Genomic DNA, 57671 nt, shown 5'->3' with positions numbered 1-57671 from the left:
CTAACCTTTTATTTAAATAGTCACAAAGCTAGATCCTATGGAAATTCTGTTAGAAGCTTTGGTGTAAATCAATCAAATATTAATGGAACCAAGCTGAAAACTTATCCGATTCCACTTGCGCCCATTGATGAGCAGCTAGAAGTTGTCCAAGCCATCGAATCCCGACTCAGCGTCGCCGACAAACTCGAAGAAACCATCACCCAAAGCCTGCAACAAGCAGAAACACTGAAACAATCCATTCTCAAAAAAGCATTCGAAGGAAAATTAATCTAACGGAACCGTCATGGCAAAGAAATCAACAGAAAAAAATATATCAGCAGAGAACAAGTCTGTCAATACTTCCAGTATTGTCAGCAAAGTATGGGCGTTTTGTAATACGTTAAGAGATGACGGCGTAGGTTACGGAGACTACCTGGAACAGTTAACATACCTGTTATTCCTGAAAATGGCAGATGAATATACTCACCCGCCACACAACAGGAAAATGCCTATTCCTGCAGCCTATAACTGGCAGACATTAACTAATAAAACCGGCGATGAGCTGGAAGTGCATTACAATCATTTGTTGCGTGAACTGGCAAAAGAGAAAGGTATTCTTGGACAAATATTCACCAAAAGCCAGAATAAAATAACAGATCCTGCCAAGCTCTATAAGCTCATTGCATTGATAAACGCAGAGCAATGGGTGCTGATGGGAGTGAAAGACAAGGGAGATATTTATGAAGGTCTGTTGGAGAAAAACGCAGAAGATACCAAAAGCGGCGCCGGGCAGTATTTTACCCCGAGGCCACTGATTAAAGCGATGGTAGAATGTCTCCGTCCTGAGCCCCTGAAAACAATAGCGGATCCGGCGTGTGGAACAGGTGGTTTCTTTTTGGCCGCCTATGATTGGATGACAGATAACCTATCGTTGGACAAAGGCCAGAAGCAATTCCTGAAATACAACACTTTCTTCGGCAACGAAATTGTGGCCAGCACGAGACGATTGGCGCTAATGAATATGTTCCTTCATAATATAGGTGATATTGATAGCGAACAGGTCATGATATCTCCTAATGATTCATTGATCTCTGCACCAGAGACCCGCTATGATTATATTCTCGCCAATCCCCCTTTCGGAAAGAAAAGTAGCATGACTTTCACCAATGAAGAAGGAGAGCAGGAGAAGGAAGACCTTACTTATAACCGTCAGGACTTCTGGGTAACCACTAGTAACAAGCAATTGAACTTTGTGCAGCATATTAAATCCATGTTGAAAACAACAGGCCTCGCTGCGGTGGTTTTGCCAGATAATGTCTTGTTTGAAGGCGGAGCAGGAGAAACTATCAGAAAAAAATTATTAGAAACAACAGATCTACATACAATACTACGATTACCAACTGGTATCTTTTATGCCAATGGGGTAAAAGCAAACGTACTTTTCTTTGATGGCAAACCAGCAAGCAAAGATCCATGGACCAAAGAAGTGTGGGTGTATGATTATAGAACTAATGTGCATCATACCTTAAAAAAGAATCCGCTTAAACTGGAAGATCTTAGCGATTTTATCACCTGCTATAATCCGTTGAATCGCCATAAACGAAAAGAAACATTCAGCGAAACTAATCCGGAAGGCAGATGGCGGAAATTCTCTTATGATGAGGTGGTGGCAAGAGATAAAACAAATCTTGATATTACCTGGTTGAAAGATAAATCCCTGGCGGATTTAGATAACCTGCCAGATCCTGATGAATTGGCAGAGGACATTGTGGAAAATTTGGAGGCAGGGTTAGAAAGTTTTAGGGCTATTATTTCGAGTCTGGCAGCTAAAAAGGCATAGGCATTACTTAAGTGAGAAGGATAGGGCCTCTGATTTACAAGCACTATTCTTTTTGTTTTATAAAGAATCGTCGTTATATCATCTTAGAAAATATATAGGAATGACTTTAAATGATGCTATAATAACCTCTCTTGAGGAAATTAAGACTCCGGCTAACTACTTGGATGTTTATAAAAGAATCAAGGAAAAGAATTATTATGATTTTAAAGATGCAAAAACACCTGCATCTACTGTCTCCGCATTACTTGGCAATTTTATTCGCAACCGCGATTCCAGGGTAAAAAGAATACCGCAAAAAGGAGGCGACTACACTTATTTCCTGACGAAATTTGAGAGTGAAATCAGCATTGAGGCACTAGAATCCGTAAATAGTATAGAAAATGCTAGTGCATCTTCATTGCCTGTAACAGCCGGAAACCGAAGTTTCGACGAAAGAAGCCTGCATAAGTTGTTGAGTAGTTTTCTTAATTCAACAGGTGTTTATTCCAAGACTATTTTTCATGAGCAGTCCAATTCGAAGGATAGCCACCAAAAATGGATTCACCCGGACATGATTGGGATAAGATTCCTCAATTTACATACGCAAACGAGTTTAGCATTTCTGAAGGCAATTAACAGGCTTGGCACATTCGAGTTGACGGCTTATGAAATAAAAAAAGAAATTAAAACGGATTACGAACTGAAAAAGTGTTTTTTTCAGGCAGTCTCCAATTCTAGTTGGGCTAACTATGGTTACCTGGTGACTTTTGAACTCAGCGATGTATTGATGGACGAGGTGAAGCGCCTGAATCAGGCATTTGGAATTGGTATAATCCGCCTAAGCAGCAATCCATTTGAGAGTGAAATAGTTTTGCCCGCAAAATATAAGGATCTCGATTTTGTTACTATTGATAAGCTTTGTAAGATTAATCCTGAATTTGAACGTTTTGTAGAGCAGGTGGAAAAGTATATTACGGCGGATGCTAAATATATATCTGCATTGAATAAGGAACTGGCTAATTTTTGTGATCCTTTCTTTGTTTCCGAAACAGAATCCGAAGCCTATTGTAAGGAGAAGAATATTCCATTAGATAATCCTGTTGAAGAAAATCTTTTGGGCAATTTTGACGGCTCTAAATACCATTAATAAAGAGATGTCCTCGCTCTAAAGTTGACCTCTAAGTCTTTCTTGCAATATAGAGGGAAACATAAGTTTCAATCAGTATTCGCATAAAACAAAAAAGGCACCGCTCTCGCGATGCCTTTCAGCAATTTTCAGAACGCCAGTTCTGATGAAGTACCCCAGATGGGAGTTGAACCCACACTCGCATTGCTGCGAACTGGATTTTAAGTCCAGCGTGTCTACCAATTCCACCACCAGGGTATCAAATCCTAACAAGAGGATTCAGAGCGGAAGACCGGGCTCGAACCGGCCACCCCGACCTTGGCAAGGTCGTGCTCTACCAAATGAGCTACTTCCGCTTTTCTAAAAGAACTTTTTCCCTCCAATCCCCGCTCATGGCGTTTTTCGTTGGGATTGCAAAGATAGGAATCTTTTTGAATTTACAAATTTTTTTTCAGATGATTCAAAGATTTTTATGCATTACTGATTAAAAGTATAATTGTACTTTACCATCCCTAACAGCTCCTTCCCTTTGCCATAGCAGCTTTCACGGTCCGGTAACCCGCTCGCCTGGTAACTGTACTCCCAGATAGTATACTCAGAACTGGCCACATTTACCGACGTCATCTTCTTCAGCAACCCACCCTCATATTCAAACATATAGTCCGGCAACATACGCTTTCTCACTGCGTTGTAACTGTATATGTCGGTCAACTGACCATTTGCATCGTAATTATAATACGTACGCTTACCCATCGCCGGCTGCTCTTCTGTCACATGCCCCGCACTGTCAGTCTTAAACACCACCACCAGCGAATCATTGGTCGCACTCTTCCTGCGTATCATCCGCTGCAGTCTGCCCGCAGTATCATACGCATAACTGCGCGTTTCCTCGAACTTCAGCTTGCTCGCAGTCGCCTGTGAACTGCTGCTCACCAGCACCAGCTTACCCTGCTCATCATAACGGTACTGGGTAATCGTAATGCTCGCATCCGTACTGTCTACCGTTTTAGTCAGCAACCCTTTAGAGGAAAACGTACTCACCAGCACCTCATACCCCGTAGCGCTGCTGTTTGTCACAGATCGCAACTGATGTCCCGTAGGACTCACCAGCCGCACACACCTGAAATCCTTGTCCGGCTGCATCCCCGGATCAAAGGTCTGCACCATCTGCGCCGTCACCTTCTGCTGCTTCAACACCGCCATGTTAGCAACCGTGCGCTGTGTATTCACAATGTCCTGGAAATAATACTGACTGCTGGCTGTAGTGGCAATGCCCAAAAAGCCTATCAAAATTGCTATTGTTCTCTTCATGAATAGGTTACTACGCTTTTGCGTCTGCAAATTAAACGTAAAATTCAATTTAAAATTTTTCAGATGTTTGATTTTCCCGCCGACCTTAGCCATATGCCGATTAATTTTATATCTTTAGCCCGCCAATAATCTAAATCGCTTGTGAGAACTCAACCCTTACGTGAAGACAAACACTGTCTGAACTGCGGATACGAAGTGCCAGAAAGATACTGTACCCATTGTGGCCAGGAAAATACCGTACAACATGAAACATTCGGCCACCTGGTAAAACATTTTGTAGCGGATATCTTTCACTACGACAGCCAGTTCCTGATCACACTCAAATATCTCATGATCCGCCCCGGATTCCTTACCAGGGAATATATGGCCGGCAGAAGGGTACGCTACGTAAACCCAATTAAACTCTATGTGTTCGTCTCTTTCGTCTTCTTTCTGACAGCCTTCGGCGTCCTGTCTAAAAACTGGGACAGGGACATCGAAATTGAGGAGGATCCTGCACCTAAAAAGGAAAAACAGGAATTTACAACAAGAATTATAGCTGAAGGAGATACAGTGCACGGTTATCGCTATCATGCTGCACCTGTAAGTGATACCAGCCATAATAATTTAAAGAGAGATTCAATTCTTACCACAGAAAAAACAAAAGGCACGGAACAGCCGATCATGGCACACACACATGATTCAGCCTCCTCCGATTCGGCAACGGACCACCCGGCCATTGCAACGGGTCATGGTCACGAAAAGCCACTGTTTTCCCTCGCCGGTACTGAAACAAAAAGCTACGACGACGAGCAGGCAAAGCTCCCGCCCGCACAACGCGATAATAAATATTACGCCAACCTGAAGCGCAGGACTTTATTCGTCAGAGACTTCGTAAAAGGCCGAATCCCCAACCAGGAAGCCGTCCGGGAACTCATGTGGGAGTACTTCAAACATAATGCGCCCAAAGTCATGTTCCTGTTGTTACCTCTGGCAGCACTCCTGATGAAATGGATGTACCGGAAACAGAAAAAATGGGTATATGCAGATTTCGCCATCTTTGCGCTGCACTTCCATTCATTTATGTTCATCCTCTACCTGCTGGCAGTAATCATCATGTCCATATTCCCCGGTGCAAACGGTATTACCTGGGCCAACTGGCTGATATTCGGTTACCTGGTAGTAGCCCTGTACAACAACTACGGCCAGTCGTGGCGGCGCAGCATCTGGAAAGCCTCATTACTCTGGATATCATACGTGTTAATGGTATTAGGGGTAATGACGATAGTAATGGGTTTCCTTGTTGCATTAATTTTGTAAGTTTACAAATGCAACCTCAATTTATTATCATACACCAACAAGTGGTCCCACATGTGGCCCACATCCAGCTCAACAGACCCAAAGAGCTCAACGCCCTCAACCTCGAACTGATGGGCGAACTACGTGATGCACTCAAACAACTGGATGCGGATGACCAGGTACGCGCTATCGTGCTCTCCGGCAACGAAAAAGCCTTTGCCGCAGGCGCCGATATCAAACAAATGGCCGGCAAAACCGCCATCGATATGTATAATATCGACCAGTTCAGTACCTGGGATACCATCAAAAAAATAAAGAAACCCATTATCGCCGCCGTGAGCGGATTCGCCCTCGGCGGCGGCTGCGAACTTACCATGCTCTGTGATATGATCGTAGCCAGCGAAACCGCCCGGTTCGGACAGCCGGAAATTAAACTCGGCGTTATCCCGGGCGCCGGCGGTACACAGCGACTCACCCGCGCCGTTGGTAAAGCCCTCGCCATGGAAATGGTGCTCACCGGCAGGTTCATTACCGCACAGGAAGCCCACCAGGCCGGCCTCATCAACCGCATCGTGCCCACAGAACTATTCCTCAGCGAAGCCATTAAGCTCGCCGCTGAAGTAGCCGCCATGAGCCCCATCGCCATCAAAATGGCCAAAGAAGCCGTACTCAAAGCCTTCGACTCCACCCTGGAAGAAGGCCTCCACTTCGAACGAAAAAACTTCTACCTCCTCTTCGCATCCGATGACCAGAAAGAAGGTATGCAGGCCTTCATGGAAAAACGGACGCCGGATTTCAAAGGCCGCTAATTAATATTATTAAACTTTTTATTATTTGAGTTGTTAACCCACTAGACCTTGTCAAACCGGATGGTGGTACCTGTTTGGCACTGGAAACTATCAACTTATGCAAAACGAACATCCTTTACCCGCCCGGCTGCTGCTCCTAGCCATATGCCTCGGCGGTATCGTTACCCAAACAGCCTGCAACAGCCGAGTGCAACAGGTACGCGCCATCGTGCTGGCGGATGATCTCACCCCGCCGCAATTAGATACCATGAAAACGGTGGCCGATACCATCCACGCAGAAATTATCAGCTCCTGGACCTCCTTCGCCACCATGGAAGGCCAATACCCGGAAGATGCAGATATCCTCAACAAAGAACCACTCAAATCCCGAATGGCCAAACTGCTGGGACCCAAAAATCACCAGGAATTCCTCGAGCGATTTAAAGTCACCCCGCCACTTGAAATAGAAGATAACGTCCTCTTCGATGAAGGCTACGAGCCCGGTGAAAGAGAGTCTGACGCCGCCGCCATCGCCGTGGATATGGACGATGATATCATCTACGTTGGCCTGGCGGTCGAACATAAGCTCCGCATTTTCAGTGAAAAAGGAGATACGCACTACCCCAAACAGCTCCGCACCTGGATGAGCAAATTCAAACGGTCACGCCCATAAATTACTCCATAAAAAAAGCCCCCTTTTCCACAGAAATGCCGGAAAAGGGGGCTTTTTTTATTAAAAAACGTAATTAATTGAACTTGTTCTTCAACGCCGCCAGCTTAGCCTGGAAGTCGTTCAGCGGTGCCTCTTTCTGCGCAGGCTTCTCTCTTCTTTCCTTACGCTGACCACCAGCCTGGCCCTGGTTGCCACCGCCGCCTTTCTCATTGTCCTTCATGGACAAGGAAATACGCTTGCGCATTGCATCCACCTCCAGCACAGTTACCTGTACTTTCTGATTCAGTTTTACCGCCTCATTAGGGTTGCTGATGAATTTGTTGGAAAGGTGGGAAATATGTACCAGCCCGTCCTGCTTCACTCCAATGTCCACAAAGGCACCAAAGGCAGTAATATTGGTAACCACACCCGGTAATACCATTCCCGGCTTCACATCCTCAATCTTGTGAATACCTTCGGCATATTCAAAAATGCTGATCTCATCACGGGGATCGCGGCTGGGCTTAGCCAGCTCCTTCAGGATGTCTTCCAGCGTCACCATACCTACATCTTCCTTGATGAAGTCTTTTAGGTTGATCTGCTTACGCAGGTCTTCCTTACCCATCAGGTCCTGTACGCTCAGGTGCTGCTTGGATGCAATCTCTTCTACCAGCGGATAACGCTCAGGGTGCACCGCACTGTTGTCCAGCGGATTGTCCCCGTTTTCAATACGCAAAAAGCCCGCGCACTGCTCAAACGCCTTATCGCCCAAACGGTGCACTTTCTTCAGTTCCTTACGGTTTCTGAATGCGCCGTTTTCTTTTCTGTATTTTACAATGTTCTCCGCCAGGGAAGGACCCAGGCCGGAAATATAAGCCAGCAGGTGCTTGGAAGCCGTGTTCAGGTTCACACCCACGTTGTTTACGCAGCTTACCACCACGCGGTCCAGGCTCTGTTTCAGGTGCGACTGATTCACATCATGCTGGTACTGACCCACGCCGATGGATTTAGGATCGATCTTTACCAGCTCAGCCAGCGGATCTATCAGCCTGCGGCCAATAGAAACTGCACCACGCACGGTCACATCCTGATCCGGGAACTCTTCACGAGCCACCTCAGAAGCAGAATAAACAGATGCACCGCTTTCATTTACCATGAAAACGTTGATTTTCTGGCCAAAATCTATCTTTTTTACAAATTCTTCCGTCTCACGGCCTGCGGTACCATTACCCACCGCAATAGCAGCAGTGTCATACTTTTGCACCCATTTACGCAACAGGGCCTCTGCATCATCTCTCTTATAGTTCTTTTCCAGCGGGAAAATCACATCATGATCCAGCATGTTACCCTGGTTGTCCAGCGCTACCACCTTACAACCGGTTCTGTATCCCGGGTCAATGGCAATCACCGCTTTAGGCCCCAAAGGAGCCGCCAGCAACAGCTGACGCAGGTTCTCCGCAAATACCTCGATCGCCTCGGCGTCCGCTTTGTCTTTGGCGCCCGCACGGAACTCATTTTCCAGGGAAGGACGCAATAAACGCTTATAAGCATCTGCTGCAGCTTTCCCTACCTGCTCAGCAGCCGTACCTTTGCCAGTTACAAATTGCTTGTTCAGGATGTCCATAGCATCTTCCTCAACAGGAGCAATGGAACTGAATAATATACCTTCCGTTTCAGCACGCAGGATCGCCAGCACCCGATGGGATGGCATATCCTTCAAATCCTCTGAAAACTCAAAATAATCCTTGTATTTATTGCCCTCTTCCTCTTTGCCTTCCACCACTTTGGAGGTCAGCTTGCCGGTATGGGTAAACAGCTTACGCAGCTTGTCTCTGCACTCGGCATTTTCATTGATCCACTCAGCAATAATATCCCTTGCACCTTTCAGCGCCTCCTCTGATGAAGCTACCTGCTCATTCAGGTATTGCTCCGCGGCCGACACATCGCCATCCTGTTGATCAAAAAGTAACTTTGCCAGCGGCTCCAGCCCTTTCTCAATCGCCACAGTGGCACGGGTTTTACGTTTAGGCTTGTAAGGCAGGTAAATGTCCTCCAGCTCCGCTAACACCCAGGTAGATTCAATCTTTTCCAACAGCTCAGGCGTCATTTTCTCCTGATCTGTGATCGTCTTGATAATAAATTCACGACGCTCATCCACCTCTTTGTAGCGCTTCTGCAGGTCCTCTATCCGGCCAATCTGCACCTCATCCAGACTTCCGGTAACCTCTTTTCGGTAACGTGAAATGAATGGTACTGTTGATCCTTCAGATAACAGGTTCATGGTATTCTCCGCCTGTTTGGCCGAGATACCTAATTCGGATGAAATCAGTGCAATGTGTTTCGAATTCATGTTAATTCATTTTGGGATGTATTTCAATACTACAGGTACTTGTCGTACGACTATAGCAAAAAAACAATCGCTTAATTGTAGCTCGCAAATGTAATTAAAAAGGCCTTTTTCCCAAGAAAAAGAAATTAACAGTTTTTAGCATGGATATTGCTGTCTCAGCCCTCCCTGATGCACATTTTTAACTACTTTTACGGCATATGGAAAACAACGCTACTTTCGACAGACTGCTGAAGATCATGGACGACCTGCGGGAAAAATGCCCCTGGGATAAAAAACAAACCATTCAATCCCTCCGGCAACTGACCATAGAAGAAACCTATGAACTCGCAGATGCCATCACAGACGAAAACTGGCAGGCCATTAAGGAAGAACTGGGCGACCTGATGCTCCACATGGTTTTCTATGCTAAAATAGGTGCAGAACAACAACAATTCGATATCAACGATGTCATCAACGGCGTCTGCGAAAAACTCATCCACCGCCACCCACACATCTACGGCGATGTAAAAGTGGAGGATGAAGAAGAAGTAAAACAAAACTGGGAGAAACTAAAGCTTAAAGAGGGTAAAAAATCCGTCCTCGGTGGCGTGCCCAAAGCCTTGCCGGCATTGGTAAAAGCCATGCGTATTCAGGAAAAGGCCAAACAAACCGGCTTCGAATGGGAAAATAACGGACAGGTAATGGATAAAATAAAAGAAGAACTCGCTGAGCTGGAAGAAGCCATTGAAACCGGCAACCAGGATCATATTGAAGCAGAATTCGGTGATGTGATGTTCTCCCTGGTCAACTACTCCCGATTCCTGAATGTGGATGCTGAAAATGCCCTGGAACGTACCAACAAGAAGTTCCAGCGCCGCTTCCAGGAAATGGAAATCATGGCACTCCAACAGGGGAAACAACTCAATGATATGTCCCTGACGGAAATGGATGCACTCTGGAACGAAGTGAAAGCGCAAGAAAAAGCTTAAGCCCAAACTATACTCCCATTGATCGACGCTAAAGAAATACGTTTATTTTTCCTGCGACATGGCTACCTGCTGATCGTAGCGGCATGGCTGTTTACATTCGCATTCCTGTTCAGCAACTACTGGTCGTACTACTCCTCCCCGCAAGGCGTACAACACAGCCTGGAAAAAAGTATCCGCGAAAGGGAAAAAGATTTCAACGAATTCCTGCTGGATACCTCCGCTGTAAATGCCCTGTTCTCCAGGTCATACACGGAAAAATCAGTGGAAAAGCTTAGTAAACGCGATTTCTACGTATTTGCGTACGACTCCTCCGCCGCCGAGGGCTCCTGGCTTGCCTTCTGGAGTACCAACCTCGTACAGCTCGACGAACTGCCGGCTGACTGGCGGCACGGCGAATATTTCCTGAAACTCAAAAACGGCTACTATGATGTAGTGGTCAGAAGAGTCAGAGCACCGGAAGGACGTACGCGCAGAGTCGTTGGCCTCATTCCGGTACGCATGGAATACGCCCTGCAAAACCATTATCTCGTCAATCATTTTTTTGATAAACCCGCGCTGGGCGCAGAATATCAGATCCATATCTTCCCGCATAACTATATGTCCAACGAGCATATAGTACTGCCGGTAGTGAACAGTAGTAATAAAACGCTCTTTTATCTCGACTATAACAAATCCTTTCACAGCAGGCCTCCCAACCTGTTCAGCGTCATATTCCGGGTACTCGGCAGCATCTGTGTGCTCATATTCCTGAACCTGTTCGTTACCCAGCTGGCAAAAAATTCAAATCCGCTCTACGCCTTCCTGGTGCTGTTTGTAGTGGTGTTTGGCCTCCGGATACTCAGCTACGTATATGCGTTTCCGTTTAATATGCGGAGTCTCAATATCTTCGATCCCAGCATCTACGCCAAAGATGAAATTTTTCGCTCCCTGGGCGACCTCGCCATCAACGTCATCCTCGTTTTCTGGCTCATCGTATTCTTCCGGGAACACGTAAAAACCATCAACCCACCGGTGATTAAAAAGCGCTGGATGCAAAGCCTGGTCATCATTGTAGCCAGCCTGCTGCTTTATATCGTAGAGCAATTCCTGGCTGACCTGATCCAGAGCCTGGTAATTGATTCCCGCATCTCATTTGATGTTACCAACTTTTTCAGCCTGAATGAGTACAGCGTTATCGGCTTTGTGGTACTGGGCTTTATCTCATTCAGCTTCCTGTTCTTTTCGCAGATCATTAACTACCTGCTCAACGAGCTCACTAACTTCCGCTACCGTACCAAATACATCTGGCTGGCAGCGGTAGGTATACTCTGGATACTTTTCCGGCTGCATAATCCGGACGTGCCCTTCACCGTTACCATGGTGATCTGGCTGCTACTGTATATCGTGTTGCTGGATTTTATTGCGGACAGGTTTGAAAGCACCGTAGCAACCGTACCTTTCCTTTTCTGGTTGTTCCTGCTCACAGTTACCACGTCGGGCACCATCGTGTACTATAACAATCAGAAAGAAGTTTCCACCCGCCTCAATATTGCCAAAAACCTCTCCAAGCAAAAGGACCCCTACCTGGAAATCCTGCTCAACGATGTAGGCAAAAAAATGGAGCGCGACGAATACCTGCAAAGCTTCTTTGATCACCGGGAGTCGGTGCCGCATAAATCAGAACTGGAAAATGATTTACTGCAGAAATACTTCCAGGGCTACCTGAGCAGGTTCAATATCACCTTTTATCCTTATGACGAAAACGGGGATCCGATCTATGCGTCTGATACCATCTCCCTGATATCCTTTAACAGACGTATGTTGTACGACCCGGAAGCCGCACCGGTATTGCAGGGAGGCAACGATCTGTATTATTACGAGAAGAGTTTTAAACAATACAGTTATATCGGCAAGAAGGAATTCTATAGTCCGGTAGACCATGCAGGCGTTGGCTGGCTGCTCTATGTGATCACGCCTAAAGTATCTGCCACCGATAGAATTTATCCGGAGCTGCTGGTGGAAGGAGATGTGTCAGATGCCACCAGGGAAAATGCGTCCGCTTATTCTTACGCCATATACGATAAAGGCATCCTGGTAAGCAATTTTAACGATTTCCCATTCCCGATCCGGCTGTATGCCAGCGATTTGCCGGCCTCGGATGTATCCCTGCGATGGGAGAGAGGACATTCGGAACTGGTATACAAAGCCACTGCTGATAAAGTAGTGCTGGTGGTAAAAGAGAGCCGGTCGTTTGTAGAATTTATCGCCTTGTTTGCGTGTATGTTCTGCCTTTTCCTGCTGATTATCGTGATTTATAAGGTATTTGATTTGCTGATTAAAGCACGCATGCGCATCAGCAATCTGCGCACGCTGGTAAAAATCAGTATCCGCAGAAAAGTACACGGCACCATTATTTTCATCGTCGTGTTTTCCTTTGTAATACTGGGTTTAACAACCATCAAATTTTTCATTTACCGCTCAGAAGTCCAGAATAAGGAAAAGCTCAGCAAAGCCATGGGCGAAGTGGCCACTGATGTGGAAAAGGTATTTGATAACCAGGAAACGCATGACCAGGTGGGAGATATTTATGACTCGCATTTGCTGGTGCAGCTGAGTAACTCGCTGGCAAATATAGCGGACGATCGTGCGATGGACCTCAACGTATATGATCGGGACGGCAACCTGCAAATTACCACACAACCATTGATGGTGGAGAAGGGGTTAATATCCAAAAAAATGAATCCCCTGGGCTATTACCAGCTGTACAACCAGCAGTTAATTCAGTATATCCAGTACGAGCAGATTGGTACCATGGCGTTTCTCTCCGGTTATGTTCCTTTAAGAAATGATGTGGGAGAAGTATTTGCTTATCTGAACGTACCTTATTTTGCCACCCAAACGGAGCTGAAGCAACAAATCTCCAGCTTCCTGGTAGCGCTTATTACATTCAACGCATTCATCTTCCTGATCGCCGGTATCATCGCGTTGCTGATAACCAATTCCATCACCCGTTCTTTCTCCCTTGTTACGGAAAAGCTGCGTCACGTAAACCTGGGCCAGCGTAACGATGAAATTGACTGGGATAAGGATGATGAAATCGGGGCGCTGGTAAAAGAATATAACAAGATGGTAAGAAAGCTGGAGGTAAGTGCGGCGCGACTGGCGAAGAGCGAGCGTGAAGGTGCCTGGCGGGAGATGGCAAGGCAGGTGGCGCATGAAATCAAGAATCCGCTTACGCCGATGAAGCTGAGTATTCAATACCTGCAGCGCGCCATCGCTGAGGACCGGCCTAATGTGAAGGAGATGTCGAAGAGTGTGGCCAATACCCTCGTTGAACAGATTGAGCACCTGGCCAACATTGCGTCGGACTTCTCTGCGTTTGCCCGTATAGGTGAACCTTCTAACGAGGTGGTGCAGGTCAATGAAGTGATTCATTCCCTCACCGGTTTATACCAAAGCCATGATCATTGCACGGTGATCTACCAGGAGCCTTTGAAAGATTTTTATGTATACGCCGATAAAACCCAGATGAACCGCCTGTTCACCAACCTGCTGCAAAACGCCATACAGGCGATTCCTGAGGGCCGGGAGGGGCGGGTGCTTGTACGCTTCCAAACCACGGAGGACCGATATGTGATCGTCAGTGTGGCGGACAACGGGGATGGTATCAGTCCGGAAGTACAGTCGAAAATATTTGTGCCCAACTTTACCACCAAATCCTCCGGCACCGGTCTGGGACTGGCGATGTGTAAGAATATTGTGGAGCAGATGCGCGGAGAGATCTGGTTTGAAACCAAGCTGAATGAAGGCACTACGTTTTATGTAAAAATGCCATTGTACGAGGAGTAATTTAGGGAGATGTCAGCGCGGCACGGCTGTACTGTTCCTGCTGTGCTGCAAACCCGAATAACATCGGGGAAACCAGCATCAAATTCACCTGATAAAAACAGGGGATTGCAGGCGCACCCGCGCCGTTATCCCGGTTTGAACCAGTGCCGAAGGCACTGGTTCAAACCGGGATAAAAACAAAAAAGCCTCCGCAATTGCGAAGGCTTTTTCAAATAAGTTATAGCAGCATTACGCTTCTTTATTGCTAAAGCTGGCAGTAATCTTTTCCAACAGTTTAGATTGTAGCATTTGCTGAGCGAGCGAGATCATATTTTTGAAGGCGCCGCCTTTGGAAATACCGTGGCCGATTACAACGGGTTTTGACACGCCGAGAACGGGGGTACCACCATATGATTCGAAGTCAAATTTCTTAATGTATTCGTCGTTGATACCACGGCGATGGGTAATATCGTAGAACGACTCGGCCATTTTCAGGATGATATTTCCTGTGAAGCCTTCACAAACGATCACATCTGCTTTGTTGGTGAACACATCGCGTCCTTCCACGTTACCGATGAAGTTGATCTGTTTGTTCTCTTTAAGAAGCGGATAAGTAGCCTGGGCAAGCAAATTTCCTTTACCTTCTTCTTCTCCGATATTCAGAAGGCCAACCTTAGGGTTAGGTCTGTTCAGTATGTACTGGGAATAAAGGGAGCCAAGTTGGGCAAATTGTGCCAGGTTTTCAGGTTTACAGTCGGCGTTGATACCCACATCGAGCAGCAATCCGAAACTGCCGTCTTCGCGGGGAACAGGAGTTGATATCGTAGGACGTTGCACACCTTCAATACCCTTAATAGAGTAATAGGTACCCACCATCATAGCCCCGGTATTACCAGCGCTGATGAAAGCGTCTACCTTTTCGTTCTTTAAGAGATGGAAGCCAATAGAGATGGAGGATTGTGGCTTCTCTTTCAGTGCCTTGGTAGGGTGTTCATTCATCTCAATGATTTGAGATGAATGAACAACTGAATATTTTGATTGGTCCAACTGAGCATCGGCTAAGAGGGGAGCGAGTTGTTGTTCATCTCCAATCAGAACCAGATGCACATCAGATGCAACAGTGTCTAAATATAATTTTACTCCTTTTACTGCTTCTGCGGGGGCGAAGTCGCCACCCATCATATCAAGCCCGATTCTCATGTAACTCAAGTTTGTTCTTGTTTGCTCGGGTAAAATTAGTAAAAATTATTATTTAGCAGCGCTCTGTTTTTCCAACACTACTTTTCCTTTGTAGTACAGTTTGTTTTCTACCCAATGAGCACGGTGTCTCAGGTGCACTTCTCCGGTTGCGCTGTCTGTGCTTAATGTATCCGCTACCGCCTTATAATGCGTTCTTCTCTTTGCTGATCTTTGCTGAGAATGTCTGCGTTTAGGATTTGGCATTTTATTTAATTTTTAATTGTCCTTAAATTTATCCAACCCTTTCCAGATTGGGTTATCGTTTTCTTTTGCCTGCTGGTTCATACGTTCCAGCATTTCTATCACCTTTGGATTGCACCCGCTCTTGCCATCGGCAGTATCCGGGTGAATGTGCTGCATCGGAATGCTCAAATGTATAAACTCATAAATCAAATCAGAGACATTTAAATGTGACTCCGTCCTCGAAATATATGATACATCCGGATCTTCCTCCGACTCGTTCATCTCTTCAGGATTGTCCACCAGTTTTACCACATGGTTGAAATCATCCCAGAGCTGCAGCTCAAAAGGCTCTCCACATCTGTCACAATTAACAGTAGCAGTACCACCTATCTCAAACTTCAGCATGAAGAAATTACTCTTCTTGTCAAGACTCAAATTCACCGTCGCTTTGCAATTACTAAAGTCCCTCGGACCATCGTAGTTCTCAAAGAAACTTTCATCCACCTCGTACTGAAATGTGTGCACCCCTGGTTTTAATCCTACAAAGGCTATTTCAAATTCGCGGTGTGGTTTCATATCCATATCCTCACTTTTAGAGGGATGCAAAGGTAATTAAATATTTGCAATTGCAAAAATTTCCTAAATTTGTTCACTATTGATATTATATTTAATATATATTTATATAGTAATAAAATATCAACCATATTGCTGTCCCTGCGGACCAGCGCGAATTGCAAAGGTAATCTTTTATACCGTTATTCCAGCGCCATTTTCGCATTGTCAGTAAATATTGAAAACCCTTAGTCCCCCTATTCCATCAAACGATGAAGTCCATAGGAAAAGAAGCAAAGAAAAACACTGCTCCCGTAGCCGGTAACGCCAATAACGGTGCAGCCGACTTATTTTCCATGCCCATCACCGCCTGGCTACAGCATAATAACGCCGGAATACTGGTGACTAACGAACAGTACCGTTGCATCTGGATCAATGATATCCTCAGGCAACATACCGGCAACCTCATCCAGGTAGGGGACTCCTACGCCGGCATGATTACCGCCCTGACACCTATGCTCGCCAACCCGGCAGCTTTTAATAAACAGCTCCGGATTCTCCGGAAAGATAAAAAACCATGGTTCGGATGGGAACTCCCATTCCTGAACGGCCAGTTCAGAGAAGTAACCCACCTGCCCGTTTTCCAGGGAGAAAAATTCGTTGGCTGCATCTGGCAAATAGTAGACGTAACCCGGCGCAACAGCGTTCAGGAAGCCATCCGCCTTAACGAACAGAAGTTCCGCACCGTGCTCAATAACCTCAACGCAGCCATGTGCGAAACCGACCTCGAAGGTAATATCACCCGCGTTTATGAAAGCTTTTGCCGCCTCTCCGGCTACAGAGAAGATGAACTCCTCGGTAAAAACCTTACCGAAGTATTCGTGCCCGCCGAAAAGAAACTTTACGCCAAAGCCCTCCGCAAAAGAAGGCTCGATCATAACGTACCACTCCTCTACGACCTGGAAGTAGTCCTGAAAGACGGCTCCCGCAAATGGGTCGTTTGCAGCTCCACCAACGTATACGACCAATCCGGTCAGATCATTGGCGGCGCCGCCGTACATATGGATATCACCCGCCAGAAATTGCTCCAGCAGGACCTCGAAAACGCCCGCCGCTCCGCCGAAGAAGCCCGGCAGGCCCAAAAGGAATTCCTCGCCAGCATGAGCCACGAAATCCGTACACCTCTCAACGCCATCATCGGCATGGCACACCTCCTGGAAGAAACCAGCCTCGACGCCCAGCAAAAGGAATATATCAACCTCCTGAAACACTCCTCCGGCATACTGCTGGGTATTGTCAGTGATATTCTCGATATTTCCCGCATCGAAGCAGGGGAATTCCAGGTAAATCAACGGGAATTCAATCTGAGGGAACTGATACAATCCCTGCGACATACCTTTGAACTGAAACTCGGCCGCCGGCCGGTAAAAATTACCACCGAACTCGATCCTGCCATCAATACCTGGCTCATTGGAGATAATATGCTCCTGAACCAAATACTACTCAATTTGTTAGGTAATGCAGAGAAGTTCACAACGGAAGGAGAAATAGCCATCCGCATCCACCAGGACAGCTGGCTCAATCACAAATCATGGATCAGCTTTCGTGTATGCGATACCGGTATAGGCATCAAAAAAGATAAACTGGAACATATTTTCCTGAACTATAAACAGGCAGAAGGAGACATACGTGAACAATACGGAGGTACAGGACTGGGACTGGCCATCGCCAAACAACTGGTAGAACTGCAGGGAGGTACCATCGCAGTGGAAGAAATGACCGGATTTCAAACGGTATTCTGCTTCAAACTCCCCTTCATCGATACCGGTAAACCCCTGGCCGCCGGCAGTCGTAAACCCGGTAAAACACTCAAACAACGAACTTTTGAAAACGCCAGGATCCTGGTAGTGGAAGATAACCAGATGAACCTCCGCTACATCATGAGCCTGTTGCAGAAATACAAAATCAATTATAACGTTGCCACCAACGGACCCGATGCTTCCTATTTCCTGGAATCACGCCAGTACGACCTCATACTCATGGATATCAGAATACCCGGTATGAACGGCCTCGAACTGGCACAGAAAATAAGAGCAAACGAAGACCTCCCAAACGTAGCAACACCGGTGATCGCCACCACCGCCGTAGCCATGGAAAGCACCGCCAGCATGGCCAGGGCCGCCGGTATCACCGACATACTCATCAAACCTTATACACCCGACCAGTTATTACAGGTGTTCAACAAATATCTAAACGAAGACGAAACAGAATTAATAATGGAAGAAGTGCAGAATATAAGCGGCTATGATTTTAATCCCGACCTGAACGTACAGTTCCTCAACGGACTGTATGAAAATAATATATCCTATGCCGCCGACCTCTTCGAAATCTTTATCCGCATCATCCGCGATGAAATCGGTAAAATAGGCGACCTTCTCGCAAAGGACGACTGGACGACCATGAAATTCAATCTCCATAAACTCAAACCTAACTTCGCCATGGTAGGACTCACCTGGATCACGGAAAAAATCCAGGTGCTCGAAGGCCTGCTCCTGACCGATCAGGACCAGCGCAAAACAGAAATCACCAGATTGTACAACGAAATAGTAGCCGAAATGAATAAATTCTACCCGGTAGTAAATGCAGAATATGAGAAAATGCGGAAATTCATAGAAGCCAACGGACTCCGCTAAGCATCAGTAAGCAGCCAACACCTCCTTTACACTACCATAATAACTGCCACCAAACAAAATCGTATGCACCAGCAGTGGATAAAGCTGACATACGCCTATCCGCTGCTGCCAGCCCGGCGCTAACGGATAAATAGATTGATAGGCATAATAAAATCGGGTGTCGAAACCTCCAAATAACCGGGTCATCGCCAGGTCCACCTCCCTGTGCCCGTAATATACCGACGGATCATACACACAGGCCCGCCCATCCGGCCCGATCATGAAATTACCAGACCATAAATCCCCATGCAGTAATGCCGGCTTCTCCGCCGGAAAAATCTGCGGCAACTGCTTGCATAACCGCTCCATCTGCTTTACTGTAGCGGCTTCTATAATGCCCTTGTCGTAAGCCAGCTTCGTGAGCGGCATCAGCCGGTTAAAGGCATAAAACACCGGCCAGCTGCTATAAGGCGTATTGTATTGTTTTAAAGTACCAATGTAATTAGGGCTCACATAACCAAAGTGCGGTTTCGTACGCAGGTGCTGCTTACTCAGCCCCGCCGCAAAATTCTCCCAGAAATCGCCAATCGCCGTACCCTTAGTGATATTTTCAAGTAATAAAAATGATTTACCCGCTGCCTCCCCGTAAGCCAGCGGCTTAGGCACAGCCAGAGCCTGCGCATTGCGCAACTCCGTTAACCCGGCATATTCCTGCTGAAACAGGTCCGGATACAACACGGCATTATTTAACTTCAAAAAGAAATATCCTTCGTTGGTGCCTATACGGAATGTTTTATTAATATCCCCGCCATTGACGCTTTTTGCCTCATTAATGTGTATTTTCACTTGCAGTTTTTCAGATATAGCTCCGCCAAGCAGTATTTGTAAAGATTCATCTATCATGATCCTTATTGTATGGAATTAAAAACCAAGTTTAGAATAAAGGTTCTCCGTATTGTACTAACACTTGCGGCTATACTGTTGTTAAAAGGATTAATGGCCTGGAGTTACCGCTTCGAAGAATTTTACTTTCATGGGTGGTATAAGTGGACCAGCGCAGCTTTTAGACAAATCACAGGTATAGTGCCCTTCAGTGTTGGCGACGTAATTTATGTCGCCTGGATTATAACAGGAATATTTTATTTGTTAAAACTATGTTATAAACTCCTGCAAACAGCCTGGGCTGACGCAGGTTACTACCTCCTGAAAGGGATTCATTCCCTCCTGGGTTTATACCTCGCCTTCCTCGTACTCTGGGGGCTCAACTACGACCGGAAACCGCTACAGCGCGACACAGGGCTCATCACCGGCGATTACGATACCCGGCAGTTATACCAGCTGTCAGATACCCTGCTGCAACTGGTGAACAGAGAAAAAGCCCTTACCGGCGATACGCTTAATGTTATCATGTCGGACCCCAGCCCGGTGCCGGTATTCAAAAGAGCCCTGCAGGCGTACGATACCGCCGCCACCCGCTGGCCAGCCTTCCGGTACAAGCGCCCCAGTGTGAAACCAGCCATCTTCGGCCACTGGCTCAACTACCTCGGCGTTACCGGCTACCTCAACCCCTGGACCAACGAAGCACAGGTGAATACCGACGCGCCACCCATGATACAGCCTTTTATTACCTGTCATGAAATTGCCCACCAGCTTGGCTACGCGCCGGAGGAAGATGCCAACTTTGTAGGCTACCTCACCGCAGCCAACGCTGCGGATAACCGTTTCCGTTATGCCGCCAACCTGGAAATGTTCCTGTATAGCGTACGGCAACTGGGCCACCGCGACTCCACCCTGGCCAGGAATGTATGGGAGAGAGCCGTTCCCGGTATTAAAGAAGATTACCGGTATATCGTGGAGTTTTACAGTAAATATGAAGGCAAAGCCGATGAATACAGCACCATGTTTTATGACCAATACCTCAAGGCAAATAACCAGCGCCGTGGTATCCGCTCCTATAGCGATGTTACAGGGTGGCTGATGGCGTATTACCAAATAAATTAAAAGGTAAGAGGAACTGTCTTTGGCAGTCCCCCTTACCTTTTTCCCGATCGCCGAAGGCGAAGGTTCACGCGCAGCGCGGCCCTTCACGTCGGCACCGAAGGGGCCGACAATCGATCAAATTATAAAGCAAATTAACTAGCTAATTCATCATCAGCACATTCACGCTCCGCTGCAAAATATTAAACGCAATCTCCGCCATCAGGTTCTCACGATCCAGTGTGGGATTCACTTCCGTGATCTCAAAACAGCAGATCTTACGGTGCTGCATAAACTTACTGATCAGGTCCTCCGCCTCACGCTCCCTTAAACCATTGCTCACTGGGGTGCCTGTGCCCTTGGAAATAGAGGAATCCAGACTATCCACATCAAACGACACATAGATGTAATCACAATCACTCAGGTAGCGAAACACCGATCGGGAGATCGCTTCAGGTCCTTTACGCCTTACTTCACTGGTGGTAAACACTTTCATGCCGTACTGCTTAATCAGGTAGTCTTCCTCCTTTTCGTAGTCGCGCAGCGAAATGAATACAATGTCTTCCGGTAAAACCTTTGGCGCAATTTTACCAATGTTTTTCAGGGCTTTCCACATGTTGGAGGTCTGCTCGTCAATTTCATGCACCTTACAGTCGATGTTATCTTCTGCAATGGCAGTAGCCAGCGGCATACCGTGCATGTTGCCGGAAGGCGTGGTATAAGGTGTGTGGAGGTCGGCATGGGCATCGATCCAGATCACTCCCAGCTTGGATTTGGGATGTGCCAGTTTCAGTCCTGCGATGGTAGCACCGGCGGTACTGTGATCACCGGAAAGGACCACCGGAAACCAGTTGGCCTTAACGGTTTCGCATACACTCTTGCTGATGCGCTCATACATGGCGAGCGTACCTTTGATTCTTTTGGCGTAAGGCGATTCAATGGGTTCAAACAGCAGCTTGTTCTCAGTTTCTATGGCTTCTGTAGGAAAGTGAACAAAGAAGTTGCTCATGAAATCCAGGGCGGCAATTTTGATGGCATCTACGCCTAAACTCGCACCGCGCGTTCCTGCACCAATCTCAGATTTTACTTCTATTATCTTGATATTCTTCATAAAAAGGGAATATGCCAGTTAGCAAGCTAATGGTTTTTACCTGAACCGGCAAAGCAGCTGACGTTTACCGCTTTTAAAACAAACGGTTTAAAATAGACTATATCCAACAACCCCTGCATTATTACAGCGATTTGTTCAATAAATTTCTCTATATGGTATACAAGTTTGAATTTTCTGAGCACCATTTTTTTAGCTCCTGATTTATGGATAATTTGTGTTTATCACACTAAAACAACAACTATTAATGGATTATCAGCTCACAGAAGAACATCTCATGATACGTAAGGCAGCACGCGACTTCGCTGTGAATGAGCTTTTGCCGGGAGTAATTGAAAGAGATGAAAAACAGATTTTCCCCAAAGAACAGATTAAAATGCTGGGAGAACTGGGCTTTCTCGGGATGATGGTGAGTCCTAAATACGGCGGTGCCGGACTGGATACCATTTCCTACGTGATTGCCATGGAAGAAATTTCTAAAGTCGATGCCTCTGCCTCTGTGGTGATGAGTGTAAACAACTCCCTGGTTTGCTGGGGGCTGGAAACATTCGGATCAGAAGAGCAGAAACAAAAATATCTGGTACCATTGGCCAAAGGAGAAGTAATCGGCGCCTTCCTGCTCAGCGAGCCGGAAGCCGGTTCGGATGCTACCTCCCAGCGCACTACCGCTGAAGATAAAGGAGATTACTACCTCCTGAATGGTACCAAAAACTGGATTACCAATGGTAATTCTGCCAGTACCTACCTGGTGATTGCCCAAACACACCCGGAAAAAGGTAGCAAGGGTATTAATGCTTTTATTGTGGAGAAGGATAGCCCCGGCGTATCCATAGGACCTAAGGAAAATAAACTGGGTATCCGTGGCAGTGATACACATAGCATCATGTTCCAGGATGTGAAAGTGCCTAAAGAAAACCGCATCGGTGAAGATGGCTTCGGCTTCAAATTCGCCATGAAAACTCTTTCCGGAGGCCGCATCGGTATTGCCTCCCAGGCCCTCGGTATCGCCAGCGGCGCCTACGAACTGGCACTGAAATATTCTAAAGAAAGAAAAGCTTTCGGTAAAGAAATCAGCCAGCACCAGGCCATCCAGTTCAAACTGGCGGATATGGCCACTAAAATTGAAGCCAGTCGCCTGCTCTGCCTCAAGGCTGCCTGGGAAAAGGATCACCACCTCGACTATACACTGAGTGGCTCCATGGCTAAAGTCTTTGCGTCCGAAACTGCCATGTGGGTAACCACCGAAGCAGTACAGGTGCACGGCGGCTACGGCTATGTTAAGGAATACCACGTAGAACGACTAATGCGTGATGCTAAAATCACCCAGATCTACGAAGGTACCTCCGAAGTACAACGTATCGTTATCGCGAGATCCATCCTCTCATAGTTAATTGAATACTGAAAAAATCGATACAAAGCCCCGGGTAAAAGGCCCGGGGTTTTGTATTTATGCAAAACAACAAAACACTATCCTTAGCAGCTTACCTGCTCCCACATTTTCAACAAACAACAAAACACAAGCCTTTGCTGCTTACCTGCTTTGCTGCTCTGCGTGCAAAAAAGTTCGCTGGCGCCGGAGGCGCCTAGCTTAAAAAAAACTTACACACCCTGGCGGGAAAAGTTCCCCACAAGCAGCCATCAAAACTTTCCCTATTTTTGCCCCATGGCAATTAATCTGACCGCATACAAACAGGTACTCGCAGAGCTGGTACCATACAACGCAAGACTGGTAGCTGTTTCTAAAACCAAACCCGTAGAAGATATCGAAGAACTGTACGGGCAGGGCCAACGAATCTTCGGGGAAAATTATGTGCAGGAACTGGTGGATAAAGAAGGGGTACTGCCACATGATATCGAATGGCATTTTATAGGTCACCTCCAAACCAATAAAGTTAAATACATCGCCCCGTTTGTACATACCATTCATGCGGTGGACAGCTACAAGCTGCTCCTGGAAATCAACAAACAGGCATTAAAACATAACAGAACGGTTAACTGTCTGCTGCAACTGCATATTGCAGCGGAAGAAACGAAATTCGGTATGGACACCACCGAATTATATACACTGCTGGATACCTGGCAGCAGGAACAGCCAACGTTTGGTGGCGTGCGTATTGCAGGCCTCATGGCCATGGCCACCAATACCGATGATCAGCAACAGATCCGTAAAGAATTTCAGCAGGTAAAAACTATCTTCGATACGGTGAAGCATAAATATTTCAGCGAACAGGACTACTTTAAAGAACGCTCCACCGGTATGAGCGCCGATTATCATATTGCCCTTGAAGAAGGTAGTACTATGATCCGCATCGGTAGCCTGCTGTTTGGAGAAAGAAACTACAACAAATAATTAATTAAGGTTTTTGCTATGAAGAAATTATGGATCTGCCTGTTGGCAGGACTATCCCTCGCCGCATGTAAATCGGCTGCCGTAAAGGAATTAAAGAATGGTACCTGGCAGGCTAAGCTGCACCGGGCCGACGGGGCAGACATCGTTTTCAATTTTGAAGTGAAAGATACTGCCGGGCAAAAAGTACTCTATATCCTCAATGCCAACGATCGTCTGCTGGTAGATAACGTGAAATTGCAGGGTGATTCCGTTTTCATCCGGATGCCTTTTTTTGATTCTGACTTCAAAGCCCGGCTGCAGGATGGCGGCAGACTGGAAGGCGCCTGGACCCGTCACCTCGCAGATAAAGACGTAAGTATTCCGTTTACTGCAACTGCTGATACGCCGGAAAGATTCCCGGTATCCGCCGCACCGGAAGGAAAAATCTCCGGCCGCTGGTCTACCTGGTTCGTAGGGAAAGACAAAAGTGATTCATCGTATGCGATCGGTGAATTCCGCCAGGAAAGCGGTAACAGGGTAGTAGGCACCTTCCTGACCACCACCGGCGACTACCGCTTTCTTGATGGCGTGTTGAATAAAGACACACTCAAACTCTCCACCTTCGACGGCTCACACGCCTACCTGTTTACAGCGCTGCTCCGCGGCGACAGCCTCATCAACGGTACCTTCTTTGCCGGCATCGGCGATGGTAAGGAAACCTGGAGCGCTTACCGCGACGATTCCGCCAAACTGCAGGATGAAACCACACTCGCCACAGTAAAGCCCGGCGCAGGCCCGCTGACGTTCTCCTTCCCTAACCTGGACAGCCAGCTGGTGAGCCTGCAGGATGAAAGATTCAAGAATAAGGTAGTAGTGATCACGCTCATGGGTTCCTGGTGCCCGAACTGTATGGATGAAACCGGCTACCTGAGCGATTGGTATAAGAAGAACAAAGACCGTGGGGTGGAAGTGCTTGGCCTCGCCTACGAGCGTACAAACGACTTTCAGAAATCCAAAAACAGTCTCTCCGGTTTCCTGAAACGCTTCGATGTGCAATATCCCGTACTGATCACAGGCGTAACACCCGGCGATCCGGAAAAGGCCGCTAAAACGCTGCCACAGCTCACCGGTATCAAAGGCTTCCCTACCACCATTTTTGTGGACAAAAAAGGGAACGTAAGCGAGGTGCACACTGGCTTTAACGGCCCCGGCACCGGCGAACATTATGAAGAATTCAAATACAATTTCAACCGATTGATTGATAAATTATTAGCAGAGTAGGAGGGGGGAATAACGGAGCCAGGACTTTTTAAATTAATTTATTATTTTCGTTTCTTTCAAAAAGTTTTGAAAAACAAAAAATCCTGATTATTTTACTGCTCCGTTTGACTTTATAAATTCCATTATCTACTCGCTTATCTTATCCACATAGCCGGAACGATGTCAAAACGTTGATATTGTTCCGGCTGTTTTTTTGATATTTTTGGACGATGAATTCCCGTTACTGAACTGAGAGCTGTAGAACTTTAAAGTATGCCTTACACAGCAGAAAAGTATAACGTCAACGAGCAAACGTTCTTACTGGTTTAATAAAAATATATTTAGACGCTTTTTAATGTTGATTGAATCACTAATTCAGCCTATGTAGTCTATTGGGCCATTCTTGGCCTAATATTTGAAAATTTCCATGTGCAGCACCGTTTGAACTAAGTGCTGAGATGATTTGTTAAACCATAAAAACCAGTGTTTATGTCTACTACGAAATTTTTAGCAGGAGCATTGGCCGGGCTTACCGCCGGCTTAATTATAGGTGTATTAACAGCCCCGGATAGTGGCGAGGGAACTCGCGGCAAAATCAAATACACCGCTGGAAAATGGCGCCGCAAAGTAAATAAACTCGTAGGTAAAGGTGCCGGTGACCTCGATGAACTGAAAGATGTGTTCGGTAAGGAAGTATCGGGCCTCAGCGAAGATGTACGCGAAAAAGTACTCAAACTGATCAATGAAACAAAGAATACTTATCACAACTTTAAGAAAGAAGCGTTATCATAACAGTTCATCCATATAAGCATAACCGCGCGCGCAGCGCGGATCCCCTCCAATGACACCGAAGGTGTCATTGCAATCAAATCAAAACAATCTACCCTCATAGGTAAATAAAAAACGACTGATGCAAAGTGCATCAGTCGTTTGCTTTTATACATGAAATGACAGGTTTAACTTGCCGTTTCACCGGTTTCCATAAAATATTTAAAACGTTTAATATCGTTCACTATCATGTTCTCAAAGGCAGGATTTAGCAGCCATGCCAGCCCGCTGCCAAGGTAACCAGCCGGCGCGCGGTAGGTCAGCATTACATCCACTGCCGTACCGCCACCTGGAATGTCCATGAATGTAACCCGGCCAGCCGTAGCTATGCTGCTGCCCGGTAAAGATCTCCATCCCAGAAACTCCCCGGGATATTCTTTTACAATCTCAGCATCCCATTCTAATGTGCCAATACCTCCCGGTCCTTTCACTACCCAGTGCGAATGCAGGGGATCATACTCTTCCACCGTCTGCAAATGCTTCATAAACACTGGCAGATTGCTTAACTGTCGCCAGAAATAATACACTTCTTCCCGTGGATTGTCGATCATAATAGTGGTACGAATATTCACCGCCCTGGTATGCTTGTCAGGCTGGCGCTTGCCCGTGAGACCATTAAACAGGCTGTTGCCCGAAATTCCTCTGTAAAGCAAATAACCCGCTCCAATCAGTTTCAGCAGGCTCCTTACCGGCTTCTTATCCACCCGGCTAATCGCAGAGCCAAGCAGCCATGCACCTGAAAATATAGACACCAAACGCCCTTCCGGACTAACATTAATAATACTTGAACTATTGTATAACAGTCCTGCTTCTGGCTGAGCCTGACCATTCAACTGGTTATTTTTCATCATAAAGCATAGTTTGTTTTTACCTCCACCAAAACCTTGCAATTATTTAACATTTTGATAATTATAATAATAGATATATAATATTTTACAACTTTTGTGGAAAGATGGGTACGTTGCGAAAAATATTACACAGTACGCCAGCAGGAATTTTTATTATCTTACCCATTACAAACTATGAACAGATGAAAAATTTTCTTACCACGTTATTGCTTTTTTCCGCGATCAGCGGCTATGCCCAAACAGAAAAAGACATCGCACCTGGCAAATGGGTGAAAATGTTTAATGGAAAAGATTTAAAAGGATGGGATGTGAAAATCAAAGGGCACGACCTGAACGATAATGTTGGCAACACCTTTCGCGTTGTAAACGGCGAACTCACCGTCAGCTATGACCAATACAAGGAGTTTGACGAACAATACGGTCACATCTTTTACAAAAAACCTTTTTCAGCATATCTGATAGTGGTGGATTATCATTTTAGCGGCGACCAGGTAAAAGGCGGCCCAGGCTGGGCCTACCGCAACAGCGGCATCATGCTGCATGGTCAGCCTGCTAATACTATGGGTAAGGATCAGGACTTCCCCATTTCCCTGGAACAACAATTACTCGGTGGCAATGGCAAAGATCCACGCACTACCGGTAACCTCTGCACCCCCGGTACCAACGTGGTGATGAACAAGAAACTCATTACCGACCACTGCATCAGCTCTACTTCCAAAACCTACGCAGGTGACCAGTGGGTGCATGCCGAAGCATTGGTAATAGGTGATTCCATCCTCAAACATATCGCAGGTACTGATACGGTGATTGTATACAGCAAGCCTCAAATTGGCGGCGGCAGCGTTAGTAACTACGATCCTAAAGTGAAAATTGACGGGAAGCCTTTAACAGAAGGTTCCATCTCCCTGCAAAGCGAAAGCCATCCGGTAGCCTTCCGCAAAGTAGAACTATTCGACCTTTCGCCTTATGTACACGATCCTAAAAAGTTAGCACGTGTTATTGAATTATTGCAAAAGCGTAAGTTCAATAAATAATACTCCTATAATCACAAAAAGGCCGGTAACCAATGGTACCGGCCTTTTTTTTGCAGCCCCGCACACAGCTCGGGACCTCTTCACCTGATGCCTAAGGCATCGACCAAAAAAATTATTGTAACATCAGCTGCCTGATATACATCACCGGTGCACTACCATAACTGAGAAACTTCTCATTAAATGTTTTCAGCTTATAGTCGTTACCCATTTTCTTTTTATACGCTTCACGCAGGTCTATAATCTCTTTATAACCTGTAAAATAAAAAGTAAGTTGCACGCTCGAAACCGTTACCCGGCGCCATTTTCCTTCTGCCTCGGCCTGTTGCTGGAACGCTTCTTTTGTCAGCAGATGCAACGCATCTTCCTTACTCATATTATTCACATGCACGCTGTAATCGAGGATGGTATTACAAACTGTACGCAGGTTCCATTTATACCACATCAGCCACATCTCAGGTGCATTGTTGCCATAGCCACTTTCCAGCATCATTTGCTCGGTGTATACCGCCCAGCCTTCAATCATAGCACCATTGCCCATGATAGATTTAATCAGGCTTGGCGACTGATTGGAATAAACCAGCTGGGTATAATGTCCGGGAATAGCTTCGTGAATATCCAGTATCTGCATGATGTAATGGTTGTATTCACGCAGGTAACTTTCTGATTCCACAGCAGACCAGCCTTCCAGACTTCCAACATTGTAATAGGTATTGCCGCCTTTATCGTACGGGCCGGGAGCACTGATGGAAGCACCAGCCACGCCAGCCATATATGCGGGCTCTTTGCGCACCACCAGCGGTTTGCTTGGATCAAGGTAGAGCAGGTCCTTTTCTTTAATGAACTTCACCAGTTCAGGAATTTGTTTTTCTATGGCAGATTGGAATTCAGCCGGCTTAACGTGTTGTACGCTCAAGGTATCAATCATACGTCCGATCAACTCCAGTGAATCAGCCGGCATAGGGGCATTACCAAAATATTTAGGCCAGAGTTCACGGCTGATCCTCGTCATTTCGCCATGTACATATTTTTTACGAACGATGGCGCTGTCATAAATCTGTGCAGCAGTATAGGATGATTGAACGGTATACCTGAACTTCTGATCGTATAAATCTTTACCGAGGCGGAAACTGCGTGGATGGGCAGGTTTCAGTGCGCTGAGCCAGTTGGCATAACCACGCATAGCAGCAGCTGCAGCTTGTGCGCTGGCAGTCATCGCTTTCTTTTCTTCGGCAGAAAAATTGGTGCTTTTGAGAGAGTCTACGAAGTCCTTGTCAAATACGGAAGCGCCGCCATTATTTTGCGCAATGGCCAGCTGCTGCAACTCCGGCACCGGGTCCTTTACCTGCGCTTTAGCCGCTTCATAATAGGCAGGAACATTTTTGAGTCGCGCATAAAAACTACGCAGCCTGCTCTCCAGCGGCGCATAATTTTCATTGAGTATAGTTGCAAAACCACCGCTGATATTGAATTCAGAAGGGTCCCACTCGTTTGATTTCAGTTCTTTAATGGACCACACATTGGAGTTGAGATAGTCCTCCATCAAATGATAGTCAATTTTATTGGCATCGGTGAGCTGGTCGAGGTGAAACGTTTTCAACGAATCGAGGTGGCGGGCGCTGAATGCGAGCGAAGCCTGCGTGGCAGCTTCGTTGCGTACCACCAGTACACTGTCGTATTTATGATATCCTACACTGGTAGCCCAGCCTGGGTTCTCCTTCCAGAGGTCATCAATAAAATGTTGCTGATAAGCGGCAAATGCCTGGTTGACGGCACTGTCCACACCGGTACCTTTACCCGTGCTGTTGCCATTGTTGCAGGCAGCGAGGGATGCCGCTGCAGCTGCGCATAGTAAGATGTTTCTCATTGCAGTATGTTAAACGTTGTCCTGTAAGATACTATTTTTGCCCAATGCGGCAGGGGATGTTATACATGGATGGTTTTTTTCTGTATTTTTGCACCGCATTTAAATATAAAATAGCAAAACTTTGAGCCATGTAATATCGCAGGCATATTAATTTCCAGCCTTAGTCGTTTCCTTCCGGAAGCGGCCTGTGATCTTATTGTTTACACCAACCGCTCATCATGGCAATTTCACAAAAGTACGGCCGTACCTGGCATTACCCGTTTTCTCCCGGTACCACCAGCGACGATCGTATTCAATATAACTACTGGGATGCATTACAGCAGATCCCGCAAATTATTCATACGGAGAAACTGGATGGAGAAAATAACTGTCTCTCCCGCCACGGTGTTTTTGCGCGCTCACATGCAGCGCCCACTACATCGGCGTGGACAGCCTCCATCCGCACTTACTGGAACCAGGTGCGGCACGACCTCGGCGACCTTGAAATCTTCCTGGAAAACCTGTACGCCATACATTCTATTGCGTACAAAAACCTGGACCATCACTTTTATGTGTTTGGCATCCGGGAGCAGGAGCGCTGGCTTAGCTGGGAAGAAACCGTGTTTTACGCCAATATGCTGGACCTGCCAACCGTACCGGTAGTAGCGGTGGTAACGCCACCGGCTACACGCGAAGCGTTCGAACAGGATACACTGCAGCTGGTACAGGGCAGGGGCAGCTTTGATCCTTACGACACCGTGACCGGCCTACCTACCACCATGGAAGGCCTGGTGAGTCGTAACGCCAACGGCTACCCGGTAAGTGAATTTGCTAACAACGTGTTTAAATATGTAAGAAAAGGACACGTAAAAACCGATCAGCACTGGACCCGCCACTGGCGCAGGGCCCGGCTGAATCATGAAGGAGGTAACTATGTGGACCATCGATAAAAATAAATCCTGGGCGCACCTGCACGATCACTATTACTGGATCAGTCGCATGGACAATGTGCCGCAAAGTCCCATTCACCACGCAGAAGGGAATGTGGGCATCCACACCCGCATGGTGGTGGAAGCCTTAATGCAGCTGCCTGCCTGGCAGCAACTGCCGCCTCAGCAGCAGGAACTGCTCTGGGCCGCTGCGCTGCTCCACGACGTGGAAAAGTTTAGCACCACCGAAACGCTGGACGACGGCAGTATTGTGTCGCCGGGCCATGCCCGCCGCGGTGCCATGACGGCCCGCAACATCCTCTTTGAGGAAATACCCACGCCATTTGCCATCCGCGAGCAGATCTCCTGGCTGATACGCTACCATGGCCTGCCCCTATGGGTGTTTGATAAGCCTGATCCGGTAAAAGCCCTGATCAGCGCCAGCCTGGACGTAGATACTGCCATGCTGGCTACGCTGGCCCGTGCGGATGTGCTCGGGCGCATTTGTAATGACCAGGAGGAGTTGCTGTACCGTATCGACTGCTTCGAGGCCCTTGCCCGTGAGCAGCAATGCTGGGGCCAGCCCAAAGCCTTTGAAACAGCTGCCGCGAAAATGAACTACCTCACAAAAGAGGAGGTGGCGCCTGACTATGTACCGTTCCCGGTTGCAGGCAGTGAGGTGATACTGATGAGTGGCCTGCCGGGTGCAGGGAAAGATACTTATGTACAGCGCAACTACAAGGAGTGGGCAATGGTATCTCCCGATAACCTCCGCAGGGAAAAGAAAGTAGACCCGACAGACAAGAGTGCCAATGGTACCATTATCCAGGAAGCGAAAGAGCAGGCGAGGGCCTACCTGCGCGCAGGTAAAAACTTTGTGTGGAATGCCACCAATATCACCCGCCAAATGCGGCAGCAGCTGGTGAGCTTATGCATGACCTATCATGCACATGTAACTATTGTATATGTGGAAGTGCCGGCAGATAAGCTGTTGAAGCAGAATGCGCAACGGAAATATGCTATTCCCGAAAAGGCGCTGCGGCAGCTGATGCGTAAGCTGGAAGTGCCAGGCCAAACGGAGGCGCATGAAGTGACTTATGTCGTTTAATCGTGTGCCTTTGACAGCCGATTAAACGCGGCGCTTAGCGCTGTCCAACCCACACACGAATGATGAACAGGTCGGCAAGCAATGGCAGCCACCGCGCGCAGCGCGGCTCCCCCGGGATGATACCGAAGGTATCATCCCAAAACAAAAAAGCGGTTGCATACCATATGCAACCGCTTTCATTTATATGATGCAGCTATTAAAACTCATTCTTCCACATCATGCTCTCCACAGGCCTGATGGTACGACCGTTATATTTCGCATTCCCCTTCTTGTTATAGAAAGTTTCCACATCGCCTTCCACCACAAAGTAGATCAGCTGACCAATCGGCATACCTGCGTATACGCGTACCGGTTGTGCACAGGAAATTTCCAGTGTCCAGGTGTTGCAGAAGCCCACATCCCCTTTACCGGCAGTAGCATGGATATCAATCCCCAAACGGCCGGTGCTGGATTTACCTTCCAGGAAAGGCACGTGCGCGTGTGTTTCAGTGTATTCATCGGTTACACCCAGGTAGAGGGTGCCAGGTTGCAGCACAAAGCCTTCTTCAGGAATTTCAAAATGCTCAATTTCATTGTGCTGGCGTGCATCCAATACGCGGTTCTTGTAGGTGGCGAGGTATTTGCCCAGGTGTACGTCGTAAGAGTTGGTGCCAAGGTACTTCCTGTCGAACGGAGAAATCACGATCGTGCCTTTCTCAATTTCCTCCAAGATGCGTTTGTCTGACAAAATCATGTGCTAGGTGTTTGCTTTAGCTGTTAGTAATTCGGATTGGTGTAAAAAGCGGTTAAAGAAAAGCTAATACCGGCAGGGATTGCGCTTTTTTTCACCTTTTTTCTATTAATTTGGCAAGATATGCCATTAATACGTACCATACAAATTGATCCGGACACCAGGCTTGGGTTGTGGAAAATTAGTGAACAAGAAGCCTTCTTCCAGGAGAAAATAACCATTAGCAGGGCCATACACCACCCCCATAAGCGTTTACAGCATTATGCAGGTCGTTTGCTCCTCATCACCCTGTTCCCGGATTTTCCCCTGGACGAGGTAGTGGTGGCCGACACGCGCAAGCCTGTATTACATTGTGGCAGTTTTCATTTCTCTATTTCCCATTGTGGCGACTATGCCGCCGCCATCGTGAGCCGTAAAGGTGCCGTTGGGATTGATATTGAAGGGGTGCAGCCGAAGATCGGTAAAGTAGCGCCTAAGTTCCTGTCGCCCGAAGAGCAGGCGTTCATTGACCCGGTGAATACACTGAAACACCAAACCATTTGCTGGAGCGTCAAAGAGGCCATGTTCAAGTGGTACGGCCTCGGCAGTGTTGATTTCCGGGAGAATATGCGCTTACAGCCTTTCCCCTTTATGCCGGCCGGATTTATTACCGCCAATTTTGTGAAGCCGGATACAAATACGCAACTATATTTGCAATATATATTGGAGAACGACCTATGCCTGGCATGGACACATCCGGTTGCTGAAAGTCAAACTAATTCATAACTGTACCGTTAATATGAAAATATTCTTACTCGGTTTTATGGGAGCCGGCAAATCTTATTGGGGTAAACAACTCGCCGATGTGTGGGACCTGCCTTTTTATGACCTCGACGATGTGATTGTAGAGGCAGAAGAAATGGCCATCAGCGATATTTTTGCTACCAAAGGGGAAGACTACTTCCGGGAAAAGGAGAGTATGTTGTTGCGTGAATTGTCAAAGCAGGATAAATTCCTGATCTCCTGTGGTGGCGGCACGCCTTGTTTTGAAGACAACATGGATTTCATGAACGAGCGTGGTATCACCATCTGGATCAATCCTTCGGTGCCTACCATGGTGGAGCGACTCTCCCGCAAAAAGGCCAAGCGCCCGCTGATCCAGGACCTGGATGATGAAGAGCTGGCCGTATTCGTGGAAAGAAAGCTGGCCGAGCGCCTGCCGTTCTACCAGCAGTCAAAGCATATCATCGCTTCGGATGATATTTCCCTGGAAACATTTACCAAAAATATAGACCATGCATAAGAGTTTTTTAGTTTGGGCGGCGGCTTTGGGAGCCCTGGCAGTAGTTTTGGGCGCGTTTGGCGCACATAAGCTCAAAGAGCTGGTACCTCCTGAAACAGTAGGGACCTTTCAGACTGGCGTTACCTATCAGTTCTATCACGTATTTGCATTGCTCGCAACCGGTATCCTTTTTGCACAGGCACCAGGCGCTCAAATGCTCTGGGCCGGCAGATGCTTCATTATCGGTATCTTCCTGTTCTCCGGTTCACTCTACCTGCTCACCATGATGAAGGCAACCGAAACGGTAGGGCTTTCCAAACTCGGGATTATCACACCAATCGGTGGCGTGTTTTTCATCGTAGGTTGGGTGCTGTTGTTACTTTCTGTATTAAAGATTAAGTCATAGTTCGCAAAAGCCCGGATGCCTTCGGCATCCGGGCTTTTGCGAATAGCGCAGGGCCCGCAGTCCTGCGCTATTCGCAAATATTCGTAAAATAACAAAAGGCAGGCCTTTGCTGCTTATGTCGCTTATGCTGCTTTGCGTGAAAAAAATCAAACGCCTGACACCGAAGGTGTCACAGAAAACATTCAGGATGCAAAGACTTCTATTAGTGTGGATGATGATACTGGCGACTGCACAGGTATCTTTTGCCCAACAGGCAGAAAAGATGACAGGCCGCTGGTATGGTGTGGTAAATGCCAACAATGAGCACCTCAGAGTAGTAATCAATCTTACACCCCGCACCGGTAAACTCACCGGTACCATTGCTTTTCCAGATAAATCTCCGGAAATCAAAAACCTGGACTCTGTAAGTCTGAATGCCGGCATCCTGTTCCTGCGCCTCCACACAGCGGACCTGGTGTATATCGGGAAAGTAAATCCTGACGCAGATAATATCTCCGGAAAACTCATCTGGGGAAATATTAATCAGGATGTAACGTTAACTCATAAAGAAATTAAACAGGCAGCGTTGTACCCGCGTCCGCAGGAGCCGAAGCCTCCGTATGCCTACAATACGGAAGAAGTATCGTTTAGGAATGATGCGGATAGCGTAAGGCTGGCAGGTACTTTTGTAAGGCCATCGGGCTTTACGGCAAATTATCCGGTGATGGTGATGATTCCCGGAGAAGGTCCGCAGAACAGGGACAATGAAGTGAGCTACCATAAAATGTTCCTGGTGATGGCGGATTATTTTGCAAAGAATGGGATCGCTACACTGCGCTTTGATAAACGTGGGGTAGGAGGTTCCGGAGGCAATGCCGATTCCGTGGATATCCATGGTACGGCAAGGGATGCAGCAGCTGCGGTCAGATATTTAAAATCAAGGAGAGATGTAGACCCGCATAGCATTGGTGTACTCGGATATGGCGCCGGTGCAGCATCTGCACAGATCCTCGCCGCTGATAACCCGACCATTGCATTTGTAATTTCCATGGCAGGCATAGGCGTGAATGGGATGGAATGGTGGGAGCAGCAACAATTAACCGCAGCCCGGGCGATGGGTATGTCAGACGATGAATATGCCACGGCAAACGCCCGCATGAAGCCATACTGGGATGCCCTGCTGGCAGAAAAACCTTTGGCTGCTACCCGTGCAGATGCGAAATTAGCATTGGAACATATCTACGACAGCCTGCCTGCTGAACTGAAAGATGCTACTGATAAGGAGCAATTTTCAGGCGCAGATATCGTTAGTCCGGAAATGTTATCTATATTACGTTATAAACCAGTATCATATCTTAGAAGAATCCAATGCCCGTTCATGGCTGTTAATGGCGCAATGGATGAAGTAGTACTGGCAGAGCCCAATCTGAAAGGATTGGAAAGAGGATTAATCGAGAATGGCAATATGATGGTTACCATTCGCAAATTTGCAGGTTTAAATCACCTGTTTCAGTCCTGCAAAACATGCGATGCCGAGGAATATGCGACACTGGAGCAAACCATTGACCCCCTGGTACCGGAATTCATCGCGCACTGGATATTACAGTTGCCGCCGGTGGGCAGGTAGTCACAACTTTGAAAGAAATTATGTCCAAGAATAAACTGAAAACCGAAAAACCGGAGAGCAAAAAAGCCAAAGCCACTCCAGCCCCCAACCCTGAAGTGTTGAAGAAAGATAAAGAGGCGGATGTAAAAGTGAAGGAGCTGGTGAAGGATGAGCGTACCCATAAAGTGATGGGTGTGTTCTTTTTGCTGCTATCTATCTATTGTTTCATCGCCTTCACTTCCTATATTTTCAGTTGGGAAGAAGATTTTGATAAAGTTAACCGCTATTCTACCCGTGAATTATTCTTTGGAGATGTAAGCGTTGATAACCTCCTGGGCCGCCTCGGCGCCTTTGTTTCCCATGGCTTTTTCTACAATGGCTTTGGCATCGCTTCCTATCTCTTCTGCTATTTCTTTTTTATCATCGGCGTGAATTTTATCGTTGGCCGCCGCGTATTTCGTGTATGGCGCAACGTGAAGTATATTTTATTCGGCTTACTGTTCATCAGTATGTCGATGTCGTTCCTGTCATTTGGTGCGGAATTCCCATTCGGCGGCGCCGTGGGCAACGCACTCACCAAATGGACCTCCGGGTTTGTTGGTAAAACCGGAACCGCCCTGCTGCTGCTGGTGCTGGGCTTCTCCTGGCTGATATGGAAATTCAATTTTGATTTCAAATGGCCGGAAAGTAAACCCAAACCGCCTAAGCCGGTACCTGTGCCCGCGGCGGCAGTGAGTCCCATCGTACCTGCTGCCGAACAGCCCCTGACATCTCCCCAACAAAAAAGCAATGGCCTGAAAGATAATGCAGGCGTGATGGTGATACCGCCCACAGCAGAAGAAGAGGAGGAAGAACTGCCTCCAATGCAGCTGGTAGAAAAGGAAGATATCACCGTCATCCCGGCCCATCATGCACCCGTAGTGCCTTTGTCAGCTCCGGAGCCTGAGCATTTAACTTTGGAAGATGATGAAGACTACACGGAAGAAGAGCTCGCAGCCGCCGGCCCGCTGCTCTATATCGACGAGTCCGTGGAAAAGGCCCGGGACCTGGACCTGCCGGCCGAACCGCCATCCAGAAAGAAAAACAATACGGATGAAGTAGCCTTTGAAATCAAGCCCACCTATAGTGATGAGGAAGATGAGGGAGAAGAGATAGTACCCGTGCGGGAAGCCGTACCGGTAGACCCGTACGACCCGTCGCTGGACCTGAGCAACTACCGCTTCCCCGGACTGGACCTGCTGGAGAACCACAACGCTGATAAAGTGATTGTGCAGGACACCACCGAACTGGAAAAGAATAAGAACCAGATCATCGATACGCTGAAGAACTACGATATCTCTATTCAGAAGATCAGCGCCACAGTAGGGCCAACGGTGACCCTGTACGAGATTGTGCCCGCAGCGGGCGTTCGTATCTCCCGGATCAAAAACCTGGAAGACGATATTGCGCTGAGCCTGTCCGCCCTGGGTATCCGTATCATTGCCCCTATTCCGGGTAAAGGTACCATCGGTATCGAGGTGCCTAATGTGAAGAAGTCGATTGTATCACTGAAAGCCCTGCTGGCCTCCGAAAAATTCCAGAACAGCACCATGGACCTGCCGATCGCCATCGGTAAAAAGATCGATAATGAAAACTTCATTGCCGACCTGGCCAAAATGCCGCACCTGCTCATGGCCGGTGCCACCGGTCAGGGTAAATCCGTAGGTATCAACACCCTGCTGGTTTCCCTGCTGTATAAAAAGCATCCTTCCCAGCTGAAATTCGTACTGGTGGACCCGAAAAAAGTGGAACTCTCGCTCTACAAGCTGATAGAGAAACATTTTCTGGCCAAATTACCGGGAGAAGACGATGCCATTATTACCGATACCAAGAAAGTAATTCATACCCTCAATGCCCTGTGTATTGAGATGGACCTGCGTTACGACCTGCTCAAGGAAGCCGGTACCCGTAATATCAGGGAATACAACAGCAAGTTTACCCAGCGCCGCCTCAACCCGCAGAAAGGCCACCGCTACCTGCCGTTTATTGTGCTGGTGGTGGATGAGTTTGCGGATCTGATCATGACGGCAGGTAAAGAGGTGGAAATGCCGATTGCGCGACTGGCACAGCTGGCGCGCGCCGTAGGTATTCACCTGATCATTGCTACCCAGCGCCCGTCCGTAAACATTATCACCGGTACCATCAAAGCCAACTTCCCGGCACGTATCGCCTTTAAGGTATCTTCTAAAATCGACTCCCGTACCATCCTGGACATTGGTGGTGCCGAGCAGCTGATTGGGCAGGGGGATATGTTGGTATCCTTTAACGGAGAGCTGGTAAGGCTGCAATGCGCCTTTGTGGATACGCCGGAGGTGGAGAGCGTGGCAGAGTTTATCGGTAACCAGAAAGGCTACCCTGATGCGTTCCTGCTGCCGGAATATGTGGATGACAAAGATCCGGACGGCCGCGAGCTAAGCCTGAGCGACCGTGATCCGCTGTTCGAAGAGGCCGCACAGGTGATCGTGCAAACCCAGCAGGGATCTACCTCCTTGCTGCAGCGCCGCATGAAACTGGGTTACAACAGGGCCGGGCGACTAATGGACCAGCTGGAAGCCGCCGGTATCGTAGGGCCTAACATGGGTAGTAAGGCCAGGGAAGTGCTGGTGAAAACCGATGCAGACCTCCAGGAAATTCTTAATGATTTGTTATAATCATTACCAAAAAATCAAATATGAGGGTGCTTTTCGCAGAATTATACGAATTTTGGGCACTCAAATGACACAACCAGCCCTGCCGGCATAGCTTTTGACTATACGGGGGTAAATTAAAAAAAGAACTACGATGAAGAAATATGTATTAACAGGATTGTTACTGAGCGGAATCACTTTCAGCGGTATGGCGCAAACCAAACAGGTGAGCGATCCTAAAGCTAAAACCGTACTGGATGGGGTCAGCTCCAGGTTCAAAACCCTGAAGTCCGTAGTCGCTAATTTTGTGCTGAAAGTGGAAGGTGCCAACAACAGCGTGGCCGATTCCAAGAAAGGCACCGTATACATGAAAGGTTCCAAATACAAGGTAACCATGGACGGCCAGGAGATTATCAGCGATAATAAAACTTCCTGGACCTACGCAAAAGATGTAAACGAGGTTACCATCAATAACGTAGATCAAAGCAGCGGCGCTATCACCCCTGCCAAGCTGTTTACCAATTTTTATGATAAAGACTTCCTGTACCGCCTGACACCGGAAACTACCGAAAAGGGTAAGGTGCTGCAGAACGTTGAAATGACGCCTACCGACAAGTCCAAGAACATCTTCAAGGTGATCGTGTCAGTGGACAAAAAAGCCCAGAATATCGCGAAAATGAAGGTTTTCGAGAAAAATGGCAACCGTTATACTTACGAAATCACCAACTTTACGCCAAATGCGGCTGTAACTGACGCAACATTCCTTTTCGACCCTAAGAAATATCCGGGTGTGGAAGTGGTAGATCTGCGATAATTAATTCCGGATGTGGAATTCAATAATTAATTTCTACCTTTGGCAAGTTTTATAAAAATTAAACAATATGGCATACGACGTTATCGTAATTGGTAGTGGGCCCGGCGGATATGTGGCTGCTATCCGTGCTTCACAGCTGGGATTTAAGACCGCTATCGTGGAAAGAGAAAACCTGGGTGGTATCTGTTTAAACTGGGGCTGTATTCCTACTAAGGCATTACTGAAATCTGCACAGGTATTGGAATATATGCAGCACTCTAAAGACTATGGTATCACCGTTGCTGATGCACAGGTGGACTTCCCGGCAGTAATCAAACGTAGTCGTGGCGTTGCTGATAAAATGAGCAGGGGCGTACAGTTCCTGATGAAAAAGAACAAGATTGATGTGCTCATGGGCAATGGAAAACTCAAATCCAAAGGCCAGGTAGAAGTTACCGATAAAGATGGTAAAGCTACCGTATATGATGCAAAACACATCATCCTGGCAACTGGTGCACGTGCACGTGAACTGCCTAACCTGAAAATCGATGGTAAAAATGTGATCGGCTACCGCGAAGCACTCGCGCTGCCTACACAGCCTAAATCCATGATCGTTGTAGGTTCTGGCGCTATCGGTGTAGAATTCGCTTATTTCTACGCTACCCTCGGTACTAAAGTTACTATCGTTGAATTCATGCCTCGCATCGTTCCGGTAGAAGACGAAGATATCTCCAAAGAACTGGAAAAAATCTACAAGAAGAAAGGCATCGAAATCATGACCAACTCTTCTGTAGAAGCTGTAGAAGCTACTGGTAACGGCGTTAAAGCGAAAGTTAAAACCGCTACCGGTGAAATCACCCTCGAAGCTGATGTTGTACTGAGCGCTGTTGGTATTGCTGCTAACATCGAAAACATCGGCCTGGAACAACTGGGTATTAAAACTGATAAAGGTCGCGTTGTAGTAGACGGTTACTACCAAACCAACGTTCCTGGCGTTTACGCTATCGGCGACATGGTTCCTGGTCAGGCACTGGCACACGTTGCTTCCAAAGAAGCGATCGTTTGCGTGGAAGCACTGGCTTACAACGAGAAAAAATACGCTCACAAACCTGCTACTATCGACTACATGAACATCCCGGGCTGTACTTATTGCGCGCCTGAAGTAGCTTCTGTAGGTTATACCGAGAAAGCAGCCCGTGAAGCTGGTTACGAAGTGAAAGTGGGTAAATTCCCATTCTCTGCATCCGGAAAAGCAACTGCTGCCGGCGCTACAGAAGGTTTCGTAAAAGTGATCTTCGACGCTAAATACGGCGAGTGGCTGGGTACGCACATGATCGGTGCTAACGTTACTGAAATCATCGCTGAAACAGTGGTGGCACGTAAACTGGAAACTACTTACCAGGAAGTGCTGGATTCTATCCACCCGCACCCAACTATGAGCGAATCAGTAAAAGACGCTATCGAAGTAGCTTACGGCGAAGCAATTCACCTGTAATCGACATTCATCGAGAATTACTTTAATTAAGCATATAGATGAATAAGCCCTCGCATCCGCGAGGGCTTTTTTTGTTGATGGCTAAAGCTGTGCCGCGCACGGCACCCAACCATCCCCATGACACCGAAGGTGTCATGTTTATTATAATTTCACAAACTTTCTGTTATATATCCGCTGCCCGTTATAATAGATCGTACAATTATAGACGCCAGCCGGCAGTTGCGACATACCAATCCCCGCCAAACTATCTGTAATCGTTACCCGCATCCGTTCCCGACCACTCATGTCGGTGATCACCACCTGTCGCTCCCTTACCACCGGGTCCATAATACCCAGCGTATTCACCACCGGGTTAGGAAACACCATGATGTTATCCGTTTTAAAGATCTGCACAGTGGAGATACCAGAGTAGAACGCCCTGCCATCAAAGGTATTCAGCTGTACCCGGTAGTACATTAATCCTTCCCAGGTATTCGGATCGGTATAATAATACAGCAGGGAGCCGGTTATAGGGGTGGTTTGCAGGTTATCCCACGATTTGCCGTTATAGCGCTGCCATACCACTTCCTTCAGCTGGTAGGTGCTGCCGAGGTTGAGGGTCAGCTGTACGGCGTTATCAGTGGTTTTATCAGCTATCAGGCTTTTTACATAGCAATCCACACCTTGGGTGGTGAAGTCCACCGTATAGCTGCGGAGCCCTTCCCATCCAGCGGCGCTCACCGGACTAACGGCGAAGTTGCTGGAGCTGAGTTGGGCTTTGGCGATAAACAGGAACGTATCAGCTGTTTGCTGATATGGCTGTAGCCGGGTTTTGCCCATGTTATAAATATTGTATTGTACGGCGTTCGGCAGGTTGTCCCAGAAAATGAAGGTACTGTCGGCGCAGTTGAAGCCGGTTTGTATGGTCACTTTCGGCGAAATAATAAAGGGCGGACTGGTGAAACTGGTGTCTGGCAGCTGAAAACGCAGCATCGCTTTGCTGAAGGTGGCAGGTACATACCAGCCCAGGTAACCGCTGCTGACAGGATAATTCGTTACTACCGTTTGCCAGGTGGCCCCACTATCCAGCGAGTACTGCACATTGCCATTGCCGGTGTAGGTGCTTTCCCAATAGAGATCCACATTGGTATTGGCTTCAAAAATCGTTTGGGCGTCGGGGTTATGCCAGGCGAAGGTGGATTTGGGTACCAGCTCGTACGCATAGTACCAGGTTTGTGTACCGCGTAGCTGGCCGGCGCTGATATGGATGCGTGCCGTGCCGGCAGCTGGATTGGTAATGGTAACCTGTTCTATATTATTGAGCGTATCCCTGCCTCGTTTAGCCGGAACTGCCAGTGAGTCCGGTGCCGGGTTTAATATCCAGGGGAGATATAAATTACCATCGGTGCCGGTTACACGTAAATCAAGGTCGTTTACAAGGGCTTTGGTCGCGTTAACAGAAGCAGGTAAGTCGTTCCAGTAAAGGGTTACTTTCAGCTCCTGTATATTGTCGGGGATATTCAGGTCGATGCTGGTGCTGTTGTTGCCCGTGGTACTGCCATTGCCGAAATGCTTGTCTTTCAGCGTTTGCAGGGCGTGCAGGGCATTTACACTACCGTATCCGGACTTATAATTCGGGCCGGTACCGGTGGCCCTGCCGGCGCTGTTAAGCAGGATTACCTTCAGCAATGCCGAAGGCATGGGCGTAAAGGTTTGCTGTTTCCAGTAGTCCTGCAACAGGGTGCTGATGCCGGTAACGGTGGCCGCTGCGCCGGAGGTGCCATCCTGCCCGAAGGCGGAGAGTTCCGGTTTGATGCGCCCGTCGTAGGCGGGGCCATGACTGGAAAGGGAGATGAAGTTACCGGCAGCGTCTGTACCACCTACCACCAGCAGGTTTTTAGCCTGCTTTACATTACCGGTGAGGTTGGCGTAAATCAATCCCTGGTAGATGCCGGAGTTGGATGGCTGTCCGCCTATATTCCCTGCGGAAAACACATGTTCAAGGGTATCCGATTCGTAAATCTGTTTATCATAGGCGGCGGCATCGGGACCGTAAAAATTTTCTATTTCAGTACCATAAGAGTGGTTTTGCAGGGAGATGTTATACTTACGGTAATACGTGGCCGTATCAGGCAGGAGGGTAATGTTGAAATTGGAGCTGCTGAGTCCCGCTGCGGGCGCGGCTCCCAGGCCAAGTGCGCCGGTGTTGCCGGCTCCTGCAATAATGGTAGCCATGGTGGTAGCATGGGAGGTCACATTCGTAGAGGCGTCAGGGTTATAGATGATGCGACCGGCAAAGTCGAGGTCGGTAGTATCAAACTTATCCTCTTTAACGCTTACGGCTATACTCTTTCCATCGATGCCGGGAAATTTTTCCTGTGCGATGTTAATGCGGTTTATATATGGATTGGCGCCGTTCAGAATCATTTCCGTCAGTGCCTTTCGCGGCTTATCCGCAAACACGATCAGGGTATCCGCTATAAAAGAGGACCATTGTTTTACGGGCAGCTTCACCATTGCAATATTATAATCTCTCCTTATACTAATAACCGTAATATAAGGTACCGCCGGCAGGTCCTGTTTAATACTTACCCGGACGGTGATGCTATCTGTGTCAGCTGATTTTTCCAACTGCTGCAGTAGTACTTCACTGGCCTTCCAGTTGAAGTTGGCAGGGCCCTGATAAGCGAGTTGTTTTGTTAATTCATTTTCAGGGATTTGCTGATGAACGATGAAGGCTTTCGCATTGATTATTTTCCGCAGGCCATAAGCTTCGAGTCGCTGCGGCGACACCGTTTTTTTAAAAATCACCAGCCAGTTTTCAGCCGATGTTTTTGTTTGCGTTTCGGCAATCGGTTGTAAGCCATAGCGGTACCGCACACTGTCTGCAGGCAACAACTGCTGCGCGGAAATGTTGCGGCAGCAAAACAGCAAAGTGAATAGCAGAATGAGTTTGGGTAAATAGTGGTTCATGCGGGACAAGGCGAAATATTGCGTTTAGAATGGCAACAGACTTTCTAATCTACTGCAATAAATTGTTTGGTCCAATTTTTTTCTAAAGAGTTTTGCAAAATGTTTTTTTTAAATAAAACGAAAGTTGTAATATTGAATAAGTAAGTTGTAAATGAAAAACTTCAACAAAATCTGAGCTGGATCGCACGATAATTAGTAAGTTAATCTGAAGAGCAAATCTGAATAATACCGGTTAATACCGGCCTCGTAAATCATCACCAATCATTAAGAAAACTGCCGTTTATGGAAGCCTCCTCGTGAGCTGTAGTTTTGCTATGAGAAAAACTGAGAGCCTTTACTTGCCTACAACAAGTATGCACCTTAAACTATAGCAATCACCGAGTTACCATCAATGTTAGTTTCATAACGATACACGCTAATCACGCTGCAGTAGGGAAGGGTAGTATACCTTTACCAGCGTATGCTATCGTGGTTACGGAAGCCGCGCGCAGCGCGGAGTAAATGCAGATGATGCCTAAAGCATTATCCTGGAAATACTATGTGAAAAACTAGGAGAGACGATATTTTTTATTCTAAAAACCCAAAATCTGAGTCTATGAAAAAACAAACACTTAGTGTTTTATTTGCCCTCATGGCTATTGTAGCCGTTGTGTCCTGTCAAAAAAGTAACACAAACACAGACGCTAAACCGCAGGAAGTTTCTGAAGATGTGTTAGCCCAAATCAAAGCCTATGGCTTTTCTACGAACAATGTTCACAGTACTGACGGTGGTGTGATTGTGGAAGGCGATATCTTCCTCTCTCATGCTCAGCTGCAGGAAAAAGTTAGTGGTCCTACCTTACAGGTGGCACAAACTGAACAGTACCGCACTACTAACCTCGTATCCGGATTGCCACGTGTAATCAAAATTAAAGTGACTGGTTTAGGAACTGCATTTATCGCAGGTACCGACACGGCAATTGCCCGTTATAACAGACTGGGACTGCGCCTTACCTTCCAGCGTGTAACTTCTGGTTCTGCAAACATCACTATTCAGGGCTTCAACCAGGGACCAAGTGGTGGTTACATCACCTTAGGTTCTTCCGGCTTCCCTACCAACGCAGGTAACCCTTACAGCAAAATCCTGATGAACACAAACCAGTATGCTTACGGTAGCAATCCAAATGTATTGTATGTTGGTTCTGTAATTCAGCATGAAATCGGTCACTGCCTGGGTATGCGTCATACCGACTATATGGACCGTTCCTATAGCTGCGGCGGAACTGCTACCAACGAAGGCGCTGCCGGTGTAGGTGCTATTCAGATCCCGGGAACTCCTGGCACACCTGATCCTAACTCCTGGATGCTGGCCTGCTCCAATGGTGGCAACCGTACCTTCAACGCTAACGACGTGATTGCACTGAAATACCTGTATCAATAAGGTATCATCTTCTTAACTCATTTATACCGGTATTGATTCCGGGTAAAAGCGTAACGCCGGGCCCCAGGCCTGGCGTTGCCCGCAAAAATTATTTGCGGTAAAACTTCCCGGGAGGTGCAGCCAGGGTTTACCCCTTATCATATTTTGGGTGTAAATCTGTCGAGCACAAAGAGTGCTGCGCCTCCCTTTAATTATCCTTTGTCAATACAGTTCCCCTGTTGATCGGTTTCCACGATCGCTACGAATTTTATCCCCATACAATCCCTGCAGTTTTAATGAAACATGGTAGTATCCGTCCACTTCTTCGGTGATGAGTGAATATCTTTCCGGATAGAGATGATCGAGTCGCTGAATGGTATTGGAAATGCCAATACCCATGCGGTTTTCCGGTTGGCCCATGCGGAAGATCCTGTTGGTGCAGTCAAAGTGCACGGCATCCTCTTCAATATTTAAGGAGATATTGATCGCACTGGATTCATGATTGCTGATGCCATATTTAAATGCATTCTCGATAAACGGCAACAACACCAGTGGCGCAATACACTTAAAGCTGGCTTCCCCCGAAACGACGAAGCCAACGGACGTTTGTTTACTCAGGCGCAGCCGCTGCAGGTCGATGTAATCGTGCAGGCAGGCAATTTCGCCCTGGAGCAGTACATAGTTTTTGTTTTCTTCCGTAACATACCGCAGCATGTTAGAGAGCTTCATAATGCTTGGTCCGGCATATTCACTATGGGTAATAGCCAGGGAATAAATATTATTTAACGTGTTAAACAGGAAATGCGGGTTGATCTGCGCTTTCAGGAACGAAAGCTCGGCCTGCGTTTTCCGGGTTTCGGCATACAAGGCACGTTTTTCTGTTTGCCGCCACCGGTGTGTAGTTTCAATGGCTACACTCAACGCAATGGTGAGCATAAACAGAAACAGGCTGAAATAGTCCATATGCAGGTGCATGGGCAGATGCGGCATGGGCGGCGGCCCGGGGGGTATAGGCATGCGCATATGCGGGCCCGTAAAGCGCCGGAACAGGTGATCAAACGGCTGCATCAGGTTCACCATCAGCAGCAGTAACAGCAGCGAAAAAAAGTACAGCAGGTGATGCTTCCGGAAAAATAATTGTGGAAACAGGAAATTCGTATGAAAGTAAAACAGGGAGGAATAGGTGAAGATGAAAATAAAAAACTCCGGAGAGCAAAGCACTGTCCAGGCGCGATCATCGTCTGACTGCCCGCTGATGAAAAACAGCGACAGGCACACCAGGATCAGCCACCCGGTCAGGTGAGAGAGAACGACAGAAGATTTTAAGCGGATCATGCACGACAGAATTTAAATACGCTACTGAAATTTGGCTCAATCTGGCCAATTATCTGTCAATAACTCTTCAAACCGGGGGATTATGTCGATGAATGATGTAAATTGCCAGCTTTATTAAAAGAATATCAGATATGTTGTTAAAATCGGTGAAGTCGAGCCTGTTGCTGGTACTGATCGTACTGTCGCAGCACGTTTATGCTACTGAGGGAATGTGGTTACCGCAGTTGCTCTCTAATCTCAACGAGAAGGAGATGAAGGGTATGGGTATGAAAATCAACGCCTCAGATATCTATAATATCAATAAAGGCAGTCTCAAAGATGCTATTGTAAGTTTCGGTGGTTTTTGCACAGCGGAGGTAATATCTTCCCAGGGACTGATACTGACCAACCACCATTGTGGCTATGGCTCCATCCAGAAGCATTCTTCACTGGAAAATAACTATCTCGAAAATGGCTTCTGGGCCAAAACCTTTGCGGAGGAACTGCCCAATGCAGGTCTCACCGCTACTTTCATCGTTCGGATAGATGATATTACCAAAGAGGCAACCGCAGGTGTTACCAAAGCGATGTCCGAAACAGAAAGGCAATCAGTAATCGACCAAAAGCTGGCGGAAATTAAAAAGTCCGCCAAGCGCGAATCCTGGCAGGATGTAATGATTAAACCTTTCTTCGAAGGCAATAAATACTACCTGTTTGTCACCGAAACCTATAAGGATGTACGTTTGGTAGGTACCCCGCCATCTTCCATCGGTAAATTCGGTTCAGATACCGACAACTGGGTATGGCCGCGTCATACGGGCGATTTCAGCATGTTCCGCATCTATGCCGGGAAAGATGGTAAGCCGGCGGAATATTCCAAAGACAATGTGCCGTTAAAACCTAAATACTTTCTGCCAATCTCCATGAAAGGCGTCAAAAAAGACGATTTTACCATGGTAATGGGCTTTCCTGGCCGCACAATGGAGTATCTCCCTTCCGAGGCGGTAAAACAGACCGTAGAGGTCCTGGATTTCGCAAAAGTGGAAATGCGCGATGCCGCCCTCAAAATTATTGATGGCTACATGCGTAAAAATGAGCAGATCAAAATTCAATATGCAGCCAAATTCGCTTCTACCGCCAACTACTGGAAAAAATGGCAGGGCGAAATGTTGGGTATCAAAAAAACCGATGGCATTGGTAAAAAACAGCGCTATGAAGTGGAATATAACAGGCTGCTGAATGCTAACCCTGCACTGAAACAACAATATGCCGGCGTGCTGGATACGCTGAATGCCCTTTACGTGCAGATCAATCCATATGCACAGGCCCGCGATTATTACAGTGAGCTTACCAAAAACGCTGAAATCTATTCCGCCATCGATAAATTTCTGGAGTATACCGACAATGCTGAAAAGCAAAAAGGTAACGCGGACGGCTATGCGAAAGCCCGCACCGACTTCCAGAATACTATCAAAGCATTTTACGCCAACTTCAATGCCGGGGTGGATAAAGATGTATTCATCAGCCTGATGGATATCTACGTTAACAAAGTACCGGAAAAATTCCGCGACGCAAAATTCAACGCCTCCTGGAAAAAGTATAATGGCGACAGCCGCAAACTGGCGGACTACGTATATGCTACCTCCGCATTCACCAGCTTCGATAAAGTAAATGCGCTGGCGCAGTTACCATTTGAGCAAATGATGCAGCAGGCGGTCAACGACCCTGCCGTGCAACTGGCCATCTTCCTCCGCGAAGGCTTCGCTAACCAGGTAGCGCCTACTCTCAATGCGCTGCAGCTGGATATCAACAAACGTCAGCGCACGTACATGAAAGCCCAGATGGATGTATTTGAAGGAAAGAAAAATTTCTATCCGGATGCCAACAGTACCCTCCGCGTTACCTATGGTAAAGTAGATGGTTACAGCCCTAAGGATGCAGTGGAATACGACTACTATACCTGGCTGGATGGCGTAATGGAAAAATATATTCCGGGTGATTATGAATTTGATGTACCGGCAAAACTGATAGAACTCTATAAGAAAAAAGACTACGGCAAGTATGGTGTAAACGGTCGTATGCCGGTATGCTTTATCGCCTCTAATCACACCACCGGTGGTAACTCCGGTAGTCCTGCCCTGAATGCTTATGGTCAGCTGATCGGGTTAAACTTTGACCGTACCTGGGAAGGTACCATGAGCGATATTAACTATGATCCTTCTATCTGTAGGAATATCATGGTAGATATCAGGTATGTGCTGTTCATCGTGGATAAGTTTGCGGGTTGCACGCGACTGGTGGAGGAGATGAAATTGGTGAATTGATCATTTATAATGTAAAAAAGAGAGGTTCCCCCGCCGGGGGAACCTCTCTTTTTTTAAGCAGGACCTTCGGTCCTGCTTAAAAAAAGCTTATAACCTACACTCATACACAATCGAACTACACCTGTCCACCTGCTTCAATCCCCTCCGATAACTCCTTAATCCATGAATGAAACCTTGCAACAACCTACTCTTCCCGGTTTTATACTTCTCACTCAGCAGGCTCACATAAAAGCCGTCAAACACCATCGGATGTTTCTTCACTACTTTAATACCATGGTACGCCAGCAGCTGCTCCATGGAAGTGGGAGAGAAGTGATATAAGTGACGTGGCACATCGTAGGCTGCCCAGTATTGTTTGTAGAAATCAGCATCCAGCGAAGTGTAGTTAGGCACTGCAATCAGGATGGCTCCTTCCGGCTTCACCAGCTGACGTATTTGTTTGATGTAAGCATGGAGTTCATGTACATGCTCCATTACATGCCACATGGTAATGGCATCATATTGTTTATGGGGTAAATGGAACAGCTGATCAACCGGCAGTGCTTCAATTTGGTACAGCTGTTTCGCATTATGACGCGCAGTTTCATCCGGTTCCAGGCCCGTTACCGTCCAGCCGCCGGTTTTCATGTAATGCAGGAATGCACCGGTGCCGCTGCCGATATCCAGTACCGAACCTGTTTTCATGCCGGTGGCATTACGTACCCAGTTTTGTTTGGAGCGCAGGGTGATTTTACGAACGCTGTGGTATAAACGATTGATTAATCCTTCTTTAGTTTCAGAATGGGAGATGTATTCCTGCGACTGATAATAGCGGCCAATATTGGCGCCGTCAGGTACATTCTGGGTAAAGCGGCCGGTACAGGTGCCGCAGTGCCAGATACCAAAGGTTTCTTTAGATACAGTGTAGTCTTTTGCAGTTAATACTTCATGAATCTGAGAAGAACCACAAAGCGGACAAGTATTACGGTAAATCAAGTTATGCAGTTATTTTGTGTCGCAAATTTAATATTAAATATTTTTTTCCTTAATGATATTCTCCCCATTCGGCCCGGAGGGCATCGGCAATTTCGCCGAGGGTAGCCAGGTTTTCCACTGCTTCCACTACGATAGGCATTAAGTTTTCGGTAGTATGTGCTGCCGCGCGGATGCGTGCCAGCAGTACATTTACAGCCTCATTGTTTCTGCGGCTGCGGAGGTCTGCCAGTCGCTCCGATTGTACCCTGCGTATACTGTCGTCTATCCGGAAAACTTCCGGTGGATTATTATCCGTGGAGGTGAATTTATTCACGCCCACGATTATTTTCTCGTTGCTTTCAATTTCTTTCTGGTAGCGGTAAGCACTTTTTGCAATCTCATCCTGCACAAATCCTTGCTCAATGGCGCTCACAGCGCCGCCCATGGCATCTATTTTCTGAATCAGTTCCCAGGCTTTGCTTTCCACCTCGTTAGTGAGTGCTTCTACATAGAACGAACCTGCCAGAGGATCTACGGTGTCAGGAATGCCGCTTTCATATCCCACAATCTGTTGGGTACGCAGCGCAATGCGTGCCGCTTCTTCTGTAGGCAGGGAAAGTGCTTCGTCGTAACCGTTAGTGTGGAGCGACTGCGTACCGCCCATGGTGGCTGCCATCGTTTGAATAGCTACGCGTACAATGTTGTTGAGCGGCTGCTGTGCGGTGAGCGTGCTGCCACCGGTTTGTGTGTGGAAACGCAGCATCTGTGCCTTAGGATCAGTGGCGCCCAGCTCAGTGGTGATCTGTGCCCACATACGCCTGGCCGCGCGGAACTTCGCCACTTCTTCAAACAGGTGGTTATGCGCGTTGAAGAAGAAGGAGAGTCGCTTGGCAAATACATTGATATCGAGGCCTTTGTCGAGTGCCGCTTTCAGATAGGCCTTCCCGTTAGACAGGGTGAAAGCCAACTCCTGTACCGCATTAGCGCCGGCCTCGCGGATGTGATAACCGGAAATGGAAATGGTATTCCACTTAGGTACTTCGCGACTGCAATAATCAAATATATCTGTGATGATACGCATAGAGGGCTTTGGCGGGTAAATGAAAGTGCCTCTGGCTGCGTATTCTTTTAGAATATCATTCTGGATGGTGCCGGAAATCTTTTTCAGATCGGCACCCTGTTTTTTAGCGAGTGCAATGTAGAGTGCCAGCAGGATAAAGCCGGTAGCGTTGATGGTCATGGAAGTGGAAATTTTTTCCAGCTCTATGCCTTTAAACAACCGCTCCATATCTTCCAGCGAATCAATGGCCACACCTACTTTTCCTACTTCCCCTTCGGACATGGCATGGTCGGAGTCGTACCCGATCTGGGTGGGTAGGTCAAAGGCCACGCTGAGCCCCATTACACCCTGACTAAGCAGGTAATGGTAACGTTCATTGGATGCTTCTGCCGTGCTGAAACCAGCGTATTGGCGCATGGTCCAGAGTTTATCGCGATACATGGTGGCATGTATGCCCCTGGTAAAAGGAAACTCCCCTGGCAGTTCATGCATGGGCACTTCCTGGGTGTATACAGGTGCAATGTTAATGCCCGAATCGGTTTGAATATGCTTTTCCATCGTAGATTGGTACTATCATTGCAATGTTACATAATTATTACGGTACTTCGCCGTGGAGAAAAATATTGATATTTTGCAGTAAAGTTAACGCCGCCGATGATCATCTACCTGCTGCTTGGAATTACGTTACTATTGGCCTTTTTCAGTATCCGGCTTATATGGAAGTCGGGCAACCGCCCGCTGTCAGCCTCCTACAGCACGCTGCTGGCAGGCTTGTCTCTTGGCGTTTTTCTATATCTCTTCGGTAGCTGGGTGTACCTCACCATCTATGCTGGCTATGCGTTTGGGATACTACTGCTGCTCACGCTGGCATTGATCTTCTTCCGGAAAAAAAACTGGCAACTGCCGCCGGTAGCCCGGTGGAAGGTAACGCTGAACCTGTTTTTTACCGGCCTCCTAACGGTATTGAGTATACTCTATTTTACCGGCACTACCGGAAAACCGGATGTAATTAACTTAACCTTTCCGTTTAAAAAGGGGAACTACTTTGTGTTACAGGGGGGAAAAGGGCTGCCTACCAACCTGTTTCATTTCAGCTTACGCGGTGCGGTATACGCCATGGATATTGTAAAACTGAACGACTTCGGCGGAAGGGCAAATCGTATCTTCTCAAAAAAATTAAATGACTATGAAATTTTTGGGGATACCGTATATGCCCCCTGCAATGGCCGCGTGGTAAGGGCTTATGGGAATAACCCGGATAATATTCCGCCCAACATGAAGCGGGGACCTAAAAACACAAACCAGGTACTGCTGGAAACGCCCAACAGCTATATTTTTATGGGACACCTCCGTATGAACAGTGTGATCGTGCACGAAGGGGAGGAAGTGGTAACAGGTCAACCGCTGGCCTGTATCGGGAATTCAGGCTTTAGCACGGAACCACATTTACATATTCAAGTACATTTTAAGCAACCGGGCATACCCTGGTACCTCGGTTATCCGCTCTACATTCATTTCAATGGAAAAGGCTACCTGATGAATGAAGTGATTCATGTCAGATAGCCCCTGCCACCATTATTTCATCAGTTTTTTTGCTTCGGTATTGATGATCTGTGCTACCAGCTCAGAAGGAGAGGCGCCTGCTTCCGCGAATACCTCCAGGATCTGTTTGTTCAGCTCCATGGCTGGTGCATCCGCCGGCAAACTGGCTGCCACCTGGTTGATCACCGAAATGGTTTGCTCCTTCAGGGTTTTAATGGCATCCCAGGTTTGGGCAGATACATAAATCTGCTGGGTAACGTTGTGATCGTATTCTGCCTTGATCTGCTGTACCATGGCCAGCTGCATATCCACGGTAGTCATGCCCTGCTGATAAATGCGGCCAATCAGGCTTTGTGGCGATATCCGCTCTACATAAAGCGCCATTCTCTCATATGCCTGCAGCTGCAAAGGCAATATGGTACTGCTGTTGCTGTTGTTGTTATTGGAAGATGCCGGTTCCGCCGGCTCTTTGGATGGTTTCTTTTTAATCAGGTCTTTGGCGGTACTGTAAATCATATAACCAGCGCCCAGGGCGAGTACGATGTACAGTAGTTTCTGCGTATCCATGTATAGTGATTCGGGTTTTATATTATAGGAAGGGGGAAAGGGCCTGTGGACCCTTTCCCCCTTCCCTCCCGGTTCTCTGCCAACGGCATAGTACCAGGAGGGATATTATGGTGGAAAACCGGACTAGCTAAGCTTGCCCAGCCATTCTTTCATGCGTTTAACGCCTTCCTGCAGTTTGTCCATGGATGTAGCGTAGGACAGGCGGATGCAGTTAGGCTGCTCAAATGCGGCGCCGGTAACGGTAGATACGTGTGCACGGTGCAGCAGGTACATACAGAGGTCGTCAGCATTATTAATGGTTTGACCTTCAAAGGATTTGCCAAAGAAAGCGCTGATATTCGGGAACATATAAAATGCACCTTCCGGATCATTCACCTGCAGGCCTGGAATTGCTTTCAGGGCTTCGTGAATGTAGGCACGGCGCTTTTTGAATTCTTCGACCATGGCTGTGGCAGAACTCAGATCGCCGGTGAGGGCGGTCACTGCTGCACGCTGGGTGATGGAGCAGGTAGCAGAGGTAAACTGGCTCTGGATTTTATCACATGCTTTTGCAATGTCCAGGGGAGCGGCCAGGTAGCCGAGGCGCCAGCCGGTCATGGCAAAACCCTTACTGAGTCCATTGATCAGGATGGTCCTGTTTTTCAGGTCGCCAAACTGGGCAATGCTTTCGTGTTTACCAACGTAGTTAATATATTCATAGATCTCATCGGAAATGATGTAGATCTGTGGATGTTTTTCGAATACTTCCGCCAGTGCTGCCAGCTCTTCTCTGGAATATACAGATCCCGTAGGATTGCAGGGGGAAGAGAACATGAACAGCTTGGTTTTAGGTGTGATAGCGGCTTCCAGCTGGGCAGGGGTGATTTTATAATTGTTTTCGATACCGCATGGCACAAAAACAACTTCTCCCTGGCAAAGCTTCACCTGTTCGGAGTAGGTCACCCAATAAGGGGTAGGAATGATCACTTCATCTCCCGGGTCAACGAGTGCCAGTACAGCGTTGGCCAGGCATTGCTTGGCGCCGGTGCACACTACAATCTGTTCCGGCGTGTAGTCAAGACCGTTATCCCGCTTCAGTTTGTGGATCACTGCCTGACGCAGTTCGGCGATACCGGCTACCGGGGTATAATGGGTAAAGCCTTCGTCGATCGCCTTTTTGGCGGCCTCGCGGATATGCTCGGGCGTATTAAAGTCAGGTTCTCCAATACTAAGGTCTACAATGTCTATTCCCTGGGCTTTCAGCTCACGTCCGAGCTTGGCCATTTTGATTGTTTGAGGCTCGGAAATCCGGGACAGCCTCTCTGCAAGTTGATTCATAAGTTTAATATCGGATTGACCAGGACAAACCTACACAAAAAAAAGAAAAATCACAGGGAAAGATATTGTGAGGTGCTGTATAAACGCAGAAGGGGCCGATAATCCGGCCCCTTCTGCGTTCAAAGGAATGAATATTTTTTAAGGCTTAGTAGGCGCCGTAAATGATGTTAGTGCTTGGTTTATCGTTGCCAGTGCTGCCAGCGTTGCCGGTAACATAAGCAGTATATACACCACCGGTTTGGAGGCTGCTGATTTTCAGACTGTTGTTGGTAGCAACAACTTCAGTAGTACCCGCCTTCTTAACAGTTATTACGTTACCTTCAGTGATATCTGTAAAGGTGGTAAAATCAGGACGGAAATAACCATCTGCATAAACTACATTCTCAAATACTTTTTTAGAACCCATATAAACATCCACCGGGCCAACTGAAGATGACAGGTTGTAGAAACGCAGGTTGATAGAGGTAGGGCTGTAATTAGTTAAGTTTGATTCTACCAGGGCCGCTTTCACAGGATTGCCACCATAGATCATGTAAGTATAATAATGCAGGCTGTCCAGCTGGCTACTGGCAGTTGCCAGTACAGAATCTTTACCCAGTGGCGTTACCTTCATTTCATGAGGGCCGCTGTACCCGCCGATTACTTCAGTAAAGAAGCCGGAGATACCGCTGTTGGTAATTTTTTTACCGTTGTCATACAGGTCCATGGTTCCGGAATAGGTCGACAGGTTAGCCACATTCAGCCAGAATGTAGGACGCTGCGGTGTTGTATCCACATTGTTCTTCAGACAGGAAGTCATTCCCATAGTCGCGGCTATCAGCACTACAATAGCCCATACACGATTGATCTTAGTTAGCATCTTGCTCTCAGTTTTTAAAGTATGTGTGAATTTTAGCTGTTTAATTGGTTTGCCGATTGCGCCCTATGGTTGAAAGCGGCTCAGATCGGGTATTATTGGCTTCGGTCTTTCCAGTTCTATCGTGTAAATCAATTCTCCCAGCGCCTTTAAAAACGGTTTCCCGATTTCTTCAAAGGCCTGCTGATCTTCTCCTAATATTCCGTCATGGTTGACATGTACTGTGGCTGACAGGAGGAATTCTATGTTATTTCCAAAGTCGGCAATATAAGCAGTGTCCGTCAAAAATCCATATGCCCATCCCGGTTTATTAAATATCCGTATATCCGGGGGGATTACCGCCTGTTGACTCCCGCCATACAGCAGGAACTTACAATAGGCCTGGTGATATTGTTGATGATCATAAACAGGGTCCTCCGACGCTGTTGGGTATTGCGACATACAACGATACAAAAATGAATAGTCGCCTTCCGTTAAACGGTAGCGCTGCTGATTTGTTACAGCCGCCGGAAAAAAAATACTGCGCATCATTTCGTGGAGGTGCATCAGGGGAAGCCGGTTGCGGATAGAGAAGTCCATCGGACTTTCTTCCAGTCTGCCTTTATGAGTGCGCCAGGCTTTCCCGGCCAGGTCGCGGCGGGAAGTAAAGTCCAGTTCACTGTAGGCCGCCGGTTGCTCATAAAGTATGCGATCGTGCTGCTTAAAATACATGGCATTCGTATGCCGGTTGTCTTCCTCATGCAGGGGGAGGCCCAGGCGGTGCCTGATCTGAACGTCCGTATAACCGTTTTCCCAGAGGCGCCGGTTAAAAGCCTCCTGCCCAATGAATTCATAGAGCCGGTTATAGGCGTCATTATCACTTATTAAAAATATTTTTTTTATATAATGAGAGATGGAAGCCAAGCCGCTGGCAGCCGACGCGTCCTGGTGAACGCCGGTGTTAATCCCAGCTAAGGGATTGATATACATAGGTGTATGCATGTCCAGCCCGGCTATGCCAAGGTCCCGTAGCTTTTCCAGGGCCAGTATGGCCGCCGGCAGCTTCACGGTAGAAGCAGGGTAGGAGTAAACACCAGGGCCGGTTTGAAACCGAAAATCTCTGAACCGGGGGCGCTGCTGCTGATCCCTGTCTATTTGTGTATAAATCACCTGTAACCGGAAAGGCTCTGCCCGCCTGAAAATCTCGCCCAGTATGCCCTTTTTTCTCCTCCACCAACTTTCCGGGAAATAATCTGTTGTGCGATAATGAAGGGTTTGCATATATTTGTCGGTATTAACGTGCTGTAAAGCAATGGAAATATATTAAAACCAGTAGAAACCAGAATCGCAGATTTGTAAAATTTATGTGCCAACAGTCCAGCAAACCCAAGCCGGTAGCTAATTTGCGCCTATTTTCTAAAGGGCTTTAATATATCAATTTAAATTCTATCTTTGCAACTCTTTAAAATTTTTTTATTATAAACCCGAAACAAATAGTATGCAACTTAAAGGACTGGTAAGATTTTTTGCCATCGCACTGATCCTTATCTCTTTGTACCAATTGTCCTTCACGTTTTTGGTGCGGAACTTTGAGAAGAAGATAGAGCAGCAGGCCGAAAAGGACATCGCCAAACAGTATCCCTCCGCCGAGACGAAGTATCCTGGAAATACGCAATTGCAGGGTTTCTACGCCGACACACTTAAAGGCTTTGTGAAACAAAGAAGACAAGAGATCGTGGATAGCACCAGCAATAAAGAGATTGCAGGGTTTCCATGGAACGTAACCTACAACAAGGCTAAAGAAAAAGAACTGAACCTCGGTCTTGACCTCGTTGGTGGTATGAACGTAGTACTGGAAGTAAGCGTTGAAGACGTTGTCCGCGCTTTATCCGGTCAGTCCAAAGACCCGGCTTTCAACAGAGCGCTGGAAATGGCTAAGGAAAGAAAGAAAACCAGCCAGACCGACTTTGTTACTTTGTTCGGACAAACTTATGCGGAAGTTGCTCCCCAGGGCAAATTGGCGAACATCTTCGCAAATGCATACCAGAAAGACATCAACTTTAACTCTTCCAACCAGCAGGTGCTGGATATGATTCGCAGAGAATCTAAGGCAGCCATCAAAAACACCTATATCGTACTGCAGAAACGTATCGATAAATTCGGTGTGGCTCAGCCAAACATTAGCCTGGACGAAAATAAAGGTCTGATCTCCGTAGAACTGGCCGGTGTTGACAACGCTGAACGCGTTCGTAAATACCTGCAGGCTACTGCTAACCTGGAATTCAGAGAAGTTTACAAAAACAGTCCTGAAGTACTGCAGAACATCCTCTCCCCAATGAACGATGCCATCAGACTGGCACAGGGAGATGCTCCTGCAGCTAAAGACACTTCCGCCGCAGCTGTAAAAGATTCTGCTGCTGTTGCAAGTGCACCGGCTGATTCTGCAAAAACCGGCAGCCTGAGCGACTACCTCGCGAAAGACA

46 protein-coding genes and 2 tRNA genes (2 of these 48 running past the window's edge) are annotated in these 57671 nt (G+C 47.3%); 28 read left to right on the top strand and 20 right to left on the bottom strand.

Features of this window, described 5'->3' with window-relative positions; all coding sequences use genetic code 11:
- The 3 genes from BUB18_RS06685 to BUB18_RS06675 form a co-directional block, all read left to right on the top strand.
- On the top strand, positions 1 to 273 hold the final stretch of the coding sequence (locus BUB18_RS06685) for a restriction endonuclease subunit S (RefSeq protein ID WP_073079256.1). Its footprint begins 996 nt before the window's first position; the window shows 273 of its 1269 coding nt (coding positions 997-1269); its start codon lies off the left edge, out of view; the stop codon is at positions 271 to 273.
- 10 nt (positions 274 to 283) lie between these two features.
- Complete coding sequence (locus BUB18_RS06680) at positions 284 to 1819, top strand: class I SAM-dependent DNA methyltransferase (protein WP_073079255.1); 1536 nt, start codon at positions 284 to 286, stop codon at positions 1817 to 1819.
- A 100-nt stretch (positions 1820 to 1919) separates the two neighbouring features.
- On the top strand, positions 1920 to 2945 hold the full coding sequence (locus tag BUB18_RS06675) for a hypothetical protein (protein WP_073079253.1): 1026 nt from the start codon (positions 1920 to 1922) through the stop codon (positions 2943 to 2945).
- 151 nt (positions 2946 to 3096) lie between these two features.
- Here BUB18_RS06675 and BUB18_RS06670 read toward each other — a convergent pair.
- The 3 genes from BUB18_RS06670 to BUB18_RS06660 all read right to left on the bottom strand — a co-directional run bounded on the left by BUB18_RS06670 (position 3097) and on the right by BUB18_RS06660 (position 4235).
- A tRNA-Leu gene (locus tag BUB18_RS06670) sits at positions 3097 to 3182 on the bottom strand.
- A gap of 25 nt (positions 3183 to 3207) precedes the next feature.
- Positions 3208 to 3280: transfer RNA gene (locus tag BUB18_RS06665), tRNA-Gly, on the bottom strand.
- Between the two features lie 121 nt (positions 3281 to 3401).
- Positions 3402 to 4235 carry a hypothetical protein gene (locus BUB18_RS06660; RefSeq protein ID WP_143159855.1) on the bottom strand — a complete coding sequence of 278 codons (834 nt, stop codon included), beginning with the start codon at positions 4233 to 4235 and terminating at the stop codon, positions 3402 to 3404.
- 141 nt (positions 4236 to 4376) lie between these two features.
- Between BUB18_RS06660 and BUB18_RS06655 the strand changes: the two genes are divergently transcribed.
- From BUB18_RS06655 to BUB18_RS06645, 3 genes are all read left to right on the top strand, one after another.
- On the top strand, positions 4377 to 5534 hold the full coding sequence (locus BUB18_RS06655; protein WP_143159854.1) for a DUF3667 domain-containing protein: 1158 nt from the start codon (positions 4377 to 4379) through the stop codon (positions 5532 to 5534).
- Between the two features lie 8 nt (positions 5535 to 5542).
- Entirely contained in the window at positions 5543 to 6322 is a 780-nt protein-coding gene (locus BUB18_RS06650; protein WP_073079248.1) for an enoyl-CoA hydratase-related protein, read from the top strand.
- 97 nt (positions 6323 to 6419) lie between these two features.
- Positions 6420 to 6974 (top strand): hypothetical protein, encoded by a 555-nt coding sequence (locus BUB18_RS06645; protein WP_073079246.1) that lies wholly within the window; start codon positions 6420 to 6422, stop codon positions 6972 to 6974.
- A 73-nt stretch (positions 6975 to 7047) separates the two neighbouring features.
- Here BUB18_RS06645 and BUB18_RS06640 read toward each other — a convergent pair whose 3' ends face one another.
- Positions 7048 to 9303 carry a Tex family protein gene (locus BUB18_RS06640; protein ID WP_073079244.1) on the bottom strand — a complete coding sequence of 752 codons (2256 nt, stop codon included), beginning with the start codon at positions 9301 to 9303 and terminating at the stop codon, positions 7048 to 7050.
- A gap of 197 nt (positions 9304 to 9500) precedes the next feature.
- On the opposite strand from BUB18_RS06640, the gene mazG reads away from it, so the two are divergent.
- The gene (gene mazG, locus BUB18_RS06635) at positions 9501 to 10271 is read left to right on the top strand and encodes a nucleoside triphosphate pyrophosphohydrolase (protein ID WP_073079242.1); all 771 of its coding nucleotides are present in this window, start codon (positions 9501 to 9503) and stop codon (positions 10269 to 10271) included.
- A gap of 18 nt (positions 10272 to 10289) precedes the next feature.
- Complete coding sequence (locus BUB18_RS06630) at positions 10290 to 14099, top strand: sensor histidine kinase (protein WP_073079241.1); 3810 nt, start codon at positions 10290 to 10292, stop codon at positions 14097 to 14099.
- Positions 14100 to 14327: 228 nt separating this feature from the next.
- Here BUB18_RS06630 and plsX read toward each other — a convergent pair whose 3' ends face one another.
- The 3 genes from plsX to BUB18_RS06615 are packed head-to-tail and all read right to left on the bottom strand — an operon-like array spanning position 14328 to position 16082.
- Positions 14328 to 15278: a phosphate acyltransferase PlsX gene (plsX, locus tag BUB18_RS06625; protein WP_073079239.1), complete on the bottom strand. Its 951-nt coding sequence runs from the start codon at positions 15276 to 15278 to the stop codon at positions 14328 to 14330.
- A gap of 48 nt (positions 15279 to 15326) precedes the next feature.
- Entirely contained in the window at positions 15327 to 15521 is a 195-nt protein-coding gene (gene rpmF / locus BUB18_RS06620; RefSeq protein ID WP_073079237.1) for a 50S ribosomal protein L32, read from the bottom strand.
- A 12-nt stretch (positions 15522 to 15533) separates the two neighbouring features.
- Positions 15534 to 16082 (bottom strand): YceD family protein, encoded by a 549-nt coding sequence (locus BUB18_RS06615; protein WP_245805621.1) that lies wholly within the window; start codon positions 16080 to 16082, stop codon positions 15534 to 15536.
- A gap of 242 nt (positions 16083 to 16324) precedes the next feature.
- Between BUB18_RS06615 and BUB18_RS06610 the strand changes: the two genes are divergently transcribed.
- Complete coding sequence (locus BUB18_RS06610; protein ID WP_073079235.1) at positions 16325 to 18745, top strand: PAS domain-containing hybrid sensor histidine kinase/response regulator; 2421 nt, start codon at positions 16325 to 16327, stop codon at positions 18743 to 18745.
- 3 nt (positions 18746 to 18748) lie between these two features.
- On the opposite strand, the gene BUB18_RS06605 is transcribed toward BUB18_RS06610, so the two are convergent.
- Positions 18749 to 19627, bottom strand: coding sequence for a fructosamine kinase family protein (locus BUB18_RS06605; protein ID WP_073079233.1), 879 nt, complete (start codon positions 19625 to 19627; stop codon positions 18749 to 18751).
- A gap of 12 nt (positions 19628 to 19639) precedes the next feature.
- Here BUB18_RS06605 and BUB18_RS06600 point away from each other — a divergent pair, with 12 nt between their 5' ends.
- Complete coding sequence (locus BUB18_RS06600; RefSeq protein WP_083549448.1) at positions 19640 to 20725, top strand: DUF3810 domain-containing protein; 1086 nt, start codon at positions 19640 to 19642, stop codon at positions 20723 to 20725.
- A gap of 139 nt (positions 20726 to 20864) precedes the next feature.
- Here BUB18_RS06600 and BUB18_RS06595 read toward each other — a convergent pair whose 3' ends face one another.
- Positions 20865 to 21812, bottom strand: a complete 948-nt coding sequence (locus tag BUB18_RS06595; RefSeq protein ID WP_073079229.1) for an arginase — start codon at positions 21810 to 21812, stop codon at positions 20865 to 20867.
- A 244-nt stretch (positions 21813 to 22056) separates the two neighbouring features.
- Between BUB18_RS06595 and BUB18_RS06590 the strand changes: the two genes are divergently transcribed.
- The 4 genes from BUB18_RS06590 to BUB18_RS06575 all read left to right on the top strand — a co-directional run bounded on the left by BUB18_RS06590 (position 22057) and on the right by BUB18_RS06575 (position 26190).
- Positions 22057 to 23196, top strand: a complete 1140-nt coding sequence (locus BUB18_RS06590) for an acyl-CoA dehydrogenase (protein ID WP_073079227.1) — start codon at positions 22057 to 22059, stop codon at positions 23194 to 23196.
- Positions 23197 to 23472: 276 nt separating this feature from the next.
- Positions 23473 to 24159: a YggS family pyridoxal phosphate-dependent enzyme gene (locus BUB18_RS06585; protein ID WP_073079218.1), complete on the top strand. Its 687-nt coding sequence runs from the start codon at positions 23473 to 23475 to the stop codon at positions 24157 to 24159.
- Between the two features lie 18 nt (positions 24160 to 24177).
- Positions 24178 to 25419: a TlpA disulfide reductase family protein gene (locus tag BUB18_RS06580; RefSeq protein WP_073079216.1), complete on the top strand. Its 1242-nt coding sequence runs from the start codon at positions 24178 to 24180 to the stop codon at positions 25417 to 25419.
- A 468-nt stretch (positions 25420 to 25887) separates the two neighbouring features.
- Entirely contained in the window at positions 25888 to 26190 is a 303-nt protein-coding gene (locus tag BUB18_RS06575) for a YtxH domain-containing protein (RefSeq protein WP_073079215.1), read from the top strand.
- A gap of 164 nt (positions 26191 to 26354) precedes the next feature.
- Here BUB18_RS06575 and BUB18_RS06570 read toward each other — a convergent pair whose 3' ends face one another.
- Positions 26355 to 27077: an SRPBCC family protein gene (locus BUB18_RS06570; RefSeq protein ID WP_083549445.1), complete on the bottom strand. Its 723-nt coding sequence runs from the start codon at positions 27075 to 27077 to the stop codon at positions 26355 to 26357.
- 179 nt (positions 27078 to 27256) lie between these two features.
- Here BUB18_RS06570 and BUB18_RS06565 point away from each other — a divergent pair, with 179 nt between their 5' ends.
- Positions 27257 to 28108 carry a 3-keto-disaccharide hydrolase gene (locus tag BUB18_RS06565; protein ID WP_073079213.1) on the top strand — a complete coding sequence of 284 codons (852 nt, stop codon included), beginning with the start codon at positions 27257 to 27259 and terminating at the stop codon, positions 28106 to 28108.
- A 112-nt stretch (positions 28109 to 28220) separates the two neighbouring features.
- Here BUB18_RS06565 and BUB18_RS06560 read toward each other — a convergent pair whose 3' ends face one another.
- Positions 28221 to 29972 carry a DUF885 domain-containing protein gene (locus BUB18_RS06560; protein ID WP_073079211.1) on the bottom strand — a complete coding sequence of 584 codons (1752 nt, stop codon included), beginning with the start codon at positions 29970 to 29972 and terminating at the stop codon, positions 28221 to 28223.
- Between the two features lie 218 nt (positions 29973 to 30190).
- Between BUB18_RS06560 and BUB18_RS06555 the strand changes: the two genes are divergently transcribed.
- Both BUB18_RS06555 and BUB18_RS06550 read left to right on the top strand, forming a co-directional pair.
- A complete protein-coding gene (locus tag BUB18_RS06555) occupies positions 30191 to 30901 on the top strand; it encodes an RNA ligase family protein (RefSeq protein ID WP_073079210.1) in 711 nt (236 codons plus the stop codon).
- Positions 30870 to 31988: an AAA family ATPase gene (locus tag BUB18_RS06550; RefSeq protein ID WP_245805620.1), complete on the top strand. Its 1119-nt coding sequence runs from the start codon at positions 30870 to 30872 to the stop codon at positions 31986 to 31988. Before BUB18_RS06555 ends, BUB18_RS06550 begins: the two co-directional genes overlap by 32 nt.
- Positions 31989 to 32184: 196 nt before the next feature.
- Here BUB18_RS06550 and dcd read toward each other — a convergent pair whose 3' ends face one another.
- Positions 32185 to 32721, bottom strand: a complete 537-nt coding sequence (dcd, locus tag BUB18_RS06545; protein ID WP_073079207.1) for a dCTP deaminase — start codon at positions 32719 to 32721, stop codon at positions 32185 to 32187.
- Between the two features lie 120 nt (positions 32722 to 32841).
- Here dcd and BUB18_RS06540 point away from each other — a divergent pair, with 120 nt between their 5' ends.
- From BUB18_RS06540 to lpdA, 7 genes are all read left to right on the top strand, one after another.
- Positions 32842 to 33483, top strand: coding sequence for a 4'-phosphopantetheinyl transferase family protein (locus BUB18_RS06540; protein WP_073079205.1), 642 nt, complete (start codon positions 32842 to 32844; stop codon positions 33481 to 33483).
- Between the two features lie 13 nt (positions 33484 to 33496).
- A complete protein-coding gene (locus BUB18_RS06535) occupies positions 33497 to 34000 on the top strand; it encodes a shikimate kinase (RefSeq protein ID WP_073079204.1) in 504 nt (167 codons plus the stop codon).
- Entirely contained in the window at positions 33993 to 34385 is a 393-nt protein-coding gene (locus BUB18_RS06530; protein WP_073079202.1) for a DUF423 domain-containing protein, read from the top strand. The genes BUB18_RS06535 and BUB18_RS06530 overlap by 8 nt, the downstream gene beginning before the upstream one ends.
- Positions 34386 to 34572: 187 nt before the next feature.
- Entirely contained in the window at positions 34573 to 35991 is a 1419-nt protein-coding gene (locus tag BUB18_RS06525; RefSeq protein WP_178372096.1) for an alpha/beta hydrolase family protein, read from the top strand.
- 20 nt (positions 35992 to 36011) lie between these two features.
- Entirely contained in the window at positions 36012 to 38660 is a 2649-nt protein-coding gene (locus BUB18_RS06520; protein WP_073079198.1) for an FtsK/SpoIIIE family DNA translocase, read from the top strand.
- 130 nt (positions 38661 to 38790) lie between these two features.
- Positions 38791 to 39450 carry an outer membrane lipoprotein periplasmic chaperone LolA1 gene (locus tag BUB18_RS06515; RefSeq protein ID WP_073079196.1) on the top strand — a complete coding sequence of 220 codons (660 nt, stop codon included), beginning with the start codon at positions 38791 to 38793 and terminating at the stop codon, positions 39448 to 39450.
- Between the two features lie 67 nt (positions 39451 to 39517).
- Positions 39518 to 40924, top strand: coding sequence for a dihydrolipoyl dehydrogenase (gene lpdA / locus BUB18_RS06510; protein WP_073079195.1), 1407 nt, complete (start codon positions 39518 to 39520; stop codon positions 40922 to 40924).
- Between the two features lie 141 nt (positions 40925 to 41065).
- On the opposite strand, the gene BUB18_RS06505 is transcribed toward lpdA, so the two are convergent.
- Positions 41066 to 43876, bottom strand: a complete 2811-nt coding sequence (locus tag BUB18_RS06505) for a S8 family peptidase (protein ID WP_073079193.1) — start codon at positions 43874 to 43876, stop codon at positions 41066 to 41068.
- Between the two features lie 595 nt (positions 43877 to 44471).
- Between BUB18_RS06505 and BUB18_RS06500 the strand changes: the two genes are divergently transcribed.
- The gene (locus tag BUB18_RS06500; RefSeq protein ID WP_073079191.1) at positions 44472 to 45296 is read left to right on the top strand and encodes a M57 family metalloprotease; all 825 of its coding nucleotides are present in this window, start codon (positions 44472 to 44474) and stop codon (positions 45294 to 45296) included.
- A 201-nt stretch (positions 45297 to 45497) separates the two neighbouring features.
- Here the strand turns inward: BUB18_RS06500 and BUB18_RS06495 are convergent, their stop codons facing one another.
- The gene (locus tag BUB18_RS06495; RefSeq protein ID WP_073079190.1) at positions 45498 to 46610 is read right to left on the bottom strand and encodes a sensor histidine kinase; all 1113 of its coding nucleotides are present in this window, start codon (positions 46608 to 46610) and stop codon (positions 45498 to 45500) included.
- 131 nt (positions 46611 to 46741) lie between these two features.
- Here BUB18_RS06495 and BUB18_RS06490 point away from each other — a divergent pair, with 131 nt between their 5' ends.
- Complete coding sequence (locus BUB18_RS06490; RefSeq protein WP_143159853.1) at positions 46742 to 48913, top strand: S46 family peptidase; 2172 nt, start codon at positions 46742 to 46744, stop codon at positions 48911 to 48913.
- Positions 48914 to 49000: 87 nt separating this feature from the next.
- Here the strand turns inward: BUB18_RS06490 and BUB18_RS06485 are convergent, their stop codons facing one another.
- Positions 49001 to 49888 carry a class I SAM-dependent methyltransferase gene (locus tag BUB18_RS06485; protein ID WP_143159852.1) on the bottom strand — a complete coding sequence of 296 codons (888 nt, stop codon included), beginning with the start codon at positions 49886 to 49888 and terminating at the stop codon, positions 49001 to 49003.
- A 49-nt stretch (positions 49889 to 49937) separates the two neighbouring features.
- The gene (locus BUB18_RS06480) at positions 49938 to 51485 is read right to left on the bottom strand and encodes an acyl-CoA mutase large subunit family protein (RefSeq protein ID WP_073079186.1); all 1548 of its coding nucleotides are present in this window, start codon (positions 51483 to 51485) and stop codon (positions 49938 to 49940) included.
- Between the two features lie 96 nt (positions 51486 to 51581).
- Between BUB18_RS06480 and BUB18_RS06475 the strand changes: the two genes are divergently transcribed.
- Entirely contained in the window at positions 51582 to 52490 is a 909-nt protein-coding gene (locus BUB18_RS06475) for a M23 family metallopeptidase (RefSeq protein ID WP_073079185.1), read from the top strand.
- A 12-nt stretch (positions 52491 to 52502) separates the two neighbouring features.
- On the opposite strand, the gene BUB18_RS06470 is transcribed toward BUB18_RS06475, so the two are convergent.
- The 4 genes from BUB18_RS06470 to BUB18_RS06455 all read right to left on the bottom strand — a co-directional run bounded on the left by BUB18_RS06470 (position 52503) and on the right by BUB18_RS06455 (position 56469).
- The gene (locus BUB18_RS06470; RefSeq protein WP_073079183.1) at positions 52503 to 53036 is read right to left on the bottom strand and encodes a DUF7935 family protein; all 534 of its coding nucleotides are present in this window, start codon (positions 53034 to 53036) and stop codon (positions 52503 to 52505) included.
- Between the two features lie 123 nt (positions 53037 to 53159).
- On the bottom strand, positions 53160 to 54299 hold the full coding sequence (locus BUB18_RS06465) for a pyridoxal phosphate-dependent aminotransferase (RefSeq protein ID WP_245805619.1): 1140 nt from the start codon (positions 54297 to 54299) through the stop codon (positions 53160 to 53162).
- Between the two features lie 199 nt (positions 54300 to 54498).
- A complete protein-coding gene (locus BUB18_RS06460) occupies positions 54499 to 55212 on the bottom strand; it encodes a DUF4397 domain-containing protein (RefSeq protein ID WP_073079181.1) in 714 nt (237 codons plus the stop codon).
- A 63-nt stretch (positions 55213 to 55275) separates the two neighbouring features.
- Positions 55276 to 56469, bottom strand: a complete 1194-nt coding sequence (locus BUB18_RS06455) for a serine hydrolase (protein WP_083549440.1) — start codon at positions 56467 to 56469, stop codon at positions 55276 to 55278.
- Positions 56470 to 56686: 217 nt separating this feature from the next.
- Here BUB18_RS06455 and secDF point away from each other — a divergent pair, with 217 nt between their 5' ends.
- Positions 56687 to 57671, top strand: partial view of a protein translocase subunit SecDF gene (gene secDF / locus BUB18_RS06450; protein WP_073079180.1) — the beginning only. 2177 nt of this gene lie beyond the right edge of the window; the window shows 985 of its 3162 coding nt (coding positions 1-985); the start codon lies at positions 56687 to 56689; the stop codon falls past the right edge of the window.

The sequence above is a fragment of the Chitinophaga jiangningensis genome (assembly GCF_900142605.1).
Classification (GTDB): Bacteria; Bacteroidota; Bacteroidia; order Chitinophagales; family Chitinophagaceae; genus Chitinophaga; species Chitinophaga jiangningensis.
Note: the sequence above shows the minus strand (reverse complement) of the source record. Positions and strands in the feature narration are given on the sequence as shown.

Coding starts and splice junctions, on each gene's coding strand:
- BUB18_RS06680 (WP_073079255.1), top strand. CDS start 284: ATGGCAAAGAAATCAACAGAAAAAAATATATCAGCAGAGAACAAGTCT.
- BUB18_RS06675 (WP_073079253.1), top strand. CDS start 1,920: ATGACTTTAAATGATGCTATAATAACCTCTCTTGAGGAAATTAAGACT.
- BUB18_RS06660 (WP_143159855.1), bottom strand. CDS start 4,235: ATGAAGAGAACAATAGCAATTTTGATAGGCTTTTTGGGCATTGCCACT.
- BUB18_RS06650 (WP_073079248.1), top strand. CDS start 5,543: ATGCAACCTCAATTTATTATCATACACCAACAAGTGGTCCCACATGTG.
- BUB18_RS06645 (WP_073079246.1), top strand. CDS start 6,420: ATGCAAAACGAACATCCTTTACCCGCCCGGCTGCTGCTCCTAGCCATA.
- BUB18_RS06640 (WP_073079244.1), bottom strand. CDS start 9,303: ATGAATTCGAAACACATTGCACTGATTTCATCCGAATTAGGTATCTCG.
- mazG (WP_073079242.1), top strand. CDS start 9,501: ATGGAAAACAACGCTACTTTCGACAGACTGCTGAAGATCATGGACGAC.
- plsX (WP_073079239.1), bottom strand. CDS start 15,278: ATGAGAATCGGGCTTGATATGATGGGTGGCGACTTCGCCCCCGCAGAA.
- rpmF (WP_073079237.1), bottom strand. CDS start 15,521: ATGCCAAATCCTAAACGCAGACATTCTCAGCAAAGATCAGCAAAGAGA.
- BUB18_RS06615 (WP_245805621.1), bottom strand. CDS start 16,082: ATGGATATGAAACCACACCGCGAATTTGAAATAGCCTTTGTAGGATTA.
- BUB18_RS06610 (WP_073079235.1), top strand. CDS start 16,325: ATGAAGTCCATAGGAAAAGAAGCAAAGAAAAACACTGCTCCCGTAGCC.
- BUB18_RS06605 (WP_073079233.1), bottom strand. CDS start 19,627: ATGATAGATGAATCTTTACAAATACTGCTTGGCGGAGCTATATCTGAA.
- BUB18_RS06600 (WP_083549448.1), top strand. CDS start 19,640: ATGGAATTAAAAACCAAGTTTAGAATAAAGGTTCTCCGTATTGTACTA.
- BUB18_RS06595 (WP_073079229.1), bottom strand. CDS start 21,812: ATGAAGAATATCAAGATAATAGAAGTAAAATCTGAGATTGGTGCAGGA.
- BUB18_RS06590 (WP_073079227.1), top strand. CDS start 22,057: ATGGATTATCAGCTCACAGAAGAACATCTCATGATACGTAAGGCAGCA.
- BUB18_RS06585 (WP_073079218.1), top strand. CDS start 23,473: ATGGCAATTAATCTGACCGCATACAAACAGGTACTCGCAGAGCTGGTA.
- BUB18_RS06580 (WP_073079216.1), top strand. CDS start 24,178: ATGAAGAAATTATGGATCTGCCTGTTGGCAGGACTATCCCTCGCCGCA.
- BUB18_RS06575 (WP_073079215.1), top strand. CDS start 25,888: ATGTCTACTACGAAATTTTTAGCAGGAGCATTGGCCGGGCTTACCGCC.
- BUB18_RS06570 (WP_083549445.1), bottom strand. CDS start 27,077: ATGATGAAAAATAACCAGTTGAATGGTCAGGCTCAGCCAGAAGCAGGA.
- BUB18_RS06565 (WP_073079213.1), top strand. CDS start 27,257: ATGAAAAATTTTCTTACCACGTTATTGCTTTTTTCCGCGATCAGCGGC.
- BUB18_RS06560 (WP_073079211.1), bottom strand. CDS start 29,972: ATGAGAAACATCTTACTATGCGCAGCTGCAGCGGCATCCCTCGCTGCC.
- BUB18_RS06555 (WP_073079210.1), top strand. CDS start 30,191: ATGGCAATTTCACAAAAGTACGGCCGTACCTGGCATTACCCGTTTTCT.
- BUB18_RS06550 (WP_245805620.1), top strand. CDS start 30,870: ATGAAGGAGGTAACTATGTGGACCATCGATAAAAATAAATCCTGGGCG.
- dcd (WP_073079207.1), bottom strand. CDS start 32,721: ATGATTTTGTCAGACAAACGCATCTTGGAGGAAATTGAGAAAGGCACG.
- BUB18_RS06540 (WP_073079205.1), top strand. CDS start 32,842: ATGCCATTAATACGTACCATACAAATTGATCCGGACACCAGGCTTGGG.
- BUB18_RS06535 (WP_073079204.1), top strand. CDS start 33,497: ATGAAAATATTCTTACTCGGTTTTATGGGAGCCGGCAAATCTTATTGG.
- BUB18_RS06530 (WP_073079202.1), top strand. CDS start 33,993: ATGCATAAGAGTTTTTTAGTTTGGGCGGCGGCTTTGGGAGCCCTGGCA.
- BUB18_RS06525 (WP_178372096.1), top strand. CDS start 34,573: ATGCAAAGACTTCTATTAGTGTGGATGATGATACTGGCGACTGCACAG.
- BUB18_RS06520 (WP_073079198.1), top strand. CDS start 36,012: ATGTCCAAGAATAAACTGAAAACCGAAAAACCGGAGAGCAAAAAAGCC.
- BUB18_RS06515 (WP_073079196.1), top strand. CDS start 38,791: ATGAAGAAATATGTATTAACAGGATTGTTACTGAGCGGAATCACTTTC.
- lpdA (WP_073079195.1), top strand. CDS start 39,518: ATGGCATACGACGTTATCGTAATTGGTAGTGGGCCCGGCGGATATGTG.
- BUB18_RS06505 (WP_073079193.1), bottom strand. CDS start 43,876: ATGAACCACTATTTACCCAAACTCATTCTGCTATTCACTTTGCTGTTT.
- BUB18_RS06500 (WP_073079191.1), top strand. CDS start 44,472: ATGAAAAAACAAACACTTAGTGTTTTATTTGCCCTCATGGCTATTGTA.
- BUB18_RS06495 (WP_073079190.1), bottom strand. CDS start 46,610: ATGATCCGCTTAAAATCTTCTGTCGTTCTCTCTCACCTGACCGGGTGG.
- BUB18_RS06490 (WP_143159853.1), top strand. CDS start 46,742: ATGTTGTTAAAATCGGTGAAGTCGAGCCTGTTGCTGGTACTGATCGTA.
- BUB18_RS06480 (WP_073079186.1), bottom strand. CDS start 51,485: ATGGAAAAGCATATTCAAACCGATTCGGGCATTAACATTGCACCTGTA.
- BUB18_RS06475 (WP_073079185.1), top strand. CDS start 51,582: ATGATCATCTACCTGCTGCTTGGAATTACGTTACTATTGGCCTTTTTC.
- BUB18_RS06470 (WP_073079183.1), bottom strand. CDS start 53,036: ATGGATACGCAGAAACTACTGTACATCGTACTCGCCCTGGGCGCTGGT.
- BUB18_RS06465 (WP_245805619.1), bottom strand. CDS start 54,299: ATGGCCAAGCTCGGACGTGAGCTGAAAGCCCAGGGAATAGACATTGTA.
- BUB18_RS06460 (WP_073079181.1), bottom strand. CDS start 55,212: ATGCTAACTAAGATCAATCGTGTATGGGCTATTGTAGTGCTGATAGCC.
- BUB18_RS06455 (WP_083549440.1), bottom strand. CDS start 56,469: ATGCAAACCCTTCATTATCGCACAACAGATTATTTCCCGGAAAGTTGG.